The organism is Lyngbya aestuarii BL J, assembly GCF_000478195.2.
GTDB lineage: Bacteria > Cyanobacteriota > Cyanobacteriia > Cyanobacteriales > Microcoleaceae > Capilliphycus > Capilliphycus aestuarii.
Genome location: NZ_AUZM01000015.1, coordinates 57,672 through 109,236 on the forward strand (window position 1 = coordinate 57,672; position 51,565 = coordinate 109,236).

Below are 51,565 nucleotides of genomic sequence, written 5' to 3' on the forward strand. Positions count from 1 at the left end.
CTGTTAAAAAAAGTCGCACAAACATCAAAACTGATTTATCTTATAATTGGAATTCCAGACATTTTTAGCTCGAGTTTTTGATCCGGATAATCGGTTAAACTAATGTCTAATTCGTTCGCGTTATCAAGTAATGCAGTCGGAATACTGACCGTTCCTACATAGGTTTGACTATCAGCAGGTAACTGTCCGGGTAAATCATCTACACTCGCGCTCAAAGCACGACCTTTATCATCGGTCACATTTAAGAAACTGTAGAGAAATCTAATCGAACTATCGCTCTCATTTTTGAGCTGAACTTTTAACTGGAGTGAGCTTCCGGTTTGACTCGCTGAAATAACTTCTAGGGTGACTCCCTCATCTCGACTAACAATCGGAAAAGCGGATGAATTTGCTTGCTGTTGGGGTTTTTGTTCGGCTTTTTGTTCGGCTTTTTGTTCGGGTTTCTGTTCGGCTTTTTGTTTACCTTGAGCGCTGGCTGGGGGAGGAGTTGTTGGTTCCTCATCCTTCCCTTCTATGCGCTTCTTCACGTTTGCTAAGATATCACCTTCTTTGAGCATTTTCACGCCTTGGGCTTTGCGATCGCCGTCTTCTTTTTTCCCGGTGAGGTTGCTCGGACGAACATCAGGCTGAGTAATCTCTTTTAAAGCTTCCCGACCCAGTTTATACCCCCAAGCAGAACTGAAAAACCCGGCTCCGAACATAAGCACGAGTAAAACGACGGTCATTACTACGGTTGAGTTCAATCCCATCTCCTGTAAATGTCAGTGTGAGCTATTGTGATTGATGATCAGTTTCAATCTAGATATACTAGCAGTCTCCAGCCTAAATGTAATGGCAATTTGTGAGATCCTAATCTTAACCTCCAGCCCAATACCCGAGCAGAACTGACCAAAGGTCACAGCAGCGGAGTAATCTGTGACTGAGCAAGAACCTTTCTCGGAATGCTGTGGTAAGACTCAAAACCAAAATATTTTCGCGATCGCGATTCATTAAACACCTATGTTAAACTAGGATCATAAACTAGAATCACACAGTAATTGTCGGTTAAGATCGACTTTTGTGTTAATCTAGACAATAATGCGCCCTTGGCCGATTGGGGAGGCAGCGAACTCATAATTCGCCTTCAGGCTGGTTCGATTCCAGCAGGGCGCACTTAACAGCTATTCAGATACCGAAAACTGTACATTGATTTTGTTGTACAGTAGCAAATTAATTCCGTCTTTACACTAGAATAGTGGCTCATCTTCCAATAATTCAACCGTCGAACTGATTAAATTTTGTTGAGTTTGAGACAATCGAGAAAAACTTTTAAACCCGTTTAAAATCGGTTCAAGCTGAGATTTTGCATCTTCATAACCTTGTTGTTTCAACTCCAAAATTCGTTCGGAATCAAAGTTGAGCAAACTTTTTAAATCAGAATTGAGCAGTTTTTGAGGTCGAATTTCAATAATCGTTTGATTGGGAAAATCATGGCGGTTCCAAATCTGACCACTCCTTAAGTGTATCACAATCACATGAGTACAACCCCGAGCCGCCAATGCACCCAACGGAACGTTATCAACCAAACCCCCATCAATGTAGTTTTTCCCGTTAACGCTGCGACAGGGAAAAGCCAGGGGAATAGCGACACTCGCCAACAATAAATTATAAATTGTTTCGTTATCTGGGCAATCTTGAATACACAACCATTCTGCACCCGTTCCCGTTTTAGCGCGAATCAAATCGAATAACCAATCATAACCCAAACCGGGTATTTTTAACGAAGGAAAAACCGTCACCCAGAGTTCAATTCCTCGTTTTAATTCAACTGGATTAATCGTTTCTCTTACCAGATATTCTATCGGAGTTGGATCGTAAATTGCAGTTCTATCTTTCAAGATTCCGCTTTCAATTAAAAAATGTAACATCCACTCTCGAAAAGTGGGGATAAAAGTTTGAGCGGCGTAACTAAGAAGATGATAAATTTGTTCAGTATTGGGTTTGAGAATTTCAACTTCTCCGAGATTTGTCCAGAGTTCATTTAGCTGTTGAACGGCGTTAGAAAACGGGCGATCAGAGGCTAAAACCGCCCCGTTGAGAGCGCCTACACTGGTTCCGGCGATAATTTTGGGTTGAAAGTTCAATTCGGCTAAATAGCGGAGTGCGCCCGCTTGATAAGCACCTTTTGCACCGCCTCCGGTTAATACTAATCCCCATTGAGAATTGAGAAAGTTTTGATTCATTTTATTGAAGTTTATAAGTATAAAAAAGTTGTTACGCTAAAGCGCAGTATAATCGGGCGGTCGCCCAACAACGAACTGAGTTTTTACCGAATTAAATTAACACAATCATTGGCAATTTCTTCGACAATCGCCGTTACAAACTCTCTTGCATCGGTGGTTTGAGAAATCCGATCTATTTGTTGGCGACAAAGAGCGATCGCACATTTTCCAATTTGTTTCGGTTGGGCGTCTGGGGGTAAAATTGCGAGTTCTAAAGTTGTACCCAAAGTAAATAATAATGGTGTGGTTTGTAGCCGCGAAAACCGAAGCGATCGCACTTCTAATAACGCCGCAGTCAGTTCGCGATCGCCTGCGGATATTTCTTTACAGGTTTGATTGAGTAAATTTGCGAGTCCAAAAAATTGTTTGGAAGGGGGTTGACTGTGGGCTAGTATTTTATTGACCACAAGGGGACGAAATCTTTTAGTGTCGCCCGTTACTTGTTCGTAAATTGCAACGGAACTGCTGAATATTTCCCGGGTTAACAGTGCTATTTGTATCGCCCAGGGTAAGTTTGTATAGGTTTGTTCCGCCATCCAAGCGGTTAGAATTCGATCCAAATCTTCCGATGCGGCGATTCTAATTTCTAGCTGATAAATTCGGTTTTCTAGTTCATTTAATCGCTGGTTAATTGCGTTGATTGAGTTTTCTAGATGTTCACTCAGAGATAATATTGCTTGTTTTTGACGGCGAATGGCTGACCGTGCTTCTAATAATGATTGTTGGGTAATTGTTAGGGCGACTTGGCTAATACTGAGAGAATCTGTTAGTTCTAATACCCAATTATACAACGCTTCTTGACCTGCGATCAGGTTGCCATCGAGTAACAGTTGACGTTGGCGATCGCTTCCGGTTAAGCTGTCAAAGAGTTGTCCGAAATATCCTCTACTTTTGCGATAACGAATTAAGTCTTTATTGATGTCTATTCCGTTAACTAAATCGACCAATGCTTTATCGCTAACTAGGGGAATTCGTTGTTGGAGTTGTTGAAGGCGATCGCTTAATTCTGTTTGGGGTTGTCGGTGAGTTGAGAACATTTTAACTGGGTAAATGGGATTAAGTTGGTTAGTTAGACAGACAGGGAATTAATTCCCTGCCCGAGTGATTGACTATTGATCAGTTGGCATTAATTGCTCGTTTCGCCCCTTGTATGAGTTTACTGTTTCAATTTTTTGGCTTGCCTCTTGATCAATCAAGTGAAGCTCATCAATTAGGTGTTTTTGCTGTTCAAGAGAAAGTTCTTTATCTTTCTGAGCTTGTTTCAAACTGTCTCGATAATTCCCCAGATAAGCATTAAGCTGATCAAAGAAAGTATCAATTCGTTCTTGGAAGTCTTCTTTAAGATACTCAGAAATATCCTGATTGATCTTACCAATGCTTGCTTCGAGAGAAGAATTAATCTGAGTAACTAAATCATTTAGAGAAACAACATAGTAATCTTCTTGGATGTCAGGTTTTTTGTAAGTTTCTTCTTGCACGCGAGGAACTATCCAAAGCCAATGCCAAAAAGAACGCTTTTTAACTGTTCGCGTACCATACCCTCCGTCTCGCAGGCGAGTTCGAGTTTTGACGTAAGGCTGTATTGTTATTACATCAGACTCTAAAGTAGGTGCGGGTAAATCCAAGTCAATATCGAAGGTTTTATTCAAGCGTTTTTTCGCTTTTTCGATGATCGGCTTTGTTTCTTTTTCTAAAGATTTTGTCAATTCTGTTCGAGCTTGTTTAACCTCTTGTTCAGCATCTTTACGAACACTTGACATGATAACTTCCGCTCTTTGCCTTGACCAAGCAACCGCTTGTTCAGAAAAATATTGTGCTTCTGGCTCTGTCTTAAATTCAACCATTCCTGAAGCTTTATATTCTAGAGCAGATTGGATTAATTGTATGGGAATCCGCTTTGAAAATTTATCGATTCCGATCCTTGCTTTTTTTATAACATTCCCCCGTTCATAGTCTTCTTCAAGAAAAAAATTTTCTAGACTTACTTTAGCCTCCTTTTTTAGTTGTTTAAGAATCTGATTTAACTTGCTCTCAAGTTTTGTTCTTTTGGAATCAAAATTTCTTAATTTATTTCGACATTCTTCAAGATTGTGTAAATCTTTTTCGAGCGCACCAACTTCTAGCCTCAAATCTTCCTCACTTTTGGCGATCGCGCTACCCCGAAGTATAACATCATCTAATAATTCTAAGAGATGAGAATTAGTGACATTGAGTGCAGACATCATACAGCGAGGCGCCGCAGTTTCCATCAGTACATTAATTGCTTGATCAAGAAAGGGTGCAAATCCTGACTTCTTCCACATTTTTAGAGCTTTTTTCTCTAGTTCTTCCGTTGTTGCATCCTCCAGATCTTCTTCCCAGTCCATCCCAAATACTTCTTGAGCCAGTGATTTTGCTGTGACTAATTCTGTTAATTCAGCGTCGGGATTTTGTTGTAACTCCAATAAAAATTTAGTGGCACAAAAAGCGCGAATAGCAGCGATTTCAAAGACTTGTTCTGTATCGCTAGACTCACTAAGTTCTAAGTCAGAAGCAACAAACTTTTTAACATCTTCAGGGGTCATATCTCCTTGACGACGTTGATCAACTTTATTGACTAGAACATAAAGGTTTTCTTTTCCGAGTAAATCAATAATCGGTTTAACCTGTTTTTTTACACCTTCTGCGGCTTGGTTATTTAGCTGTGTAAAATCGAGAACAATCAACACAATAGAACTTTTTCGTAATTGATCTTCTACCACAGCACTCAGCCAAAGGTTTTCTCCCGCTTCATTGGGTCCCGGAGTATCAACAATCACTAAATTACCGAGTTTGTCGGATTGTTCACCTTCCTGAGAATGCCAAAAAGGTGTTTCAATACGAGGAACATCTGGGAGTTTGAACAGTGGATCATTTATTGGATCTAAAACGCTACACAGACGAACAATATCATTAAGAACGCTGAGGATTTTGTGAATTTCTTCTCGTCCTTTATTTTCTGGTTTTAGCAGCGAAACACCATAACTTTGAATATCCCGTACCAAATTATTTAAGTGGGGAAATTGAGCAATTCTTTTTTGAGTTTCTTCCGAACCTAATTCGTTGATTTTTCGCTGCAAACTCTCAAGAGTTTCTTGAAAAATAGATAAAACTTCATCATCTAGCGTGAGAATGGGTTCAGTTAAGTCAGCCTTGAAAACAATTTCTGTTGGAATTGTCGTCATTGCAGCGTTACGACTGGGAAGCAAATCTTGACCGATAATTGCGTTAATAATTGTAGATTTACCCGCTTTCATCGGCGCAACAATTGCCATTCTTAACTCTAAGTTCTCAACCTTTTGAGTCTCGTTTTCAACTTGCTTTTGAAATTCTCCGTATTTTTGACCGAAATCTTTTGAACTCAAAACAGAATTAGCGCGACTCATTAATTTACTGACTTCTTTTAACAGGTCAATCACATCCTGTTGCAGATCTTGGACACTGGGTTTAAATTCGGTCCCATCCATAACGTTAAATTCCTCGAAGGTGAATAAAGGCTTCTCCGCAGAAAATTCTCCGGGGGTTGGCTCTGTTTATAACGGAAAACTGTTCAACAGAACTTTGAAGGCTCTCTATTCAAGAATAAGCGATTAAAACTTAGATATCAACGTGGGAATTACCTAACTTTGCAAATGGTATAATTGCTAAAACATAGATGATTCTCAGTAAATTTACGGAGGTAATATTTCAAACGATGATCGGCTGTAATTTTCAGCAAGTTGTTAAATAAATAATCCTAAAAAACCATCTAAAATTCAGGCAATTAACCTAAATAATCAGCGAGCGCCTACTCACTCTTACCTCTACCTTTAGTCAGTTTTAACTGACTTGATTTATTAGACCGGGAATTAATTCTCTGGCGGAGTGATTGACTATTTATTAGTTCAGATGAATTGCTCGTTACCAAGCTGTGTTACTGTTAGGAGGATCGAAACACCTTCTTTAACTATTTTTTCAGGACAGCATCAAAATCAATGAGACAGTATTCTCCACTCACAATTGTTCTTTATATCATCGGTCCCGTGCTGATTATCTTTAGCCATATCGGATCGTTACTCCTTCTGATCACTGGCTTATCGTGGGGGGCTTTTTTATGGGTGATATTGCTATATCTAATCCGTATGTTGGCCACGACAGGTATTTATCATCGACTACTCACCCACAAAAGCTATCAGGCGCCTATTCTAGTTCTTTGGGTGGGAAGTATTATCGCAGCATCAGCAGGACAAATGGGGCCAAGTTGGTGGAAAGCCCATCACATGACTCATCATCAATATGTTGAGCAAGATCTTGATCCCCATTCCCCCTATACACCCATGCAGGGAATTCGAGGATTTTTTTGGTCCCAAGGCGGTTGGCTATTATCTTCCAACTTTTTTCCAGCCAAACTACCCGCTGATGTTGAGAATGATCGGTTTTTAAAATTAATTGATCGTTTGCATTTTATCCCGGTAATAGCATTGGGGGCGATTTCCTATTTTATAGGCGGTTTGGAATACTTGGGGGCATTTTTTCTCAGCACAACTCTATTGTTTCATGGCGTACAAACGGTTAATTCTCTTGCCCATATTTTCGGAACACAACCATTTATTACAAACGATTTGAGTCGAAATAATGGGTTTGTTGCCTTGATCACACTGGGAGAAGGTTGGCATAATCTCCATCATGCTTTTCAATCCTCAAGTCGGCATGGTATTACAATTCGTTCTGGACAGGTTGTTTATCTTCCCGATGTCACCTTTAGCTTCATTAAAATGCTTGAGTTCCTAAAGTTAGCATCCAAGCTTAAACTCCCGACTGAAAGCCGTTTGTTAGCCGCTTGTAAAGAGCAGAACTTTGAACATTCAACCTCGAAAGTCTCAGCTCAATAAGTCGTTAAACACCCGTACAATAGACAGAATTTACATTCAGGAATTTTAGCTTAAAATAAAGATCAATTGTATTTTTAAATTCCTTGATGTCAAACCGATGGATCAAAAAACTGTTCAACTTCCACCTCTGGCTAACCGTTGTGCGGGTGTATTATTAACAGCAGCAAGCGGCGATAGTTTGGGTTGGATGACCGAGTTTTTGCGAACACCCGATGAAGTTCTACACAAATTTGGTTTAGAACATTTGAGTGAATTTCTTCCCTGGAAAAAACAAGTCGGGGGACGTTTTCAAGGCTATGAAGATTATATCGAAGCGGGGGAATATTCCGATGATACTCAGTTAACGCTGTGTGTGGCGGCTTGTATTCGGGCGGATGGGGGTTTTGATATCGAAAGGTTTTGTCAGTCGGAGTTTCCTCTGTGGTTAGACTACGCCAGAGGTGCCGGGGGAACGGTGAAAGAAGCCGCCCGCAAAATTCAACGTCAGTCGGCGAGTTGGAATAGTAATTTTTTTACTCGTCGCACAAAAAAGGGTACACTCGACTATCGAGATGGCGGTGCAAATGGGGCGGCGATGCGAATTGCTCCTCATGTATTAGCAAATGTGGGACGATGGGAACAGATAGAGGCGGATATTTGGCGGAATTCGATTATCAGTCATGGACATCCAAGAGCAATTATCGGGGCGTTGTTGTATGGTTATGCCTTATTTCTGTTAATAAATCAAGATCAGATTCCTTCTGGGCGAGAGTTGATTGAACAGTTGGGAAATTGGGTAAAAGCGTTACAAATTCCGAAAATAGAAGGGTTACAGTCTTGGTTATTTCTGTGGAATAAACACCGAACTCAACCGTTTAACGAAGTCTTTGAAAATACTCAAGCCGAAGCAGTCGAACAGTTACGTTTAATTTGGGTGGCGTTACGAGATAATCATTCACCCAAAACCCTATTAGAACAGTTGGGTTGTTTTACTTCTGAAAGCAGATGTTCAGGTTTAGGAACGGTGTTAGCAGGAATTTATTTGTTTGCTCGTCAACCCGAAAATACCCAAGATAATCTGATTTTAGCAGCTAATTTTATTGGAAGTGATACTGATTCAATTGCGGCGTTTGTGGGTAGTTTAGGGGGTGCAGTTTGGGGAATAGACGCGATTACAGAAAGTTGGCGACAGCAGCTTCAAGATGCTCCTTTTTTACAACATTTAGGTGAACAATTAGCCGCCATTTCTCAGAGAAAAGCACCCAGAATTAATATTCATCCGGGTATTGCCAATATCAACTTAGGAGATTGTTTACAGCGTTCTCAAATCGTCTCGCAAATGCGGGTTGCTCATCGGTGTTTGGGAGTGGGAACTGTCGAGTCCGTCGAACAAAAAGCATTAAAAACTCGGGATAAAACAGTAACTTTAGCTGAAATTGAGTTTGACTGTGGACAACGCTGTAAGTTTGCTTTTCGCACCGATAAAAAGATTCCGTTTTTATACACAATCAAATAGAGAAATATTACCGTTTAACCTTTGGGGGTAACTGCGCCACAGGGTAAGATTGAGCAGGAAGTGTTCGTTGTGATGTTGTCGAATGTATAGGGATTAAATTCTCCTCTATCGGTTCTTCAAACCACTCAACCTCAATATCTGCTCCATTAATAATTGCACCTAATAAACGAGGACGGTATTTGGTGGAATCTTCATCCTCATCAATTTCGGTTAACTCCTCTGCAAATTCTCCCAGCTGACCCGAAAGTGTATAGGAAGGACGAGCCACTAATACCATACCATCCGTTGATGGTTCTAGGGTCAACGCATCATTATTGGCACTCAAAGAAGGAACATCAATAATCACCATATCAAAGCGATAACGAACTTCATTGAGTAAGCGTTTCATCTCGCTCGATTCTAACACGGTTGCCGCTTGTCGAACTGGCCCAGGACTGGGAATGACATACAAATTCTCCACATCAGGAACCAAACGAATACAATTATTTGCATCTCCGTAGTAGTGTAAAGGTTCCGTTCCACTTAAAGGTTCAGGTGCCAACTTTAATGATTCTACCCGAGACGGCGATCGCAAATCTCCTTCAATTAACAACGTTCGTTTTCCTGCTCTTGCGGTGGCAATGGCTAAATTATAAGCACAAAACGTTTTTCCTTCCAATTCACCTGCACTGGTAATTAATACTACTCTAGCCGGTTTTTCTCCACTGCGTTGTAAATTGCTCCGTACTTTTTCATAGTATTCTAAATAGGGAGAATGAGGTTTTAGTAATAAAGGCATCTCCTGAAAAGATTCTTCAAAGAACATCACATTCGGTAATAAACCCAACAACGGCACCTCTCGTTCTTGCAATGCTCCTTTGATTTCTTCCCAAGTATAGAACTTGCCACTGAGCATTCCCAATACAAAAATTAACACCGCGCCCCCTAAAACACCCGCTAGTCCACCTCCGGCTAAAATCAGAGCCATACTAATTGCTTCTGGAATTTCGACATCGGATGCGTAGCCTTCTTGAGCCACTTTCAAACTACTCACCGTTTCCGCTTCTGCGGCTTGAGAGTCTACTAACTGAGCTTTCATCTTATCGTACAAGGCTCTTTTGTAGGCGAGTTCTTGTTCAAGTCGTTGTTTTTCTAACTGTTTGTTGGGAAGGGTTCGGTAAGTTTCTCGCAAATCTACTTCAATTTTTTTGAGATTTTCTAATTGTTGTTGTAAGGTTTCTTTTTGAGTTTGTAAGGTCATCAAATTTTGAGCCAATTGTTGACGAGCCGGATCGAGAGAAGAATCAACCCGAATTTGATTAGCTTGTCTTAAAGGTGCTGCAATTCCATCTCCTCCTAAAACTTCCGATGCTCGTGCTTGTAATTGTCGTTCTGCGGCTTGTTTTTGTTTAATTAGAGCGGCGACTTGAGGATGTTCGTCTCGATAATCTTGACGTAAAAGAGCAAGCTGAGACTCAATTTGATAGAGTTGAACTCGTAACTGAGCAATAATCGGATCAGCTGTTAGGGCTTGAGAAACATAAGCTTGATCCGCATTTAATCCGAGTCTAGACTGCAAACTTTGGATTTGTGCCGTCAAAGTATCGAGTTGAATTTGTGTATTTTGCTGTTGTTTTTGATTCCCCACAATAGCTTCCGGCAAAACCCCACTTTCTATCGCCAGTAAGGTGGCTCCTTCGCGTTTATCATATTCTTCTAATGCTTTTTCAGCTTGTCTGAGTTCTTGCTCGACTGGCTCTAAACGAGTGGTCACTGTATCAATAATATCTCGCAGTTGTTGAGTATTGATCAAGCGACTTTGTTCGACCATTTCCTTCATCATCACATTGACAATTTCGACGGCTCGTTCACGACTGGGATCAGAAAATCTAACTTGAATATAACTGGGTTGATTGTCCTCTGCTTCTTTAACCGTTACTTTCAAGTTATCCTTAAGTTCTTTGGGAGTCACCGCCACCTTTGTCATCACACTTTCAATCACACGAGGTTGAAGTAACATTCCCTCATTGAGTTGCTGTCCTCTTTCACGAATACTTTGACCCGTTTCTGAAAACAGGACAGGGGGATTTTGATACGTTAAAATTCCGCTTGCTGTATAAGGGGGAGTCTCTGGCGGTTCTAAAATCATTGCCACCGCTCCCGAAACGCCTAAAGCCAGCATAAAAGTGGAAAGTCCTGCCCATTTATACTGTTCAAAAGCGATCAGATATCGTTTAACAATAGGTAAAGTCATAAGTCAGTTTATACTTCAAAAGGGTTAAAATAATTTTCTCAAATAGAGGTCAATCAAGACCATTTCCCACACCCCTTATCGACGGCGATTACCACCATTATTCGGCCCAAATAGATCCTCAGCGGCATTACTAATCTCTCTAAAAAAGAGTAGAAACCCGAGAATATCCCGAAAGGGTTGAGTAAAGCTATTGAGAAAATAACTCAAATCTGCCGAGAAATTGCGATCAATCACAATCACATCTTCATCTTGCAATAAAATATTATCACTGGGATTACCTTGTAACACTTCTCTACCATTGAGAGTCCGAGTAATCGCCTTTCCTTGTGTGGGGTCAAACCGAATTAAAGTGATTTCATCTAACTTCGCCGTTGCTAAAGGAACATTATTCAAAATATCGACAAAGGTGCTGCCATTGGGTAAATTCACCGAACCCACAGCACCGCCCGCATTGCTGAGAATTCGCACCGTAATCTGTTGATTAACCAATGTAGAATTTGCTACTAAAGTCCGATCATACTCTTCTTCCTCCTGAAGTGACAATTTCGGTACAATCACCGAGTCCCCATTCGATAAAGCGACATTAGGTAAAGCGGTTGCCTCACTTAAGGGAGAATACAGATCAACCCGGTCTTGAATCACTCGGCCATCAATGGTCACGCGACAAACGACCACTGATCGCAAATCAGCCGTTAAGGTGGCGCCACCTGCTGCTAAAATCGCCGCTGAAACCCGTCCCAACCCCGCAGGTAAGGTATAAAAACCAGGTTGTACCACTTCTCCGACAATGGTGACTTCTACGGGTATAGGTGCAGCAGCTAAACTATAAGACTCAACAATATCCCGTTCTGGGCCTTGGGTCGGCAGCGTTTCTTGGGTGGGAACGTAGATAATATCTCGGTCTTCTAAACGAATATCGGGGGGGGCTAAACCCGCCAGTAAGGGCGTTAATAAGTCCACTTCTGCGGCAATGGTGCGACCATCGGGTAAATTTCGCCGAAGTTGAACTGAACGCAAGTCTGCATTGGAACGAGTCCCTCCTGCGGTGGATAGCGCAACTACGAGTTCTGCCGTTCCCAGGGGATAAAAACCCGGTCTAGCCACTTGTCCGGTTACAGTCACTTGTACGGGACGCTGTACCAACAGAGAGACATTAACTTGAGGATTTTTGACATACTGATTTAGGCGAGTTTGAATTTCTCGTTCAATTTCCTGTAAAAATAATCCCTCTAGTCTGACGGTTCCAATTAATGGGATAATCGTTGTTCCCTCCGGGCCAACCACTGCATTGGGTATACTCAACTCTGCTGAACGCAAACCGTTCACAAAAATATCAATAAAGATTTGATCTCCTGGCCCTAAACGATAACGTTCAATCTGATTTTCATTGGCCCGTTCAAAATAGGAAATATCTACCGGAATTAAATTGGGTTCGAGGGTTCGTTCGACAGGTAAGCTTCCCGGTTGCTGAAAGAGTCGTAAAATTTCGGGGGTATCTTGGGGTTGTACCTGTTCTAACAGTTCGATTTTGCGATCCACAAATGCCTGTGGTAAAACACATTGATCAGGGATTTCCTGGGCTTGGGTTTGGCGAACAAAAACGAAGCTATTGATCGACCCCATCACTACGGTTAATCCTAGAGTCCAACTTCCAGCGTAAAGACTCGCGACTGAGACGGAGATTAATCGATGAATAGAATTAACCATAGGGCATTTTTACAGTTAACAGTGATCAGTTAACAGTGATCAGTTTCTCTGATAATTCTGAACTTCTGAACTCCTAATTTTCAGTTTTTTTCGCTATCGTTTAGAGTGAAAGCTTCTGCGATCAGTTCCGCTTGAATGCTTTGACTCAGAGAACGACTGAAATCCTCTACTTCTCCTATATTACCTAATGGTTCAATCGGAATTAACACGTTAACGGCGACCCAAGGCGCTCGTTGCTGAGACAGTTGAGCCAAACGATCGGCCATAAACCAATGACTTGCGGCTGGACTCCCCCCATCAGGCCAAGCATACCACTGCGTCACTGCATAGGTTTGTTTTAAACGCTGTTTTTGGTAGAAGTCACAGAGTTGATCGGAGGTACAATCTTTCCATAATAAACTTAATAATGGATTGACAGCCTGTGTCCAACTGCGAAAAAATTGAGTGGTAAATTTTGTTGAGGACAATCCATTTTCTGACGGTTCAACCGTTAAGCGCAGACGACGATGAGAATCGGTTTTCCACTGTTGAAATCCGTTGATATCCATCCATTCAATTTGCGGTCTATCTTTATAATACTTCTGCACCAGCATTAATAAAATTGCGGTTTGATTATTCTGTTCGACTGTTTGAATTAACCACTCTTGACCCCGAATTTTCATCAGTTTGTGTTCTAGGGTTGTCCATCCCGCTAAATCTAATCCCTGTTTCCGAACCTGTTGGAGTTGCGCTAGGGTTTGTAATTGCGGTTGATCAGCCCAAGTCCATTTTCCGGTGAAATAACCCGGAATTGCGGCAAAGATTAATAGCAACAACATCAACCCTAAAGCGGTAATTTTAGCCCATTGGGGCGGAAGTTTGGCTTGTGCAACCATGGGGTTTTCTCTCCTCTGATTTTTTGGATAGTCTGGAGATTATTCTAAATCTTTACTAACAGTTTAATGCGTCTGGGCTTGGGGTTCGTTTGCAGTATTGTTTTGTATCCAATTAATTAAAACCACCAACAAACCTAACATTAACGCCGAATAAAGATCGCCCCCCCAACTATCATGGAGCCAGTGAAATAATCCATCTTGACCTGTACCATGAAAGAGAGTCAGCAGAGTATTTCTAATAATATTGGCAACAACACTAATTGTGGCTGCACTCAACAGAAATAAAATACTTTTTGTCCGATCCGAAGCGATACCCGTCCAATATAAAAGCATTAACCCGACATATAAACTGGTAAACAGCATCTTCAGTCCAGCACAATGGGGAGCGACTTCAACAATTTGTCCATTAACAAATAGATAAACTTGTTCAACCGTTACATTCAGATTAAACTGTACCAAAATAAATCCGGCAACGCTGGCAATAAATTTTTGTAAAGGAAACGCCAACGGTTCAATTAAATAGGGTAAATGAGTCGGAGTCGCCAACGCCACAAAAATTAACGGCCATTTTTGCACTCTTAAACCCGGAATTCCTTTTAACCACAAACACAGTCCCGCTAACACAATAGGAAACGAAAGATTCACCAAGTCTGATAAACCCGATCCATAGCATAATCCCCCAATCAGAAGCAAAATCGCACCCGCAGGATGGCTAATATTCGGAAGTTGACTCCACTGCGATCGCAATGTCCAAGTAATATAAGCCGCAAACGGTAAACCAATCAAACCATGACTAAAATATTCATGTTCGATGCTGATACTTTTTTCTAGCCAACCATCATACCAATACATTAATAAAGGAGCATACAACAGCCCCAAAGCCACCACCAAAGCGGCATTCAACAGATATCGCTCAATAGCAATCGGAATTTTACGTTCAATGTGCATTGTTCTTACTCAGCCTGTATTCAATGAGTCCCGATCAAAAGTTTTCCCAAAAGGCAACAGAATTGATCATTCTACATTCAGAAATTGAGTTCCACCCCCTCCACTCCCCATCTTCTTAAAAAAACAGTTCTCTATTTACTAATTTATTCCTAACACTGATTTAATGGCAGCAACCACATAATTAACTTGATCATTGCTAAGTCCAGGATACATCGGCAGTGAGAGAATTTGACGACTCAGCATTTCCGCCATGGGAAAATCACCTTCAGAATATCCCAAATGTTTGTAAGCGGGTTGCAAATGACAAGGGATCGGATAGTGAATTCCAGTTTGTACACCGAGTTCAGACAATTTGGCTTGTAGCGTATCGCGATCAACAACACATTCCTCTGTTACCCGCAGCACATACAAATGATAAACATGACCCTGTTCACATTGGTTTTCAATCGGGATAATACCGTGTTCCCGTAGAGGTAACAGCCAAGTATCATATTGTTGAGCCGCAAAATTGCGATCATTATTCCAATCTTCTAGGTGGGGGAGTTTCACATTTAAAATCGCCGCTTGGATTGTATCTAGACGGCTATTGGTTCCCAACTCCATGTGAACATATTTTTTCGGTGCGCCGTAATTTCTCAGGCTTTTCATTTTTTGCGCTACATTTTCGCTGCGAGTCATCACCATTCCGCCATCGCCAAACGCCCCGAGATTTTTACTGGGATAGAAGCTAAAAGCCGCAGCCATCCCCACTGAACCCGCTCGATAGCCGGATCGTTGGGCGAGGTGGGCTTGGGCTGCATCTTCAAAGATTACTAGGTTATGGGTATTTGCCAACTCCATCAAGGCTCTTGGCGAAACCATTTGGCCGTAGAGATGAACAGGAATGATTGCTTTTGTTTTAGGAGTAATCGCTTTTTGGGCAGCGTCTAGGTCAATTAAAGCGGTCTGAGGGTCACAATCGACGAGAACAGGAGTGGCGCCCGAGTGAAGTACACCAATCGCAGTCGCAATAAAGGTATTGGCAGGTAAAATCACTTCATCACCTTGACCCACCCCGCAAGCTTGCAAGCCTAAGGCGATCGCATCGGTACCACAAGCAACGCCGATCCCATATTGCGCCCCACTGGCTGCGGCGAAGGCGGTTTCAAATTCTCCTAAAACTTGACCCAGAATAAAATCTCCCTTGTCCACAACCGCTTGGATTGCCTGTTCGATCTGAGATTGTATGGCTTGTTGTTTGAGCTTGAGATCAACAAAAGGAATCGGGGTTAAAGTGGTAGTCATCGCGAGTTTCCGTTGAGTTTTTTGATCGTAAATACAGGGGGCTGGAATTGCCCAGAGGCTTTAAATTTTAGAGGGTTTGAGATCTCACGCAGGCCAAGTGAGTCAATTGAGCCAGTAATGGCGCCGAATTTTGGGGCTTGAACGTGATGGACTCAGCCGATCTGGGCATCAATAGCATAGCTTAGGAAAACGGGAAATTTGTGTGATCTCAAGTCGCAGGAATCTCTCCGCAGGTACAGAAAACACTTGCTAGCTCTGTCTTTAGATGGAGTTTTATAGATTTCGTCAAGTTTTAGCAATAAAAGTTTGCAATTATCGAAATATTTAGTTACATTGAGAGTAATCAATGATCAACACCGAGTTTTTATATATGAGTATGTTTTCTAACTTAATCCCTACACCCGAACCGATGAAGGCTCAATCTCGCGTACAAGATCTAAAAAGTCGCTTAGATTGGGGTGAGCCTGCTTTAACTATTATCGATACACGTAGCCGCGAAGCTTTCAACGCCAGTCATATCCAAGGTGCTATTTCTTTACCGATGGATGTATTAGTCAGTCGCATCGGAGAAACCATTGAACCCGCTCGCGACATTTATGTTTATGGCGAAACTGACGAAGAAACAGCACAAGCTGCTGCGAAACTTCGTGAAGCGGGTTATCCGAATGTTGCAGAGTTAACGGGTGGGTTGGCTGCGTGGAAAGCTGTTGGTTATCCAGTTGAAGCCATTAGTGCAATTATTGCCTAAACCTTGTTTAATCTCCCTTTTAATACAAATCGCGATTAGATGAGAGTCTTGCAGAAGAAGTTTCTGTGAGACTTATTTTTTTGAGTCCAAACTATTAACAATATTAACAATGTTTGATATAGCAATCTTGGATAAGCTATAAACTTTCAGCAGCCAAGACACCCGCACTACAAGTGTTCTAATTTCGTGAGCCTTCACAAAGGGTTTCTTGATTTCATTCAGACCATTTAAAAAATATAACATAGGTTATACATTCTGTAATAGATTTTATCTTTTGAAGCCTTAATTTTCAATAAAGCTTAATAATATTTGTCTTTATTTTGAGTCAATAGAGAACAGAGAAATGTATAATATTATTCACCAAGTTGAGAGACAGTCGAGACTGAAAACAACAAAAAACTGATTAAGACTTGAGTTAGGTCAATTTTATAAATTTATAATGGTGATGTATTAAGCAGATTAAGGGATCATCGACAATGAACTCAGTTTTCTTTTTTCATTTTCGTTTTAGCTTGAATCTGTTCATAACTTTTCGACTTGAAGTTTTGAATCAAGAATTTAAACTCAAAGAATATTCTCGGAAAATCTATAAATTTTTCTCAATGTTTTTCTTAATCACAGTCATACTCATGGGAGTGAATGCAGCATTTGCCCTACAACACGGAAATCGAGGCATTAAAGTCGTTGAACTTCAGAAAAAGTTACATAAAATCGGTTATTTCGATGGACAAATTACAGGTTATTATGGGACTCTCACTCAAAATGCCGTCAGCCAATTTCAGGCGACTAATGGACTGACTGTAGATGGAATTGCAGGTTATAAAACTCTTGCAGCATTAGGATTATCAGAAGCGATTACTACTCAAACTTCTCAACACACCTCCCTCCTCAAATTAGGAAGTAGTGGTTCTCTGGTGATCGAACTTCAGCAACATCTACAAGTGATGGGATATTATGATGGACTGATGACAGGTTATTATGATCTTTCTACACAACAAGCCGTGATTCTCTTTCAGATGGATGTCGGATTAAAATCCGATGGTATTGTCGGCCCTCTTACCCAAGCGGCTATTGAATCCCACTTCAACTCACCCCCGCTTCCGACATTGACCTCAACTCCTTCATCTTTACCCAATCGGGGAGATATTCGCTAACCTCAAGAGTTTCAGAGTTTGTGTTGCCAATTAGAAGATAATAAAGCACAACTTGCTAGTTTAACGTTAGCATTGGGATCATAACTACGATTGTACATAATATCATAAGTCTGAGCAACAGCAGTATCGCCGTAAAAGAAATAAGGAAAGACAGAATGGGGCGTTTACGTCAAAAATCCTGTACACTTTGTCAACAGTTTGAACCTGTACTCTATCGCATTCAATACGATCAATCAAATCAATGGGTATTTGTTTGTTATTGCTGTTGGGAAAAAGTTAGTCCAAATAATCCCAATTATGTTTATGGCGGAACTTGGAAGGCTAAAAAGTAGTTTAAAGATTTGATGTCATCAAACCCAGGATTAAAGTTAATAAACCCGGTAAAAACAAGTAACCATCCAGCACAAGATTATAAATATTTCGGGGCGTTTGCGGTGTTACCGTCCAAATCGCAATCAAGTTTAACAGAATACAAGGAATCACAACCACAGGAGAAAGAATCCAAATCTGCTGAGTCCAAGTCCAACCCGCAAGCAATAGCAGAATTAAATTTAACCCTGTCCAAAAAATACGAGTTCCTCGAATCCCAATAATTAAAGGTAAAGTTCGCACCCCTTTTTCTCGGTCAGAATCTATATCTCGAATATCAAATAAATGGGAATTGGTGCCGACAAATATTAACAGAAAGAACGTAACTAATGCGGTAAAATAGTTAAAACTCACCCCGGCATAAGCCAAAGGTACAGCAATCAAAGCATAAGTAATCACTCCACAAACAATCCAAGCTTTTATTCCCGGTATATCTTTAGGGCGATACCAGTTTAAATTTCCCTGTTGTTGGAAGGGGAATAATGGCACCCCATAACTTAAGGGTAAAAGTCCGCCCCAACTTACCCTTTGAACCGATGAAGGAGCAGAATATAATAAGAATACGAAAGTCAAAATTGCAGCCGAGACTAACAATAAACTTCCCGGCTTTCTCACAAAATACTGTTCTTTTGAATCGAGACTTTTTTGAACGTAAGAGTCAACAATTCGATCTAGATTGTAGGGAATTAAAGCCGCAGCAAAGAGGAAAACAGCAGGATGCCAATCTATCGACAGATTGAGGGCTGTTTGGACAAAAAAGACTAGAGAAGCGATTCCTCCCGCTACCCAAAGATTAGAATAAACAATTAACGATAAAAATTGCTCATAGAAATCTTTACCCAGTTGAGAGAGTTTTTGAACAGATTGATTTTCAAAAAACATAAATTTTTGGATTCAAATCCTTAACTTGTAAAATCACTGCAAAAGCGATTTAGCAGTAGAAGATAAGCCCAAATTAAAACGATGAGTGTGGCTAAAATGATCATGGCTATTTTGTGGCGTTTGACTGTAAAGCAAATCTGCTGTAAAGGAAGCTCAACCCTGACTTCTATCCTATCATTAAGCTAGACGCTCAGTTCTAACTTCATGCTACACTGAACATGAGGATAGATGATACTTTTTGGGCTGGACAATTCTCTCCTTTACAGCATTATATCGTCCATCATTCATTCCTTAACAAATAGAGAAACCTTAGCCAATTTCTAAAGCTTCTGTGATGTCTTTATCAATTCCCCAAGATTCTTTAATAATCTCGCGGAACAGATTTTCCCGAATGATGGTACTTTTGTATAAATCGATTAAAAGCTCTTTAGCTTCTTCCTTAGAAATTGTATCTACTTTCCGAGCAAAAGATTGTACTTGGAACTCTTGTTCTAAGGATATATTTTTGTCTTGATTTTGGTTATCCACGGTTAAACCTCCGTTTAGTTGACGCTGAACCTCTGAAATTGAATTTCTCAGTCAGACACTCAGCTTTATCCATTACGTTAACTATTGTAACGAATCTATAAAGAAATGTGTCACACTATTGAAAAATTACTCCTTTCGTTATAGACGTGTTGCTGATCTCCCTAAATTGACGGGATATGCTGCGTCTCTAACTTCTGGTGTATCGGGTTGTTGTAGCGTTTTAGCGTTTTGGGTGATGAGATTGTTTGATTTGCGAGTACAGATGGTTTGGTTGAGTCTGTTCCTCAACCGGGTTCAATTTTCGGGTTGTTAACCGTTGGTTTGGGTTTTACGGGTTTGAAACTGTTCAAACGAAACTAGAAAAAGTAGGGTGGGTGACAGAATTAATCTTGGGGTTTTTTCCGATAATTCTCGAATGTCACCCATCCAACAAATTGTTATAAATTCCAGCTTACCATTTGATACGCGAGAGAAAAGCTAGAACTGAACGAAAATAGCCTGCTCTGGACAATAACCCTGGAAGGTGGCCAATAGCTGCTGCCAAAGAAAAGGTTAGGTCTTTATACTTCAACAATTCTCCATTCTTCCGCCATCCCAAGCGTTCACCTACCTTTATTTCTGTTTCCCAGTCTTCTTTACCACCAACTTTCAGCCAAATCTCTTTTTGGACACTAAAACCAAACCGACCGTAACTGTATTGTACCCAGAATTGATCAATAACCTGTAAATCTTCACAGGGAAAATTATTAATGGAGTTAATATCTAACCAACCCTGTTTTTCTCTCCCTGCTATCTGAAGCATTACTTTTGTGGTTTCCTCATCTGCTTCTTTCCATTTCCCTGCTGCGAGTAAGTTTTCAAGACGGGAATATTTATGATTAACGAGTGTTGGTTTTGGTGCTAAAATTTGGCGGGGGCGAGATTGTGTAACAGTTTTATCGTGTTGAGTTTTATTTTCTTTTAACTGTAAAGCTTCTAATACTTCCTCTACACTTTGAAAGCGTTTATTTGTTCCATGTTTTAGGAGTTTATCTAACAGTTGACTTAAGTTATCGCTAACTTTCACCTTCAAATAATTTCGCCACAGCCAATCACATTCGCCCACATCGTATAACTCGGACGGTTCTGTATTGGTTAATAAATGAATACAAGTCGCCCCCAAACTGTATAAATCGCTGGCAAAACTCGGTTTTCCAAAAGCCTGTTCTGGGGCAATATATCCCATAGTCCCGATAACCGTTCCCGTTGCCGCTAACGTGGTATTTGTTGCGGCTTTGACGGCTCCAAAATCCACCAAAACAAATTTATTATCGGTTTTTATTCTAATAATATTTTCGGGCTTAATATCTCGATGAATGACCTGCTGTTGATGGATAAAAGACAAAACGGGTAATAAATCCTTTAACAGAGTTTGAATTTTATCTTCTGAAAATGCGCCATGTTGTTCTAATTCTTGAGCCAAATTTTGTCCTTCAATATACTCTTGAACCAAATATTGGCGGTTATCTTGGCTAAAAGAGGCGAATAATTCCGGGATTTGATTATGTTTGCCTAACTGTTCTAATTGAATGGCTTCCCGTTTAAACAGTTCCTCGGCTTTTTGTTGATTGTTCGTGCCTTGGGCTTGCGGAAAAAGTTGTTTGATGACACAATAGGGTTGAGAGGGTTTATCTTCGTCCACAGCCAGAAACGTTTTGCTAAAACCTCCTTCTCCCAAAATTTTTAAAGCGCGATATCGTTCTCTTAACAGTAATTTGGAACCGCATTTTTGACAAAAATTTGTAGGTTGGGGATTGAGATAAAGGCAATCCGGGTTAAGGCATTGACTCATGGTTAAATGTCGGGTGAGAATGGGGTAATTTCATCAAATCTATATTTCAAGATTAAACCCTAAAATCAAGGGAGTCATCGGGGTAATTACTGAACGTTGAGAAGATTTTGAGAGTAAAAATAGAGGTTGTCTCCGTATAAATACGAATTCCTTCTGTTAAACCCTTAATAGATTTGTATATTTGTAGGGTGCATCGGACCCGAAACCTCTCAATTAAATTATTAACTTAAAAATCTGATGCGCCCTACGGTTGCGGTCAAAATTATTGTTTTAAAACAAAAGTATCGAGCGCTAATTTTGCCGCACCAATTGCACCTGCTTGATTTCCTAATTCTGCAATTAACACTTGTAAACCTTGACGGGAACTCGCCAACACTCGCCGTTCTATTTCTGCAAGGGTACTCGGTAAAAATAATTCCGCACCCGCACTAATTCCACCGCCCAAAATAATCGCTTCTGGTGTTAAAATATAAATTAAACTCGCTAAACCAGCGCCCAATCTTCGGCCATATTGTTGCCAATATTCTATCGCTTTTGTATCACCTGCTTTAGCATTTGCAGCGAGTTCAGCAGGTTCTAACCCCGTTTCTCGACGAATGGCTTGAATTGAGGCATACTGTTCTAAAGAGCCTCTATTTCCACTATTACAAACCGGGCCATCAAAATTCAACGTAATTAATCCCAATTCTCCCGCAGTCCCCTGATGCCCAACAAACAATTCACCATTGAGAATAATTGCCCCACCGACACCCGTTCCCAAGGTTAACAAAATCAGATTTTTAAACCGACATCCAGCCCCTAACCAAGCCTCTCCTAACCCCGCACAATTAGCATCATTTGCCATCACAACAGACAAACCTATTTTTGCTTCTATCCAATCAGCTAACGGCACATTTTGCCAATTTTTGAGGTTAATTGCAATTTGAGAAATTCGACCAGTCCCATCCACTGGCCCCGGTAAACCAATGCCAATTCCGTCAATAGACTTGACATTGTTAGTGATTTGTGAAATTGCTTCTAATAAAACTGAAAATACGGCTGACGGCGTTGCAGGTTGGGGAGTCGGAACCGTTAAAGACTGATGACAATTTCCCAACGCATCATACCGTCCCAATTTAATCGCTGATCCGCCTAAATCAACTCCAATCACTTGAGTCGAAATTTGTTGATCGTTCATAATTTTAGGATTAGTGATAGCGGATCAAAAATAACGAGTCTTTAATCTTACTCAACATCATCGCGATCAATACTGGTGGTAAAAATCGGTTCAACTCGGATCGCTTTTATACTGGAAGGACGAACCACCATATATTCCCCTTGCATATTTTTAATGGGAACATTCAGGAACTCATCAGACGTATATTTGGGAATCAACACCTTTTGATACCACAGTTGAAACTCCTGAATTGTGGCAAATCTTACTTCTTCTCGGTGTCCCCCTTCAATCATCAGATACACCGCAAATGAACTAGGCTGCTTTGGCATGACCCTTCCCCGAACGTGATAGATTCCTTTGTGTAGTCATTTTACCCCGCTCTGGGACTTCCGAGATCACCAAAAATCGCCAAGAAACGAAGCCAAGGAGATCGGGAGGTGGGGAGATGGGAAAAGAGAAAAAACTTATGACCTCACGAGTTCCGCCTTTTGCCTGTCTTCCATTACGCTGCAAAAGCTACAGTAAGTGTTAAGCCAAACCATTACCCTGACAATCGGGAGTTATCATTGACAACCAAACAAACAACCCAATTATAGAGAATCCATCACCGAATCACTATGCCCCGACGCGAAGATCTGCATAAAATTCTGCTGTTAGGTTCTGGCCCAATTGTCATCGGACAAGCCTGTGAGTTTGACTACTCTGGAACCCAAGCCTGTAAAGCCCTGCGAGAGGAAGGATATGAAGTCGTGCTGGTGAACTCCAACCCAGCAACGATTATGACTGATCCCGAAACGGCGGAACGAACCTATATTGAACCTCTCGTTCCCGAAATTGTGGAAAAGGTGATCGAAAAAGAACGTCCCGATGCCTTACTCCCGACGATGGGGGGTCAAACCGCCCTCAACCTGGCTGTTGCGTTAGCGAAAAATGGCGTTTTAGAAAAATACGGAGTAGAGTTAATCGGCGCTAAATTAGAAGCGATTGAAATGGCTGAAGATAGACAGCTATTCAAACAGGCGATGGAACGTATTGGCGTGGCTTGTTGTCCGTCTGGAATCGTCAGTAACATGGACGAGGCCAGGGCGGTCGCGCAGCAAATTGGTTCCTACCCTCTGATTATTCGTCCGGCGTTTACCATGGGCGGAACAGGCGGCGGTATTGCTTATAACCAAGAAGAATACGAAGAACTCGCCAGTGGCGGTTTAGATGCGTCTCCGGTTTCTCAAATTCTCGTTGAACAGTCGTTGATTGGCTGGAAAGAGTTTGAACTCGAAGTGATGCGAGATCTCGCAGATAACGTGGTGATTATCTGTTCGATAGAAAATATTGACCCGATGGGTGTACATACGGGAGATTCGATTACCGTTGCACCCGCACAAACTCTCACCGATAAAGAATATCAACGATTGCGAGATGCGTCAATTAAGATTATTCGCGAAATCGGGGTGGAAACGGGTGGTTCTAACATTCAGTTTGCCATTAATCCGGTCAACGGCGATATGATTGTGATTGAGATGAACCCTCGTGTATCTCGGTCTTCGGCGTTGGCTTCCAAAGCAACAGGGTTTCCCATTGCCAAATTTGCGGCGAAATTGTCAGTCGGCTACACACTCGACGAGATTAAAAACGACATTACCAAGAAAACGCCTGCTTCCTTTGAACCGACCATTGATTATGTCGTCACGAAAATCCCCCGTTTCGCCTTTGAAAAGTTTCCCGGTTCTAAACCCACGTTAACGACTCAAATGAAGTCTGTGGGCGAAGCAATGGCAATTGGGGGAACGTTTTGTGAGTCCTTCCAAAAGGCGTTGCGAAGTCTAGAAACGGGTTTATCGGGTTGGGGATGCGATCGCGCGGAAAAATTACCCAGCTTAGATAATATCGCTGGATCGTTACGCACGCCTCACCCAGAACGAATTTTAGTCGTTCGACACGCTTTGATGTTGGGAATGTCGGTGGAAGAAATCTACGAACTGACGGGAATTGATCCTTGGTTTTTAGATAAATTCCAAGAAATTTTAGAAACCGAAAAATTCCTGAAACGCACATCTTTAAAACAGTTGGATGCGGATCAACTTTTAGTCATTAAACGTCTGGGATTTAGCGATCGCCAAATTGCTTATGCCACCAAAACCAACGAAGATGAAGTCCGGGCTTACCGTTTACAATTGGCGGTTAAACCGATTTACAAAATGGTGGATACTTGTGCGGCAGAATTTGAATCTAGAACGCCTTATTACTATTCTACCTATTGGGAAGAAGACGAGATTTTACCGTCAGACAAACCGAAAGTAATGATTCTCGGGGGTGGGCCAAATCGCATCGGACAAGGGATTGAATTTGACTATTGCTGTTGTCATGCGTCCTATGCGTTGCGGGCAAATGGCTATGAAACGATTATGGTCAATTCCAACCCCGAAACGGTTTCGACTGACTATGATACCAGTGATCGCCTTTACTTTGAACCGTTGACTAAAGAAGATGTGGTTAATATTATTGAGGCGGAAAAACCCATTGGAATTATTATTCAGTTTGGCGGACAAACGCCTCTGAAATTGGCGGTTCCGTTGCAAAAATATCTGGAAGCCAACGCCGAGAAAAATCCCGATCTGAAAATTTGGGGAACCTCACCGGATTCAATTGACGCCGCCGAAGATAGAGAACGGTTTGAAAAGATTTTGCGTCAATTAAATATCCAACAAGCCGAAAATGGGATGGCTCGCAATTTTGAACAGTCTTTACAAATTGCGCGTCGGATTGGTTATCCTGTCGTTGTACGTCCTTCTTATGTTTTGGGAGGACGGGCGATGGAAATTGTTTTCTCCGATGAAGACTTAGAACGTTATATGATGTTTGCGGTTCAGATTGAACCCGATCATCCTATTTTAGTCGATAAGTTCCTCGAAAATGCGATCGAAGTTGATGTTGATGCGATCGCTGATCATACCGGAGAAGTGGTGATTGGTGGGATTATGGAACATATCGAACAAGCGGGGGTTCACTCCGGAGATTCGGCTTGTTCTATTCCTTATCAAACTTTACCTAAAAGCGCCGTTGAAACCATTCGTCGTCAAACTATAGAGTTAGCTAAAGCCCTAAAAGTTGTCGGTTTGATGAATATTCAGTTTGCGGTTCAAGGGGAACAAGTTTATATTTTAGAAGCGAATCCTCGGGCTTCTCGAACGGTTCCTTTTGTGTCTAAAGCGATTGGAATTCCCTTAGCAAAAATGGCATCTTTGGTGATGTCGGGTAAAACCTTAAAAGAGTTAGGGTTTACTGAGGAGAAAGTTCCTTCTTATGTGGCGGTGAAAGAAGCAGTTCTTCCCTTTGCCAAATTCCCGGGAACTGATGTGTTGTTAGGCCCTGAAATGCGTTCAACTGGGGAAGTAATGGGAATTGATACTGAGTTTGGGAAAGCGTTTGCAAAAGCTGAACTTGCGGCGAGTCAAATGTTACCCCTATCGGGAACGGTATTTGTATCGATGAATGATCGGGATAAAATGGCGGTTGTCCCGATTGTTCGAGATTTTATCGAATTAGGATTCAAAGTAACAGCGACAATGGGAACTCGTCGGGTTTTATGGGAACATGACGTTAAAGTGGATTTAGAATTAAAACTCCATGAAGGTCGTCCTCATGTGTTGGATGCGATGAAAAATCAAAACGTTCAACTGGCGATTATTACCCCGTCTGGGGAAGAAGCAAGGGCGGATGGGATTTTAATTCGTCGGACAGCGTTGGCGTACAAAATCCCTATTATTACTACAATAGCCGGGGCGAAAGCGACCATTGCGGCGATCCGTTCGTTGAAGTCGGAGTCTATGAACGTTAAAGCCGTTCAAGACTACTATTAAACGTCTAAATTTGGGTGCGTCAGACCGTTAAGTTAACGATTTAACTCTGATGCACCCCAAAATCCGCTATTATATTCATATAAACTGGTAAGATTATGGCTAATGCTTCATGCAAAATATAAAATAACTTGGAATTCAGGTCAGGATCATCCTTATAAAGATGATATGACTCAAATTCAAAATCAATTTTTATCAGCTTTGGTTGCCAGACTATTAAAAAGATTAATAGAGGAGCAACAGACTTCTATAGAGCAACAGCTAAATTGCATATATAATAACTGGAATTGTCTTAAAGAACATACGGGATTCAAAAAACATAAAAATATTGCCGAGCCTTTTATTACTTCAAGCCGTCACTTTCTTCTATTTCAAAATCTTTTTGAAATATTTTTACAGGCATCTGGTGATTTACTAAATTATCCTTTAATTGACAAATGCTTAGATAAAATTCCTAAAGATTTATCAGCAGAAATTTTAGACGAATTGCTTGATAGATTTATGAAAGAAGAGCAGTATAGATGCTCTCCTGAAGATCGATCTCCATTTTTGATGGAATTAGAAAGAAGCCAATCTGCTTCTGAAACCTCTGAAGCTAACGAGAAAATTGAAGAGAATAGAAAACCGCCATCCTCTCCCGAAGAATTAGAACTCCTGATCGAAAAGTTTCAAAAAGAGAAACAAGTTAAATTTTCTCATCTCACTTACAAAAAGAGTGAAGTAGAAGCAAAACTTTCAAAAGTTCAGAATGAATTTAGCGAAGTTATACACAATATTTTAGTAAGTCTTTATAAGCGGCGGACTGAGGAAACTCTAATAACTGAGTATATAGATACTCTAAATAACGACCTCAAGAGTTATGGTAAACGGCCTGTTTATAAGTTGGCTCTCAGAATTAGAAATATTTTAGTTCTATCCCATTTTAAAGGAAGTGTAACTTTTCCTAAAAATATAATAGAAAATATAGTTAAAAATATAGCTAAAGTATTCGGAGAAGAACTAGAAATATGCTTTGCTGTTCATTTTGCTAAATCTGTTACTTCCAAAGAAGAACTTTATTCTTATGTGAAAAATACTGTTGATCCAATTCTATATATGATCCAAAACACACTAATTAATAATCCCATTTCTATTGAAATACCAGAAAGCATTCGGGATGATGATATTGTGTCTAATCAATATGCTCGTCTCCTCAAAGAACTACAAATTTATACACCTATTCCTCTTGAAGAATTTCTCATTTCTGAGACCGAAGAAATTTATTTACAAATTATAAACTTCTTTACATCGACGAATGATTTTGAAGAGCTTAGAGCTAATCTTCTTAATATATTTATCCGAGCAGCTAAAAAAATAGCGTCATCTCAATCTATTAAGCTTAATCAAGAAAATTTTGAAAAAGATTTTTTCCATCGCAACTCTTTTAACATATTGCTAGAATTTTCCCGCTTATTTCTTGGTAGTATTAAAAAACTCAGTCCCAAAGAATTATCAGTTTACTTGCGGCAGTCGTTAAGCAATCTAAGTTGTTTCTCAAAACTATTTTTTAATCTAGATAGTCAGTTCTCTCCTCTGGTCTCATGGACTGTTTATTTACCTATTGATGGTATCAAAGTGCCTGATAAAGTTCCTGATAATTTTCCTCGCTGCTTTTTCCCAGAATTAAATTCTTCTGTCAGCGAACTGTACGAAGTTAAATTTTTATCAATCAAAATTCTAGATTCTATTTCTATTGAAAGCACAATGAAAATCATGGGAGATCCTATTCTTATGAGTTCTGCTAAAGCAGATGCTTGTGCTGTTATAGGAAATATAAGAGCTAGGAATGGATATCAAGCAGCTACTTCTGCCATCACTATTTTACTTGAAACTATAGAATCTCAATTGTTCTTTATGAACTATGGTTATCAGTATCAAATAAAGCTTCACAGACGAAGTAATACCACAGCAATTTGTTTTTGTAAAAAGGATAATATTCCAGGTGTTGAATATCCTTGGTCAATATGCACCATTCCTTTAGCTGGATGGCGAGGTACAACAAAGTTTGATTTTACAGAGCAGACTGAGAAGCTATTTGCACTACCGGGCAGATTTTTTAAAATTTTGTCAGACAGAGCTAAACGTAACGATGCTCTTGGTAGTCTAGCTCAGGATTTAATTCATTGTATCAAGCTATATAGACAAGGGTTTTTTTCCGAGGGATTAGCTGAACGGTTTAGACTTTATTGGACTATTCTCGATACAATTCTTCTACCTGAAAATACTCCTGGAAAAGCAATACACTTAATTCCCTACAGAGTTTCAATGTTTTGCTTGGGTATGGAAAACTTAATTGAAAACGATGATTCTTATACATATGAGCAAGTCCGACTGTGGATGCGTGAGGATATAGAAGATTTTTACACCTTAGTTAGAAACCCATTAATTCATAAAGGTATCGATCATGCTCCTGCATATGAGAGATTACTTGAAAGGGTTGAAAGTATAGTGAATTTAGTTTTAAATCGCATAGGTTATTACGTTATATATATGCCTATACCTGAAGATTTTTTAGAAGAGGGATTGGATGGTATTATCTCTTTCTTAGAACAGCTTCATCCGGGAGGTGAGGCAATGCAATCGCACTGTTGAAGGTAAAATAGATGTGACTACTAACCCCAATCTACAAGTCTAATCAATAGAGACTTTTAAGTTAAAGACTTATACTCGATTTGATATAGGTTTTGTGTTTATTCTTATGTAATCTTTATAAGATGAATTTAATTTGGAATTTTCCGTTAACAGAATATCATTTATCTTCAGATGAAGTTCAAGTTTGGCTGGCTGAATTTGGAGAACTGAATGAACAACTGCATGAATTTGAACAGCTACTTTCACCGGATGAACGAGAACGCGCTAACCGATATCGTCAACAACGTGATCGCGTTCGTTTTATTGTGGCGAGGGGAGTTTTGAGAATAGTTTTGGCGGGTTATTTGGGTTTATCACCGTCTGAGTTAGAGTTTAATTATAGTGAACGGGGAAAGCCACAATTAAAGACAAATTCAACAGGAATTGAGTTTAATGTGTCTCATTCTGAGGATAAAGCATTATTTGCGATCGCTCTCAACCGTCGAGTGGGAATTGATATTGAGTTGATTCGCCCGATGGAGGTTTTGCAATTAGCAAAGCGGTTTTTTAGGGAGTCAGAATATTTGTTTTTAAGGGCTTTAGAGGATCGGGAACAAATTCGGGGATTTTTTCAGTTGTGGACGGCAAAAGAAGCCTATGTCAAAGCAACAGGAGAAGGGTTAGCCGGGTTAGAAACGGTGGAAATTTCGTTACCAAAGTTAGAATCTGCGGAAAACTTAGCAGTTCAGGGTCAGGGTTGTCGTTGGATGCTGCACTCTCTAGATTTGGGTAATAACTATTGTGCGGCGATCGCAGTGGAGGGGAAGGAATATAAAATAAAGTGTTGGCAATTTCGATTAGGTTCATAATCAACCTCTTAGCCTCTCATCCGATTAGCCACTAACCCTAAAACGGAATTGCTCAGGTTAAGTTCTTCGAGAGATTTGAGGACGGTAGAACGGTTGGTTTTTTTGATGCCAACAACTAAAATAATACCATCAGTTTGAGCGGCGATTAAACTGGTATCAGCTAGACCTGTAACCGCAGGAGTATCATAAATAACGAGATCGAAAAAGGCGCGAAATTGTTCCATCAAGTATTGTCTTTTTTTAGCCGAGAGAACTTGGACAGGATCGGGGGGAATTTGTCCGGCAGTGAGGACGAATAGGTTATCATCTTGAGGCGATCGCTGGATGGCATCGTTTAAACTGAGATCGCTGGTAATGGCATCTCGAAAGCCTCTGAGGTTAGGTAAACCGAGTTTTTGATGAATTTGAGGGTTGCGTAAATCGGCATCAACCAGGAGGACACGCTGACCCATAAAAGCGGCTGTTTGAGCCAGATGAATAGCAATGGTTGATTTACCATCTCCGAGAGTAGCAGAACTAATTGTTAACGTGTTTAAGGATTTGTTAGAACTCAGTAAACAGATATTTGCATATAGAGAGCGAAAGGCTTCAGAAACAGGAGAACCTGTCTGATATTGATCAACTTGCCCGTTTTTTATTGGCCAATGAGAATCGCTAACCGCAGTTAAACTGGTGACTGAACCAATGGGAATAAAGGTTTGAGATTTTTTAGCGACTTTTTTGAGTTTTTTGGAGAGGGGAATTACACCCAATATCGGTAATTTGGTTGTCGATTTAATTTCGTCAGGGTGATGAAATACTTCAATTAAAATATCGATAATAAATCCAATACCTACCCCGAGTAAAAAGCTAAGAATTACAATAATCGCTAAATTTTTCTTGGTTTGAACAATGGTAGTGGGTAGAATATTACCGTTGCTATCAATAGGCAAATTCGGGGGAGCAATGAGTTGCCACGGCGTTTGCTGTTGAGCGGCGTTAACTCGGAGGGCTTCTCGTTTTTTTAAAAAATCGTTGAGTGTTTCTTGAACAATTTGTAGTTCTTGATCTAAGGAATCATACTGTTGTCTTAAGCGGGGAATTTCTCTGAGTTGTTGTTCAAAATTTTCGATAGTTTGTTCATAGGATTTTTCTTTTTCTGTTAAAACTTCAACTTGATTAGCAATATTTTGAACGACTCGTTCTGCTTCTCGGCTTAAAATCTGCAATACATTATCATGCTTTTCCCGTAGAGCCTGCATCGGAAAACTATCTTCTCGCAGTCTTCCAGCTTCAACTGCCATTTGACTTTCGAGTTCTTGATATTGCCGAATGAGTGAATTATAAGACTGAGAATGATTTCCTAAAATTCCCACATAATCTTGTTCAAGCCATTGTTGTTGTAAGAGCAAATAGATTTCTCTAGCTTCAGAAAGTTCGGCTTTAGTATTGGCGAGTTCAAGCTGAATGGGTCGAACTTCAGCAGAGATTTTGGAAACCGCTGTCTCCGGATCTACAAAATTATACTTTTGTTGAAATTGTTGTTTTTCACTTTGTAAAATTTTAAATCTAGATCGTAAGCCGGGAAGTTGTTCATTAATAAAGTCAATGCCTTGATTAAGACTTTGAAGTCGTTCCTGACGACTATAATTGAGGTAAGTCTCAGAAACCGCATTGAGGACAGACATTATTTTTGTCGGATCTAAATCTTGATAGCTAACTTTAATAATCCTTGTCCCTTGCTCTTTACCATCTAAATCGTATTTAATTCGTTCAATTTCCAGTTTACTGACAATTGAAGATCGATTCAGATCTGGATATTGCTGAAGAAGTTTTTCAAAGACGGGTTCCATTAGTTGTGGACTGCGAAGAACTCGAATTAAACTTTCGTAATCAACCAGACTATTTTCAACTTTGATTCTTTGAATATCTGTATTTTCAGATTGAGCCAGTAAATATTGTCTAGCGAACTGACCTTCTACCGTAACAGGTTCGATTAAAATCTGAAATCCTCCCCGATACTCAGGCTCAATTTTTCGAGACTTCAAGACCACAATACTCCCAAAAAGTCCGCTTAAAATTATCCCCACAATAATCATAATTGGCGCTCGACGAAAAATGACTGTAAATAGCCAACCTAGATTTAATTTTTCTTCTTCTGTTTCTTCAGCTTGAGGTCTAGAATTGTCTGATAAGGGTTGAAATTGTTGGGAGTAGCGATGGGTAGAAAATCGTTGTTGAAAATCTCGTTCAGTATCCATAGGGGTTTCTCTAGATTTTTGGGCTAGCGACAATTGATAGAAAGATCAATGCTAATCATCATCAATAATATCGAGACTGTCTAATATGAGAAAAATGCGAGTGGGGATGACCAGTCCATTACCAATAGCATTAACCGGATGACTAATCGCAAGTCCCCAATCGGAAAAACGAGTGACACCGGATCGCTGAACTACAATGATGTCGTTTTCGCGGAGTAAGGGATTGGTCTGTTCATTTAGGGTTTGAGAATAGTCAACTTCTATTTTACGTTGAGAAACAGTGCCATCGGGGTTGAGGCGGATCAACTCGACGAATTTTTGATTGGCTCTACGGTTAACCCCCCCGGCGGCGAGCAGGGCTTGGTTTAAGGTCGTATCGATGGGAACTTCAAGCGCGACAGAATTTTGATTTCCAACTTCTCCAACCACGGTGACTTGGATGCTGGGGTTCGAGAAGCTTGCTTTTGCTAAAGAGGAGAGTTCACCCGGATTGACAGCAGTGACAGTGGGGATGATGATGGTATCTCCATCTTGCAAGAGTGGATCTTTATTGACATCTCCGGTTTGCAAAAGTTCCCAAAGATTAACGGGGATGATTTGTTCGGTGTTATTTCGGGTAATTCGATGAATCTCGACTTGATGGACATTGGCTTGGGCGGTAATTCCTCCGGCTTCTCCCAGGGCAGAGGTAACGGTCGGACGTCCACCGAGTCGCAGTTCTGTTCGGGTTGAACCGCCAATTAAGACGTAAGTTCCTGGACGTTGAACAGCGCCAACAATGGTAACGTTGACCGGATTATCAAGCTCTGTTGCTAAGTTTGTATTGCTGAGTTGGCGAACTTCGGCGGGATTAACGTCGGTTGTACTCGGAATATAAATCGTGTCTCCGTCTCGCAGAGAAATATTTTCGCTAAAATTACCGTTTTCAAAAAAATCCCATAGGTTTAAATTGATCATCTGCTCTGAACCCGAGGGTTGAGGTCTGCGAAGTACAACTTGACGTACATCGGCGGCTATGGTTACTCCTCCGGCTTTCTTGATAGCATCTATAATTGTGGGGTATTGGAGTTCCGGTGTGCGAGATTCGGGATCGTATAACGACAGAGAATAAAATCCAGGACGAAAAACCTCTCCTGCAATTTCAATCCGCATTGGACGAGCATCTAGCAGGTTGAGGGTGACGACAGGACGTTTAAGAATAGAATTATATTGAGCAGAAATTTCGGCACGGGCTTGTTCGAGCGTTAAACCTTGAACGACAATAGAACCCACGACGGGTAAATTGATGGTTCCATTAATGAGAACTTGAGTTTCTTTAACGCTGTATTCAGGGGCATCAAAAATATCTACAGAAAGCCGATCGCCAGGGCCAAGTATATAGGAGGTGACTAGGTTTTCGGCTCTAGTGGATTGAGTAGCTGTCGGTTGGGATCGAACAGAAGGCTGTTGAGCTAAACTATCAGGTGTGTTGGCAACCCAGAGGATACTATACAAGCTTAGATTGGCAATCCCTAGCGTCACTGAGATGAAATGGTGTTTCAAGAAACCAAATGACATACTTTGTGGGAAATTTTAGGGTTCAGACTATTTTTTTATTATGATTAAAATTATAACATTTTGCTAGAATTCAGTATTAATTCTAAATGTTTTGAACATTCGGTAAGACGTTCAAGTCTTAACAAAAATTTAGAATTAACTTGAAAAATTTATAGCATTTTGAAGTCTAGGCTTGAGTTGATTGTAGATCCAAGGAATTCAATTATTATTTTTGTTAGTCAACAATTAAGTTTATGAAGGATACAATTAAAAGCTTATTGTCAATGGTTCCATTATTTGCACTGGTGCCTCTAGTTTTCGGAATCATTGTTATTTTGATTGTTTTTCATTTGGCGGGTGAAAACCCAAAATTTGCTTTAACTTTAGAGAGAATCATTGTTTTTTATTTCTTCGTAATGATTCCGAATTTAACACCTTATCCTTTATACAATCTTCATCCTACTTATTTTACAACTCCTGATGTTCCTCCGCCTTGGAAAGTTATTCAAATTCTTCTATATGGAATTATATCTTTTATTTTAATCTCAAGATTTAGATATATTTTTAGAGCGATTATTGCTATTTTTAAAGATATTGGATTAGGTCTATTACTATTTTTGATTGCTTTTTCTTTCCTCTGGTCTGCTACTCCTGATTTTACATTGACTGCGAGCTTAAGTTTACTAGGGCCTAGTTTATTTGCTGCTTATATTGCTAAACAGTATAACTGGCAAGAACTCTCTTGGTTTATTCGATGGAGTACATCCACTTTAGCTTTGTTAAGTTTCTATTATGCCCAATTTAAACCGGATATTGGAGTTCATTCTAAAGGATGGATGGGAGTGACTGCTCACCCAAATATTATTGCACCTATTTTAGCGATTAATATTGTTCTCTGGACGGCTCATGCGATCGCCAATCCTAAAGACATAAAAATTGCTATTGTGACTATTTTGTTTTCTCTTTATGTCCGTCAACAAACTAATTCATCGACCAGTATTGTCGTTTTATTTCTATTGATGTGTTTATTAATGATTCTACAATTTTTTAAAAGTTTAAACTATCAACAAGCGTTAACAGGGTTTATTTTGTTTTTAGTCGTTGCGATGGGTTTAACTATTGTTGTCAGCAGTAATTTTGAGTATGTTATTGTTGATGTTCTCGGAAAAGATATGACACTAACTGGACGAGTTCCGGTCTGGAATCTTGTATTAGAAAAAGCAGTGTCTCAGCGTCCCCTCCTGGGTTTTGGATATTATGGATTTTGGCAAAAATCGAGAGGAGAGGATGATCCCTCTCGTTATATTATTACAGACAATGGCTTTCGTCCTCGTCATGCTCATCAAGGTTTTTTAGATTTAGCCGTGGACTTGGGTTTAATTGGATTAAGTTTCTTTTTCCTGTCAATCTGTCGGTATATTGCCTTCGGGGTGAAATATTTAATTACTGATTCTAAGATTGAGTCTACTTTTCCTTTGTTATTTTTGACGTTTTTAATCATTTTAAACCTCTCAGAATCTTTTTTACTCAAACCCTCTCATGTTTGGGTTTACTATGTGATTAGTTCGGTGCGATTAAGTCTAGATACTGAAAAAAAATCTCTCTAAATTAGCGATTTAATCAATTTTATGAAGGTAAATTTTTTCGTATATCCCTGAATTCTATGGGAAAACTTATCGGGTATAAGTTGTTGTTAATATTGAGTGATAATAATCGTTTTATTCTGTAAAATATCTTAACATAAGAGGTCACGTAAAAGTCCAACTCTATTTATTCTATCTTAAGTTTAAAAGACAAGCAAACTCAAGACATCGTGATATAGTATTGACAGCAAAAGTAGTGGGATAAGAGGTATAACTTTGCCGGACTCCAAACCCAAAACTCCTGCTAGCACCAATCCTGAACGGTTCTTTCACACCGATCATCTCAAAGCCGATCTCAGAGGGCATTCGATTCGCGGAGGTGCGATTACAATTTTGGCTCAAGTTAGCAAATTAATCATGCAATTTGGGTCGATTGTTGTTATTGCTCGTTTTCTAGAACCCGAAGACTATGGCTTAATCGGAATGGTGACTGTCATTACAGGTTTTATTTCTATTTTTAAGGACTTAGGCTTGTCAATGGCCACTGTACAACGAGAACAAATTACTCACGCTCAAGTTAGTACCTTATTTTGGATTAATCTCGTAATTAGCGGTGCAATTATGGCGCTGACTATGGCTTTAGCACCGGGTATTGCTTGGTTTTACGGCGAACCCCGTTTAATTGGAATTACATTAGCGCTAGCGAGTGGTTTTATTTTCGGAGGACTCACGGTTCAACATCAAGCGTTGCTGAAGCGACAAATGCGATTGGGTCTGTTGGCAATTATAGATATTGTCTCCATGATTACAAGCATTAGTATTGCCGTGACGTTAGCCATTTTGGGTAGGGGTTATTGGGCATTAGTCGCGATGCAACTCGTAATGGTGATTATTAATTGTATTGGAGTCTGGGTGAGTTGCGGTTGGCGTCCAGGATGGCCGAAGTTTGACGAGGAGGTTGCTCCAATGCTCGCTTTTGGAGGATGGAATACGGGTTTCACCGTTGTTAATTATTTTACTCGTAACCTCGATAATTTGCTGATTGGGAAGTTTTGGGGTGCAGATCAATTGGGACTCTACGCCCAAGCTTATAAATTGTTAGTTTTACCTTTACAACAGATTAACTTTCCGCTCTCAACAGTTGCTTTACCGGGTTTATGCAGTGTACAGTCTGATCCCGAACGATATCGATCTTACTATGGCAAAGCTATTGAATTAATGGTTATGCTGGGAATGCCTGTTTCAGTTTATATGGCTGTAGATGCTGATCGATTAATCATTAATTTATTGGGATCTCAATGGAGTGAGGCAGTCATTTTATTTCGATTGCTTTCACCTGTGGCTTTTATTAGCACATTTAACGTCGCAACCGGATGGGTATTTATTTCTATGGGACGAGCAGATCGTCAATTTCGCTGGAATATATTTGCTTCTATAATTGCAGTGATTGGATTTTTAATTGGGGTGCGTTGGGGTGCATTGGGAGTCGCTATTGCAGGTAGTATTACCTTCTGTGGTTTGCGTTATCCGGGTATTGTTTATTGCTTTCAATCTTCTCCAGTGACTCCAGAATTATTGATGAAGATTTTATGGAAACCCGCAGTTGCTTCTTGCGTTGCAGGAGGACTGCTTTGGCTTGCTGATCAAGCGATATCCTGGAGTATTAATCCTTTTGTTGAAATTGCCCTTAATTGTGTATTTTATGCCTTTTGCTATCTGGTATGCTGGTGTATTTTACCCAATGGCAAACAGACCTTAAAAAAAGTATTGCAACTGCTCAAAGAGTTGCTAAATAAACCTAAAAAGGTGGGATAAAAAATGTCTAAAATTTATTCTTTTGTACCGAACTTTATTCAACCTATCTATCAAAAAATACGAGGTTTTCGTTATCAAGTTGAGGAGGAGTTTAAAAAACTAACAACTCCAGTTCATCCCCATCCTATTTTGATATTAGGAAACCAAAAGTCCGGAACTTCAGCGATTGCTGCTTTATTAGCAGAAAACACAAAATTATCAGTAACAATTGATATCACTCAAGAAGTTGATCACCCTATTTATCATCATGTAATTTCAGGAAAGTTATCGTTTGATGAATATATTCAACGTCACAAACTTTATTTTTCTAAAGCCATTATCAAAGAACCTAATCTGACGTTATTCTACAATCAATTGATTGACTATTTCCCTAACTCTCAATTTATTTTTATTATTCGTGATCCGAGAGATAATATCAGAAGTATTTTGAATCGCTTAAATTTACCAGGAGATCTTAATGAAATTCAACCTGAACAGAGGCAAATGATGAGTCAATCTTGGCAATTAATTATCGATAATTTTGGTTTAAATATTCCCGGTTCAAATTATATTGAAAAGATGGCTTATCGATGGGACTATATGGCTAATCTTTATTCAAACAACTCCGAAAATATGATTTTAATTCGTTATGAAGATTTTATTCAAGATAAAGTTGGTCAAATTGAAAGACTTGCTCAAAAGTTAGGACTCAAGCCAATCAATGATATCTCTGATAAAGTTAATATTCAGTTTCAAGGACGAGGAGATAGAAATGTAAAATGGCAAGATTTCTTTGAAAAAGATAACTTAAATAAAATTGAATCAATTTGTATTGAAAACATGAAAAAATTCAATTACTTGATTTAACAAAAGATTAAATAGACACTTTTTAACAGGAGAAAAAAATATGAGAATTGCCTTTATCATTGGAAGATTTCCTTCATTTTCTGAAACCTTTATTCTCAATCAAATTACAGGTTTAATTGATCGTGGACATCAAGTAGATATTTATGCAGATTATCCAAAGGAGCAAAATAAGTTTCACGCTGATATTGAAAAGTATCACTTATTTGAACACACTTACTATCGACCCCAGTGGAGCCATCCTCGAACAAAAGCTCTATTCAAAGGCTTAGGATTATTTCTGCAAAATTTTCCTAAAGCTCCACTTACTTTGTTACGTTCCTTGAATATTTTTCAATATCAAAAAGAAGCTTTATCCTTACGATTACTGTATGGAGCAATTCCAATCTTGAGCAAAAAACCTTATGATATTATTCACTGTCACTTTGGTCAATTTGGTCAAAAGGGGATAGCTCTCCGACAAATTGGAGCAATTCAGGGGAAGTTAATTACTTCATTTCATGGGGGTGATATTAACTCATCAGCTTGGTATTCTAGTGAAGGAACTTATCAAGAACTTTTTCACCTTGGCGATCAATTTACTGTGAATTCAAATTTTACGGCTGATCGAGTCATTGCGTTAGGGTGTCCACCCGAGAAAATTGTTAAACTTCCGATGGGATTGAATTTATCTCTTTATCAGTTTAAAGCTCGTTATCTACAAGCCAATGAACCTGTTGAAATTCTGACGGTGGCTCGATTAGTTGAGAAAAAAGGAATCGAATATTCAATCAGAGCTGTTGCTCAAGTTTTAAAACAATATCCTAACTTAATTTATCGCATTGTTGGCGATGGAGTTTTACGAGATTCTCTTGAACAACTCATTCAAGAACTGGATGTTTCTAAAAACGTTAAAATCTTAGGATGGATGACTCAAGAAGAAGTTCGTCAGCTTTATACAGACTCTCACATTTTTATTCTTTCGAGTGTGACAGCTACAGATGGAGACAAAGAAGGTCAAGGTTTAGTTTTACAAGAAGCTCAAGCAATGGGTTTACCTGTTTTATCAACCATTCATAATGGTATTCCTGATGGAGTTTTAGATGGAAAATCAGGCTTTTTAGTTCCTGAAAAAGATGTTGATGCTTTAGCCGAAAAATTAACCGATTTAATCAGAAATCCAGAACAATGGTTAGAAATGGGTCGAGTAGGTCGAGCTTTTATAGAAGAAAATTATGATATTAATAAACTGAATGATCAACTGGTTAATATTTATTCTAAGTTAATCGTTAAAAATATCAAAACATAAATCCATCAATAAAGTTGACTCTAACTTAAAACTAACTATCAAAAAGATTGATATAAAATTGACATGAATAAGCCAGTTGTTTTTTTAATTTTTAACCGACCCGAATTAACAGCAAAAGTATTTGAAGTCATTCGTCAAGCCCAGCCCTCAATATTGCTTGTTATTGCAGATGGCCCTCGTTCTGACCGACCCGAAGAAGCTGAAAAATGTCAACAAACTCGCGCTATTATTAATCAAGTTGACTGGAATTGTGAGGTGTTAACTAACTACTCTGATATAAATTTAGGTTGTGCAGAGCGAGTTTCTAGTGGTTTAAACTGGGTATTTGAGAAAGTTGATTCAGCCATTATTTTAGAAGATGACTGTCTACCTGATCCTACTTTTTTTGATTATTGTGAACAATTATTAGACTATTATCAACAAGATCAACGAGTAATGTCAATTGCTGGAACTAATTTTCAATTCGGACATCAACGCAGTGAATACAGCTATTATTACTCCGGTTTCCATGACTGTTGGGGATGGGCAACTTGGCGGCGAGCTTGGCAATATTTTGACTTTGAGATGAAGCTTTGGCCGACTTTTAGAGAGAGTCAGTTTCTTCAGTATAAACTCTCAAATTCACGAGCTATTCAATATTGGCGACGACTTTTTCAAGCAACTTATGAAGGAAAAAAAGATAGTTGGTTTTATCGATGGTTATTTTCTTGTTGGATACAGAATGGTTTAGGAATTATGCCAAGTGTAAATTTAGTTTCCAATCAAGGTTTTAGTTTATCAGCTTCTTCAAATACGACAGCCGAAGCTCAAAAGATTTCTTATGCTAATATGTCGATAGAACCGATAAATTTTCCCTTAAATCATCCTCCATTTATGGTACAAAATTGGGATGCCGACTTTTATACTCAAGAAAATCGTTTCTCTCCTAGCCTTTTGAAACGATTTCAGCGCAAGTTAAACAATATTTTGATAAAATAGATTGAGGTTATTGTCAAATTCAATGTTAGGAGTTTTATGATGCTATTAATATGGATTCAAACTCTAAAGTCAGCAACTAAAAATCCTTTTACTGATTACTTATCTTATCTCGTAAATTGGTGGAAAAATCAACTGAAATACAAAAAATTAGAACAGGGATATTACTCAAAACTCCATAACACTACAGTTGGAAATTATGTAAAATTGTATGAAAATATTATGATTTTAAATTCTGAGATTGGCTCTTACACTTATATTTTATCAAATACTCGTATTTCTAGAGTAAATATTGGTAATTTTTGTTGTATAGGAGCCAACTGTATTATTGGTTTTGGCATTCATCCCACAACAGAGTTTGTTTCAACTCATCCTATTTTTTACTCAACTTTAAAACAAAATGGAATCACATTTTCTGATCAAGACTATTTTGAAGAACGAAAAGAAATTAAAATTGGGAATGATGTATGGATTGGAGCAAATGTTACTATTTTAGATGGTGTAACAATTGGAGATGGAGCAGTCATTGCAGCCGGAGCTGTTGTTAATAAGGACGTTCCCGCTTATGCCATCGTCGGAGGAGTTCCCGCCAAACTGATTCGATATCGATTTGATGAAGAAACAATTAAATTTTTACTAATGTTTCAATGGTGGAGTAAAGATGAAGAATGGTTAAGACATAATTTTAAAGATTTTCACAAAATTAATACCTTAAAACAAAAGTATGCTACAACAGAGTCAGTGCATCCAAATGGCACAACATGAAAAAAATCCTACTCTCAGCTTATGCCTGTCAACCCAATAAAGGTTCAGAACTTGGTTTTGGTTGGAATTGGGCTTGGAACTTAGCACAATTAGGTCACGAAGTTTGGGTTTTAACTCGTTCTCATGCGGAAAGTCAAGCCGCTTGGGAAGATGTTTTAGCAACTAAACCTCAGCCCAACTTACACTTTGTTGCTGTTGATATTCCTAACTATTTTAAACCTTATCTCAAAGGAAAAATAGGAGTCTATCTACACTATTTTATTTGGCAAATACAGGCTTATACTGTTGCTTTAGAACTCGATAAAAAGCACAATTTTGATCTGATTCATCATGTAACTTGGGGGAGTTTAACGGCAGGTTCTTGGCTTTGGCGTCTCAATAAACCCTTTATATTTGGACCCGTTGGAGGAGGGCAAATTGCACCACCCGCTTTCAAAAGTTACTTTTTAGATCAATGGCGCAGTGAAGCGTTTCGTTCTTTTGCGAATACTCAATTACTCTCTTTGAATTTAATTGCTCGTCAAACGGTTAGTCATGCCGATTTGATCTTAGTTACCAATCAAGAGACAGGACATTTAGCTAAACGTTTAGGAGCTTCTTGGGTAAAATTGTTTTTAGATACTGGATTAGAAGAAAACTTTTTTCCGGGTTCTCCTCCAACTCGAAGTCAAACTCAGGCTTTAAAGTTACTCTGGGTTGGTCGTTTATTTCATCGAAAAGGTTTACTCTTAGCCCTAGAAGCGATCTCAAAAGTAAAAACAGAAATCCCTATTCAACTCACAATTGTAGGCGGAGGTTCTCTGAGTCAATATATCCCACAATGGTTAGAAAAATTAGAAATTGAAAGCAAAGTTGAAGTGAAAGGTCAAATTCCTTGGACAGAAGTTAAACAGGAGTATTTAACTAATGATGTATTTTTATTTACCAGCTTAAGAGATTCATTTGGCTCACAATTAATGGAAGCAATGGCTTATGCTTTACCTCTGATTGTTCTTAACCATCAAGGTGCCGGAGATTTAGTTCCAGATACAGCCGGAATTAAAGTTCCTGTAACAAAACCGAGTGAAACCGTAGCCTTATTCGCTTTAGCAATTGAATCGATGTCTCAACATCCTCAAAAACGATGGGAAATGGGTCAACAAGGCTATGAGTTTGCTCAACAGCAACTCTGGTCAAAAAAGGCAATTGATATCGACAATTACTATCATCGTATACTTAATTCAAAAAAGCATTAAAATCTGTAAATGTCAACTATTTTGAGAGTAATTAAATAATGTATATTAACTCATCAAGTTCAAAAAAAAGTGATAAAAAACTAATAATATGGAATTTAGTTTTAACAGGTCACTATTCCAACTATCTTCAATACTTAATTGAATACCTCTCTAAAAATAATATTCAAGATCAGATTTATGTCATAGTTTGTAAAGAATTTATTGATCAACATAAAGAAGTTGTTAGTTTAGCCTCAAAACTCCTAAATAACAAATTAGAATTTATAACCATCAAACCAGAAGAAAAAGCGATTTTAAAGTCAACTCAGTCTAAAATTGGGCGTTTTGTCCGAGATTTTCAGGAATTTCGGTTATTCTGTCGATATGCAAAATCTTTATCAGCAACTCATGGTTTGATGATGATCGCTGATCGTTATCTATTACCCATAGCTTTAGAAGGTTATAAATTACCTTGTCCTCTATCTGGAATTTATTATAGACCCTCATTTCACTATTCTCAGTTTTCTCATTATCAACCGACATCAAAAGAACGAATTCAACATTTACGAGAAAAGATAATTCTGAGTCGTGTTATGCGACAATCAAAAGTGAAAAGTTTATTTGTACTTGATCCATTTGTCGTCAATGATTTGAATCACAATCTAAATTGTGCAACCGCTGTCTATATGCCTGATCCGGTAAAAACTTATAATTTATCTGAATTAGATATCAAAAAATTTACACAAACTTTTGATCTCGATATTCAGCAAAAAAAGTTTTTATTATTAGGAAGTTTGGGAGAGCGTCGAGGAATTTATCAGCTTCTAGATGCAATCTCTCTGCTTCCTGATAATCTGTGTCAAAAGTTATGTTTAATTTTGGTTGGACAAATTATTCCGAACGATCAAGAAACCGTCAAGGCTAAAATTACACAAGTTTCTCAAACAAAATCAGTAAAAATTATTTGTAACTTTGAGTTTGTTTCTGAACAAGATGTTCATCGTTATTTTCATGGAGCAGATGTGATTTTATCTCCTCATCAAAAACATATTGGGATGAGTGGAACACTCGTATTAGCAGCCGCCGCTCAAAAACCTGTTCTGAGTTCAAACTATGGTTTAATGGGAAAACTTGTTCAACACTATAATTTTGGTTTAACGGTTGACTCCACAAAACCCGAGGAAATTGCTCAGGGTTTAACTCGATTTTTACAAGAACCTGAAACTGTATTATGCGATCACAGTCAAATGAAAAAGTTTGCTGAACAAAATTCAGCCGATGAATTTGCTCGTGTAATTTTCAATCATATTTAGTTGAGTCAATTTCTGATGAAACACGTTTTAATTGTTCAAACTCTCGTTAAACAATATCGGGTTTCCTTCTTTGAAAAGCTCTATCAAGCTCTTTATTTAGAAGGAATAAAACTAACAGTTGCTTACGGAGATCCAACTCAAAAAGAATTACAAAAGTCAGATAATGTTGAATTAAATTCAGAGGTTGGACTGCAAGTCAAAAATTATTGGTTTTTTAAAGATAAAATATTATATCAACCTTTAGAGCCAGAAATTAAACGAGCCGATTTAATCATTGTTGAGCAAGCAAGCCGCCATATTATTAATTATATTTTGTTAGTTTTATCCGCTTTTCAACTCAAAAAAGTTGCTTTTTGGGGTCACGGTTGGGATCGACAAGCAGAACAGGCAAACTTTCAAGAATGGGTCAAACTAAAAGTTATTAACCGTGTTGATTGGTGGTTTGCTTATACCGAAGGAACCGCTCAATATTTAAGAGAGCATCATGTTCCTCAAAATACAATTACAGTGGTTCAAAACTCTATAGATACTCAAGAATTTAAACAAGATATTCTAAGTATTAGAAGTGATGAAATTACTGCGATTAAAACTCAATATCATCTCAAAGACAAAGATAAAATAGGATTATTTTGTGGAGGATTGTATTCTAATAAGCATTGGAAATTCTTAATTGAATCTGCCCAAATCATTCAGAAAGAAATTCCTAATTTTAAACTATTTATTCTTGGAGATGGCCCGGATCGCGAACAACTTGAAAACAAAGTGAGTCCGTATTCTTGGATTTATTATGTTGGTTCTCAGTTTGATCGACAAAAAGCACTGTACTTTAGTTTAGCAGATGTTTTTTTAATTCCGGGTTTAGTCGGTTTAGCCATTTTAGATGCTTTTGTAGCGGGACTTCCTGTAATTACAACTGACTTACCTATTCATAGTCCTGAAATTGAATATCTCAATTCAGGTCTTAATGGTTTAATCACAGAACATAACTTAGAAAAGTATGCTCAGGCTGTTACAAATCTTATGAGAGATGATGATTTTTATCTACAATTAAAATCAGGTGCTTTAATGGCAGCAAAACAATATACAATAGACAAAATGGTTAACAACTTTAAGACCGGAATTGTCAAATGTTTAAGTTATTAATCTTCAATTCAGAATTTGATCTCAATCTCAAAAAAGATAGAGGATAGTATATGCACATCCTGATTTCTGCATTAAGTCGGTTTACTCAACCCACAGGTTTATGTCGAGGTGCGGCAAATTTAGCTAAATGTCTAGCCGCTTCTGAACAAGTTGAGCAAGTCACATTGGTTTTGGGAAGTTGGCAAAAAGGTTATTTTGAAGAAGATTTTCAGCTTAATTCTCCGAAAATAAACATCCTGCCAATACAGATCAAAAACAGCTCACTGAAGCGTAACTTTTGGTTTATGTTTAACCTGCCAAAACTGATCAAAAAACTTCAGCCGGATATTGCTCATTTTTCCTTTCCTATTCCCTTTTTAAACTCTTTATTTTCTGTTCCTATACTTTCAACAATTCATGATTTTTATCCCTATGAAAAACCCGAAAACTTTGGATTTCCAAATTATTTATTTAATCAACTATTTACTTATATGGCAATTCAAAATAGTGATGGAATTGTCTGTGTTTCCCAAGACACTTTAGACCGACTCAAGTATTACTTTCCGAAAGTCTACGCTAAAGGCAATAGTCGTGTTGTTTATAATTATGTTGACTTTGAACAGACTCAACCTAAACTTCCGCATCAGCTTAATTTAGAAACAACTCCCTTTATCTTAAGTGTGGCTCAACATCGGAAAAATAAAAATTTAGATTTATTGATTGCAGCTTACGCTAAACTTATAGAACAACATAAAATTGATCCATCAACTCAACTTATTTTTGTGGGGAGTACAGGCCCAGAAACAGGAAACTTAATTGAACTAATTCATAAAAAATCGCTCGCAGATCGGGTTTTTCTGACTTCATCAATTGATGATCAACAGTTATGCTGGCTCTATCAACATTGTGATCTGATGGTTTGTCCTTCCTCAACAGAAGGGTTCTGCTTACCTCTTGCAGAGGCTCTCTATTTTTCTGCTCGTGTAGTTTGTTCTGATATCCCTATTTTCCGAGAAGTTGGGGCTTCTGACTGCTTTTATTTTGACTTAAAACAGAATCCGGTTCAAAACCTTTCTCAAGCGATTGTAGATGCTTTAAAGCAATCCGATCCTCAACTCAAAACAGAGCCGTTTCGTTTCTCAAAAACCACTGCAATGAAACAATATTTGGAGTTTTACTCAAGTTTATCATTAGGAGATTGATATGAACACAATAACTAAAGATGTTCTCAATACTACTTTAGATATTTTGCCTAACTCGGTTCAACGTTATCTCAAATATTTATATTATGAGCTAAAAGGTGGAGAGCCAGAGTTGAAGCTTTTACCTCAGCTTTGCGATCGCCAAAAGCTGTCTTTAGATGTCGGAGCAAATCGAGGAATGTATACCTTGTATTTGCAGAGTTTATCTCAGGAAGTGATTTGTTTTGAACCCAATCCCAATTTAAGTCATTATCTTGAACAACTATTCACCAAACAAAATGTTTCAGTAATCAATTGTGGACTAGGAGATTGCCATACTCAGATGGAATTGAATATTCCTTACGTTGGGAATCGAGAGTTACATGGATGGGGAAGCTTGAGAAAAGATTTTCAAAATTCTACCTGGAAAGAACAAGAAATTACTGACATCAAAACTTTCAATATTGAGATCAATAAATTAGACGACTTCCAATTTAAAAACGTAGGATTTATAAAAATCGATGTAGAAGGATTTGAATCTCAAGTGATTCAAGGGGCAATGCAAACCCTTAAAACCAACAAACCCAATTTAATTATAGAAATTGAACAAAGACATAATGAAATTCAGATTGAAGAAATCTTTCAAAAAATTTTACAACTCGGCTATTTTGGATATTTTTTGTTTGAAAGGAAACTTCACAATCTTGAAATCTTTAATCCCGCCTCAATGCAAGCATCAGAAAATACAGACGGTCGAGGACAATATATCTGTAACTTTATCTTTTCTCCACAGCCCTTAAATTAGCCTTTCAAACTAAGGAAGACAAAAAAAGAGAGGCTGTAGCAGTATTTCAACTCAACTACAAACCTCTCAAACAACGATAAACTTTGGTATTAGTCCATCACTTCAAAGGATTGAACTTCCAACACCGGGCCAATCATTGCCGTCGTCATCACATCTTCTCGAACTTCACCATTTACCTCAACTTTTAAGCCTTTCTTTTTGAGGTCAGAGGGTGCATCTTTCAGTTCGTAGGTTTTGTTATCCGTCACCAATGCCCAAGTGCCAGTTCCAAAACCTTTGTGTTCAATTTTGCCTTGAACTTTCATGTTTATACCGTCCTTGTTTCAGCTTTCAGGGCGAGAGTTGCCAACCCTAAACAGAGTAAAGCATTAACTCCGAGGAAACCTTGGGCTAGTATTCCTGAACCCAATCCCCAAACCGCAGGAGAAATAACTGCCGAAACCGTTAAACAACTTGCCACCCCGATAGTCGTACCAATGGCAATCCATTTCCAAGTCGAATGTCCGAGGAACAAAACAACTAAAATCGCCGGAATTAACACACTGGCAAAAATCGGGTTTAATAAACTATTTCCAGCGATCGCATTTCCGAGTTCTGGAACCGAACTTCCCATCATTCGCATCGGCCATTGAGGAAGGTCAAAAATATAGAACCCTCGCAGGAAAAACAAACCACTACTCCCGGCAACCAAACCACTCATCATGGAAAAACTCCATTGGAAGGGGAAATAATTTCGCAGGAACCAAGCCAAAAGATAGGAACCCACAACCATACCAAGTTTGGGTAACAACGCCACAGCGCCGCCATCAATCCAAAAACGGGGATTGAGATAACCACTATCGCGCAACCAGCGGAAAAAGTCCCGGAAAGTAATCTGTCCTTTCAAAGCCAGTTGTACCGCACTTCCCGCATCCACATGACCAGCCCCAAAATGGTTGAGGGGGTCTTCTTCTACCTTGCGGGCGGATTCTTTGATAACACGGGCGACATCTTCAGGTTCAGTGATACCCGAGGCTTTCACTAACGCAGCAATTGCCGCCACGTGAGGGGATGCCATACTCGTTCCCTGGAAAGCAGCAAACGTCGATCCACCTGTTTCGGGATCAATCGTTTCTTGGAGAATACCGCCTGCTGTATTTTCACCGACCGTTAACCCACCGGGGGCAGCAATATCAACCCCGGCACCAAAGTTAGAATAAGGCGTTTTATTGCCAGTGGGGTCTAAAGCCGCCACTCCAATCACTTTGGGATAACGGGCCGGATATCCAGCCGCATTTTCTCCAGAGTTACCCGCTGCGGCGACAATTACAACCCCTTTGTTGTAAGCATAATTAATCGCCTCTTGCATTAACTGGCTTTCACCGCCACCCCCGAGACTCATGTTAATCACATCAGCGCCATTATCGGCGGCAAATTTAATCGCTTCAGCAATATCAGCAATCGTACCGCCACCGCCTGCACTGAGGACTTTTAACGGCATGATTTTCGCGTTGTAGGCAACTCCGGCCACACCATAACCATTATTGGTCGATTGGGCAACAGTTCCGGCAACGTGGGTACCATGACCGTTATCATCGGACGCTTCAGCGCGATCATTAACAAAATCGTAGCCGCCCACGAATTCTGTATCTTTGAGATCAGGAACTTGACTGACTCCGGTATCAATCACAGCAACGGTTACGCCTTCACCGTGCGTTTCATTCCAAGCCGTTTCCACATTAATGCTGCGGAGATTCCACTGTTGGCCGTAAAACGGATCATTGGGAATGCTGCTACTGAAAAAAGAATCCTGAGAAATATTCTTGTAGGGAGGAACAGCATCATACAGAACACCGTTGTCAAACTTCGCGCTATAGTTAGCGGAGTAGATATAGTTGGGTTCAATGTATTCTGTGTTTTTACCTAGAGACTTTCTCAAGGATTTGAGCAGTTGTTTGTCACCTCGAACAATATAAATATTGTCTTCGGGGGAAAATTCGCTATTGAGATAGGGAATCACTTGATATTTTTGAGCGATCGCCTGAATTTGATTGGTAATCGATTGTTGCCCAATCTCTTCGCGAAAGTCTAGTACAATCGAATCATATGTGCCTTGGGCAGCCAGACCGGAAAAACCAGATACGGCCCAGCCTAGCCCAATTAAGAATAAGCACAGCAGAAAAAATCTTTTCATCATTATTCGTCGGTGCGTTGTGGGTTATTCGTCGAAGGAGTCCCAGACAAATAACGTAGTTCTCCCATTGTATCTACCTGATGTGAGAAGCGAATCATGATTGAGTGCCAATTTACTCAGGGTCAGCTATGGAACGAGGTTTATTGTGGCTTCCGCTATTAATTGTTTTCTTTTGGTTAGCCTGGTCAGGTTGGAACGAATACAATAAGGTCGAAGCCTATCGGGAATGGGCGAAAGGGTTCGAGAAGGCTAAATATGATATCTATGCGATCATGGGTTTAAAAGGGACTGAACTGACTTGGGGAAAACCCACTCGAACTGGACCTACTGATCTACAAACCCTATCGTTGGAAGATGTACAATCTATTTGGCTGGTGGTTGATAATCACTCGGTGGATTTAGATTCTCCGCCGGAAACGGGTAAAGAGATCGAGTTAGAATTTCAGTTGAAACAAGAGGCCACTCCCATTCGGGTTCCGTTTACAGAAGTTCCTCTGGCTGCCCAATGGGGTAAATTTCTCCATCAACAACTCGAAAAAGTCGAAACCTCTTAAAGCAGGTAAAAATAACACCAAATTCAAAAGCCTCCTTCCGATATATCACTGGAAGAAGGCTTTCGTATTTATCCTGGCATCGAGCTATTTTCCCAGGCAGCTACCCACCAAGTATCTTCGCCGTGTCAACGTTTCACATCCGAGTTCGAGATGGATCGGTGTGGTTCCATCGAGCCATAGACACCAGAAAAGCTTTAAAATACTTTCTTAGGTCTTTTGCGTTTGAGGGTGTTTTTGTTTCCCTCGCACAATCATTTAATATAGAGCCTTTTTTAAAACTTGTCAACCCTTTTTCAAAAATTTTTTGATATTTTGGGTGAGGGTGGCTGTTTATCCCGGAGGAGAGTTATGTTTGAAAAGTTTGATTTGCCGCAACCCCCGACGTTTGAGACGATTGAAGCTGAACGTCAACACCGCAAACAACGATTAGCCGCAGCGTTACGTTTATTTGCCGATTATGGCTTTGATGAAGGCGTCGCCGGACATATTACCGCCCGTGACCCCGAATGGCCGGATTTATTTTGGGTGAACCCGTTTGGGATGTATTTTGGTCAGATTCGGGTTTCGGATTTATTATTAGTCAATCAAAAAGGGGAAGTGGTTCAAGGCGATAAACCCGTTAACGCGGCGGCGTTTGCAATACATTCCCAAATCCATCAAGCTAGACCCGATGTGGTGGCAGCAGCCCATGCTCATTCGATACATGGGAAGGCTTGGTCTTGTTTGGGGCGACGACTTGACCCCTTAACTCAAGATGCCTGTGCTTTTTATCAAGATCATGCTTTATTTGATGATTATACCGGAGTGGTGCTTGATCTCTCGGAAGGAAAACGGATTGCCCAAACGCTTGGTGAACGCAAAGCGCTTATTCTCCGTAATCATGGTTTACTCACCGTTGGTCATTCTGTTGATGAAACGGCGTGGTGGTTTATTACAATGGAACGGTCAGCCCAGGCGCAATTGATGGCAGAAGCAGCCGGGAAACCGATTTTAATTGAACCGGATGTTGCCAGTTTAACTTACAGTCAGATTGGCAGTCATTTTATGGGTTGGTTTAGTTTTCAGTCTTTGTATGACAAAATTGTTCGTCAGCAACCTGATTTGTTAGAGTAAATTTTTGAGAATTGCCAAAAATTGCAGCCAGTAGAATCCATCCCAAGGTATTGACTCGGAAATCATAAAGCGTTACATCTAATAAATTAAACAACACACAAGCCCCAAATGCAAGTCCGTAACTGAAGAAAATTAATCGGTCTTTAGGGGGAATTTTTTGTTTGATTCCAAGTTGAACAGCTTGGGCTAAAATCCAACCCACAATACTTAACAAGAGTAAAGTTGCAGGGATTCCGACTTCAGCCGTCATCATTAAAAAGAAGTTGTGGGGATGACCCATCCAAACGTTCATTTTGCTTTCGTAGAGGGCGGTAAAGTTTCGCAGTCCCCAACCTGTTAACGGTTTTTGTTGGGTGAGGTTCCAGGCGAATTTCCATTGAGTAATGCGAAGCGTTTCCACGGGACGTTCAAAGTTTTGGTCGGTCAAACGTTCCCAAAAATAAGCCGGAACAATCACTCTTAACCCTTTTTGAAACGGAGAAGGGGCAAATGCCGCCCCAAAAATTGCTGCGACTCCAGCAATCACTAATCCTAACACAATCGGCCACCCCAAATAAACCGCGTAGGCGACACTAGAAAACACCATTAATCCCCAAGCGTTGCGGGAGTTGGTAAAAATCAGGGCAATGGTTACACCGACTAAAGCGATAATTAAAACCGTTAAAAAGGAGGGTTTGGGATAGAGTTTATCTTCGGGTTTGTTTTGCCAAAACGGTAGCCGTTCTATTAATAATCCGAGTCCTAAAATAAAGACAATCAGCAGATAAACAGCTAAAATATTGGCGTACATAAACACGGAAGACATTCTATCAGGAGGGCTACCATTGAGAACAATCACCCAACCGAAAAAGCCTCTTAATTGTTCAATTCCTGACCATCCGAGAAACTGTTGACCTAAGCCTAAAATAACAACGGGAATAGAAGGAAAAATTAAAATCCAAGCAATTTGGCGGAGTTGGGTGGGAGTTTGAATTAAGGTGTTATATCCGGCAAAGACAAAAAAATAGGGTAGAAAATTAGATAATCCGATTAAAGCTTCGTTAGGATTTTGGGCTAAATTTGCCGTGATAATGAGTAACAGACTTAAAACGATTAAGGCTTGATGAACAGGTTGACTAATAATAGGTTTAAAATTTTTTATCCAAGTCACAATTGCCGCTAAAATAATTGTAATTCCACCCCAAGTCGGTAGGAGTGGAAATAGAAATAACCCGACTTGAAATAAATTCCAAGGCCCTTGAAGTTTGGGTTCAGGATGTCGCGTGAGAACAGACACAGTAGTTTGTTGTTAGGGAGGTGGGGAAGTGGGGAAGTGGGGAAGTGGGGAGGTGGGGAGGTGGGGTGCAGGGGGA

General features: G+C 39.5%; 40 protein-coding genes, 1 tRNA gene and 1 rRNA gene. 22 read left to right on the top strand and 20 right to left on the bottom strand.

Annotated features, from left to right (window positions below):
• Positions 1–35: 35 nt before the first annotated feature.
• A complete protein-coding gene (locus M595_RS08680) occupies positions 36–749 on the bottom strand; it encodes a hypothetical protein (protein ID WP_040483804.1) in 714 nt (237 codons plus the stop codon).
• A gap of 330 nt (positions 750–1,079) precedes the next feature.
• Between M595_RS08680 and M595_RS08685 the strand changes: the two genes are divergently transcribed.
• A tRNA-Ile gene (locus tag M595_RS08685) sits at positions 1,080–1,152 on the top strand.
• Between the two features lie 74 nt (positions 1,153–1,226).
• Here M595_RS08685 and M595_RS08690 read toward each other — a convergent pair.
• The 3 genes from M595_RS08690 to M595_RS08700 form a co-directional block, all read right to left on the bottom strand.
• Complete coding sequence (locus tag M595_RS08690) at positions 1,227–2,222, bottom strand: patatin-like phospholipase family protein (RefSeq protein ID WP_023065803.1); 996 nt, start codon at positions 2,220–2,222, stop codon at positions 1,227–1,229.
• Between the two features lie 83 nt (positions 2,223–2,305).
• Positions 2,306–3,298: a diguanylate cyclase regulator RdcB family protein gene (locus M595_RS08695; protein WP_023065830.1), complete on the bottom strand. Its 993-nt coding sequence runs from the start codon at positions 3,296–3,298 to the stop codon at positions 2,306–2,308.
• Between the two features lie 72 nt (positions 3,299–3,370).
• Positions 3,371–5,746 (bottom strand): dynamin family protein, encoded by a 2,376-nt coding sequence (locus M595_RS08700; RefSeq protein ID WP_023065829.1) that lies wholly within the window; start codon positions 5,744–5,746, stop codon positions 3,371–3,373.
• Positions 5,747–6,253: 507 nt separating this feature from the next.
• Here M595_RS08700 and M595_RS08705 point away from each other — a divergent pair.
• Both M595_RS08705 and M595_RS08710 read left to right on the top strand, forming a co-directional pair.
• The gene (locus M595_RS08705; RefSeq protein ID WP_040483805.1) at positions 6,254–7,150 is read left to right on the top strand and encodes an acyl-CoA desaturase; all 897 of its coding nucleotides are present in this window, start codon (positions 6,254–6,256) and stop codon (positions 7,148–7,150) included.
• 97 nt (positions 7,151–7,247) lie between these two features.
• Positions 7,248–8,645, top strand: coding sequence for an ADP-ribosylglycohydrolase family protein (locus M595_RS08710; RefSeq protein WP_023065817.1), 1,398 nt, complete (start codon positions 7,248–7,250; stop codon positions 8,643–8,645).
• 7 nt (positions 8,646–8,652) lie between these two features.
• Here M595_RS08710 and M595_RS08715 read toward each other — a convergent pair whose 3' ends face one another.
• The 5 genes from M595_RS08715 to M595_RS08735 all read right to left on the bottom strand — a co-directional run bounded on the left by M595_RS08715 (position 8,653) and on the right by M595_RS08735 (position 15,692).
• Positions 8,653–10,878, bottom strand: coding sequence for a GumC family protein (locus tag M595_RS08715; RefSeq protein WP_023065831.1), 2,226 nt, complete (start codon positions 10,876–10,878; stop codon positions 8,653–8,655).
• A 75-nt stretch (positions 10,879–10,953) separates the two neighbouring features.
• Positions 10,954–12,585: an SLBB domain-containing protein gene (locus M595_RS08720; protein ID WP_023065809.1), complete on the bottom strand. Its 1,632-nt coding sequence runs from the start codon at positions 12,583–12,585 to the stop codon at positions 10,954–10,956.
• An 80-nt stretch (positions 12,586–12,665) separates the two neighbouring features.
• Positions 12,666–13,460, bottom strand: coding sequence for a cyanoexosortase B system-associated protein (locus M595_RS08725; RefSeq protein WP_023065813.1), 795 nt, complete (start codon positions 13,458–13,460; stop codon positions 12,666–12,668).
• Positions 13,461–13,523: 63 nt separating this feature from the next.
• Positions 13,524–14,408: a cyanoexosortase B gene (crtB, locus tag M595_RS08730; protein ID WP_023065789.1), complete on the bottom strand. Its 885-nt coding sequence runs from the start codon at positions 14,406–14,408 to the stop codon at positions 13,524–13,526.
• A 138-nt stretch (positions 14,409–14,546) separates the two neighbouring features.
• Complete coding sequence (locus tag M595_RS08735; protein ID WP_023065816.1) at positions 14,547–15,692, bottom strand: DegT/DnrJ/EryC1/StrS family aminotransferase; 1,146 nt, start codon at positions 15,690–15,692, stop codon at positions 14,547–14,549.
• A gap of 346 nt (positions 15,693–16,038) precedes the next feature.
• Here M595_RS08735 and M595_RS08740 point away from each other — a divergent pair, with 346 nt between their 5' ends.
• The 3 genes from M595_RS08740 (at position 16,039) to M595_RS31780 (ending at position 17,926) form a co-directional block, all read left to right on the top strand.
• The gene (locus M595_RS08740) at positions 16,039–16,440 is read left to right on the top strand and encodes a rhodanese-like domain-containing protein (RefSeq protein ID WP_238987042.1); all 402 of its coding nucleotides are present in this window, start codon (positions 16,039–16,041) and stop codon (positions 16,438–16,440) included.
• Positions 16,441–17,042: 602 nt separating this feature from the next.
• Positions 17,043–17,594: a peptidoglycan-binding domain-containing protein gene (locus M595_RS32690; RefSeq protein ID WP_161809812.1), complete on the top strand. Its 552-nt coding sequence runs from the start codon at positions 17,043–17,045 to the stop codon at positions 17,592–17,594.
• A 155-nt stretch (positions 17,595–17,749) separates the two neighbouring features.
• Positions 17,750–17,926: a DUF8622 domain-containing protein gene (locus tag M595_RS31780; RefSeq protein WP_023065776.1), complete on the top strand. Its 177-nt coding sequence runs from the start codon at positions 17,750–17,752 to the stop codon at positions 17,924–17,926.
• Position 17,927: 1 nt separating this feature from the next.
• Here the strand turns inward: M595_RS31780 and M595_RS08750 are convergent, their stop codons facing one another.
• From M595_RS08750 to M595_RS08770, 5 genes are all read right to left on the bottom strand, one after another.
• The gene (locus M595_RS08750) at positions 17,928–18,845 is read right to left on the bottom strand and encodes a UbiA family prenyltransferase (protein ID WP_023065766.1); all 918 of its coding nucleotides are present in this window, start codon (positions 18,843–18,845) and stop codon (positions 17,928–17,930) included.
• A gap of 309 nt (positions 18,846–19,154) precedes the next feature.
• On the bottom strand, positions 19,155–19,373 hold the full coding sequence (locus M595_RS08755) for an NblA/ycf18 family protein (protein WP_023065797.1): 219 nt from the start codon (positions 19,371–19,373) through the stop codon (positions 19,155–19,157).
• Positions 19,374–19,824: 451 nt separating this feature from the next.
• Positions 19,825–21,204 (bottom strand): serine/threonine-protein kinase, encoded by a 1,380-nt coding sequence (locus M595_RS08760; RefSeq protein WP_023065763.1) that lies wholly within the window; start codon positions 21,202–21,204, stop codon positions 19,825–19,827.
• A gap of 262 nt (positions 21,205–21,466) precedes the next feature.
• On the bottom strand, positions 21,467–22,381 hold the full coding sequence (locus M595_RS08765; protein WP_040483806.1) for an ROK family protein: 915 nt from the start codon (positions 22,379–22,381) through the stop codon (positions 21,467–21,469).
• Positions 22,382–22,428: 47 nt separating this feature from the next.
• Positions 22,429–22,689: a hypothetical protein gene (locus M595_RS08770; protein WP_040483807.1), complete on the bottom strand. Its 261-nt coding sequence runs from the start codon at positions 22,687–22,689 to the stop codon at positions 22,429–22,431.
• Positions 22,690–22,977: 288 nt separating this feature from the next.
• Between M595_RS08770 and carB the strand changes: the two genes are divergently transcribed.
• The 3 genes from carB to M595_RS08785 all read left to right on the top strand — a co-directional run bounded on the left by carB (position 22,978) and on the right by M595_RS08785 (position 29,693).
• Entirely contained in the window at positions 22,978–26,217 is a 3,240-nt protein-coding gene (carB, locus tag M595_RS08775) for a carbamoyl-phosphate synthase large subunit (protein WP_023065780.1), read from the top strand.
• Between the two features lie 102 nt (positions 26,218–26,319).
• Positions 26,320–28,845: a hypothetical protein gene (locus M595_RS08780; RefSeq protein ID WP_023065782.1), complete on the top strand. Its 2,526-nt coding sequence runs from the start codon at positions 26,320–26,322 to the stop codon at positions 28,843–28,845.
• 122 nt (positions 28,846–28,967) lie between these two features.
• The gene (locus M595_RS08785; protein ID WP_023065783.1) at positions 28,968–29,693 is read left to right on the top strand and encodes a 4'-phosphopantetheinyl transferase family protein; all 726 of its coding nucleotides are present in this window, start codon (positions 28,968–28,970) and stop codon (positions 29,691–29,693) included.
• Positions 29,694–29,701: 8 nt separating this feature from the next.
• Here M595_RS08785 and M595_RS08790 read toward each other — a convergent pair whose 3' ends face one another.
• Positions 29,702–31,933 carry a GumC family protein gene (locus M595_RS08790; RefSeq protein ID WP_023065758.1) on the bottom strand — a complete coding sequence of 744 codons (2,232 nt, stop codon included), beginning with the start codon at positions 31,931–31,933 and terminating at the stop codon, positions 29,702–29,704.
• A 51-nt stretch (positions 31,934–31,984) separates the two neighbouring features.
• Positions 31,985–33,490 (bottom strand): SLBB domain-containing protein, encoded by a 1,506-nt coding sequence (locus tag M595_RS08795; RefSeq protein ID WP_052001728.1) that lies wholly within the window; start codon positions 33,488–33,490, stop codon positions 31,985–31,987.
• 233 nt (positions 33,491–33,723) lie between these two features.
• On the opposite strand from M595_RS08795, the gene M595_RS08800 reads away from it, so the two are divergent.
• From M595_RS08800 to M595_RS08850, 11 genes are all read left to right on the top strand, one after another.
• Positions 33,724–35,076, top strand: coding sequence for an O-antigen ligase family protein (locus tag M595_RS08800; RefSeq protein ID WP_023065825.1), 1,353 nt, complete (start codon positions 33,724–33,726; stop codon positions 35,074–35,076).
• Positions 35,077–35,328: 252 nt separating this feature from the next.
• Positions 35,329–36,867 carry an oligosaccharide flippase family protein gene (locus tag M595_RS08805; RefSeq protein ID WP_023065818.1) on the top strand — a complete coding sequence of 513 codons (1,539 nt, stop codon included), beginning with the start codon at positions 35,329–35,331 and terminating at the stop codon, positions 36,865–36,867.
• A 3-nt stretch (positions 36,868–36,870) separates the two neighbouring features.
• Positions 36,871–37,713, top strand: a complete 843-nt coding sequence (locus M595_RS08810) for a sulfotransferase family protein (protein ID WP_023065786.1) — start codon at positions 36,871–36,873, stop codon at positions 37,711–37,713.
• Between the two features lie 40 nt (positions 37,714–37,753).
• Complete coding sequence (locus M595_RS08815) at positions 37,754–38,998, top strand: glycosyltransferase (protein WP_023065744.1); 1,245 nt, start codon at positions 37,754–37,756, stop codon at positions 38,996–38,998.
• Between the two features lie 63 nt (positions 38,999–39,061).
• A complete protein-coding gene (locus tag M595_RS08820; RefSeq protein ID WP_023065827.1) occupies positions 39,062–39,976 on the top strand; it encodes a glycosyltransferase family 2 protein in 915 nt (304 codons plus the stop codon).
• Between the two features lie 36 nt (positions 39,977–40,012).
• Positions 40,013–40,738, top strand: a complete 726-nt coding sequence (locus M595_RS32695) for a CatB-related O-acetyltransferase (RefSeq protein ID WP_275044458.1) — start codon at positions 40,013–40,015, stop codon at positions 40,736–40,738.
• On the top strand, positions 40,735–41,973 hold the full coding sequence (locus M595_RS08830; RefSeq protein WP_023065799.1) for a glycosyltransferase family 4 protein: 1,239 nt from the start codon (positions 40,735–40,737) through the stop codon (positions 41,971–41,973). Before M595_RS32695 ends, M595_RS08830 begins: the two co-directional genes overlap by 4 nt.
• Positions 41,974–42,011: 38 nt before the next feature.
• Entirely contained in the window at positions 42,012–43,265 is a 1,254-nt protein-coding gene (locus M595_RS08835) for a glycosyltransferase (protein ID WP_023065743.1), read from the top strand.
• Between the two features lie 15 nt (positions 43,266–43,280).
• A complete protein-coding gene (locus M595_RS08840; protein ID WP_023065814.1) occupies positions 43,281–44,408 on the top strand; it encodes a glycosyltransferase family 4 protein in 1,128 nt (375 codons plus the stop codon).
• A gap of 50 nt (positions 44,409–44,458) precedes the next feature.
• Positions 44,459–45,589 carry a glycosyltransferase family 4 protein gene (locus M595_RS08845; RefSeq protein WP_023065768.1) on the top strand — a complete coding sequence of 377 codons (1,131 nt, stop codon included), beginning with the start codon at positions 44,459–44,461 and terminating at the stop codon, positions 45,587–45,589.
• Position 45,590: 1 nt separating this feature from the next.
• A complete protein-coding gene (locus M595_RS08850; protein WP_023065795.1) occupies positions 45,591–46,373 on the top strand; it encodes an FkbM family methyltransferase in 783 nt (260 codons plus the stop codon).
• 89 nt (positions 46,374–46,462) lie between these two features.
• On the opposite strand, the gene M595_RS08855 is transcribed toward M595_RS08850, so the two are convergent.
• Together M595_RS08855 and M595_RS08860 are read right to left on the bottom strand one after the other, a co-directional pair.
• Positions 46,463–46,678 (bottom strand): hypothetical protein, encoded by a 216-nt coding sequence (locus M595_RS08855; protein ID WP_023065775.1) that lies wholly within the window; start codon positions 46,676–46,678, stop codon positions 46,463–46,465.
• Between the two features lie 2 nt (positions 46,679–46,680).
• Positions 46,681–48,546 carry a S8 family peptidase gene (locus M595_RS08860; RefSeq protein ID WP_023065762.1) on the bottom strand — a complete coding sequence of 622 codons (1,866 nt, stop codon included), beginning with the start codon at positions 48,544–48,546 and terminating at the stop codon, positions 46,681–46,683.
• 128 nt (positions 48,547–48,674) lie between these two features.
• On the opposite strand from M595_RS08860, the gene M595_RS08865 reads away from it, so the two are divergent.
• Positions 48,675–49,100, top strand: coding sequence for a hypothetical protein (locus M595_RS08865; RefSeq protein ID WP_023065796.1), 426 nt, complete (start codon positions 48,675–48,677; stop codon positions 49,098–49,100).
• Positions 49,101–49,171: 71 nt separating this feature from the next.
• Here M595_RS08865 and rrf read toward each other — a convergent pair.
• Positions 49,172–49,288, bottom strand: a 5S ribosomal RNA gene (gene rrf, locus M595_RS08870).
• Positions 49,289–49,448: 160 nt separating this feature from the next.
• On the opposite strand from rrf, the gene M595_RS08875 reads away from it, so the two are divergent.
• Positions 49,449–50,213 (top strand): class II aldolase/adducin family protein, encoded by a 765-nt coding sequence (locus M595_RS08875; RefSeq protein WP_040483810.1) that lies wholly within the window; start codon positions 49,449–49,451, stop codon positions 50,211–50,213.
• On the opposite strand, the gene M595_RS08880 is transcribed toward M595_RS08875, so the two are convergent.
• Positions 50,155–51,489, bottom strand: a complete 1,335-nt coding sequence (locus tag M595_RS08880) for an O-antigen ligase family protein (RefSeq protein ID WP_023065773.1) — start codon at positions 51,487–51,489, stop codon at positions 50,155–50,157. The genes M595_RS08875 and M595_RS08880 overlap by 59 nt on opposite strands.
• Positions 51,490–51,565 lie beyond the last annotated feature (76 nt).

Coding starts and splice junctions, on each gene's coding strand:
- M595_RS08680 (WP_040483804.1), bottom strand. CDS start 749: ATGGGATTGAACTCAACCGTAGTAATGACCGTCGTTTTACTCGTGCTT.
- M595_RS08690 (WP_023065803.1), bottom strand. CDS start 2,222: ATGAATCAAAACTTTCTCAATTCTCAATGGGGATTAGTATTAACCGGA.
- M595_RS08695 (WP_023065830.1), bottom strand. CDS start 3,298: ATGTTCTCAACTCACCGACAACCCCAAACAGAATTAAGCGATCGCCTT.
- M595_RS08700 (WP_023065829.1), bottom strand. CDS start 5,746: ATGGATGGGACCGAATTTAAACCCAGTGTCCAAGATCTGCAACAGGAT.
- M595_RS08705 (WP_040483805.1), top strand. CDS start 6,254: ATGAGACAGTATTCTCCACTCACAATTGTTCTTTATATCATCGGTCCC.
- M595_RS08710 (WP_023065817.1), top strand. CDS start 7,248: ATGGATCAAAAAACTGTTCAACTTCCACCTCTGGCTAACCGTTGTGCG.
- M595_RS08715 (WP_023065831.1), bottom strand. CDS start 10,878: ATGACTTTACCTATTGTTAAACGATATCTGATCGCTTTTGAACAGTAT.
- M595_RS08720 (WP_023065809.1), bottom strand. CDS start 12,585: ATGGTTAATTCTATTCATCGATTAATCTCCGTCTCAGTCGCGAGTCTT.
- M595_RS08725 (WP_023065813.1), bottom strand. CDS start 13,460: ATGGTTGCACAAGCCAAACTTCCGCCCCAATGGGCTAAAATTACCGCT.
- crtB (WP_023065789.1), bottom strand. CDS start 14,408: ATGCACATTGAACGTAAAATTCCGATTGCTATTGAGCGATATCTGTTG.
- M595_RS08735 (WP_023065816.1), bottom strand. CDS start 15,692: ATGACTACCACTTTAACCCCGATTCCTTTTGTTGATCTCAAGCTCAAA.
- M595_RS08740 (WP_238987042.1), top strand. CDS start 16,039: ATGATCAACACCGAGTTTTTATATATGAGTATGTTTTCTAACTTAATC.
- M595_RS32690 (WP_161809812.1), top strand. CDS start 17,043: ATGTTTTTCTTAATCACAGTCATACTCATGGGAGTGAATGCAGCATTT.
- M595_RS31780 (WP_023065776.1), top strand. CDS start 17,750: ATGGGGCGTTTACGTCAAAAATCCTGTACACTTTGTCAACAGTTTGAA.
- M595_RS08750 (WP_023065766.1), bottom strand. CDS start 18,845: ATGTTTTTTGAAAATCAATCTGTTCAAAAACTCTCTCAACTGGGTAAA.
- M595_RS08760 (WP_023065763.1), bottom strand. CDS start 21,204: ATGAGTCAATGCCTTAACCCGGATTGCCTTTATCTCAATCCCCAACCT.
- M595_RS08765 (WP_040483806.1), bottom strand. CDS start 22,381: ATGAACGATCAACAAATTTCGACTCAAGTGATTGGAGTTGATTTAGGC.
- M595_RS08770 (WP_040483807.1), bottom strand. CDS start 22,689: ATGCCAAAGCAGCCTAGTTCATTTGCGGTGTATCTGATGATTGAAGGG.
- carB (WP_023065780.1), top strand. CDS start 22,978: ATGCCCCGACGCGAAGATCTGCATAAAATTCTGCTGTTAGGTTCTGGC.
- M595_RS08780 (WP_023065782.1), top strand. CDS start 26,320: ATGCTTCATGCAAAATATAAAATAACTTGGAATTCAGGTCAGGATCAT.
- M595_RS08785 (WP_023065783.1), top strand. CDS start 28,968: ATGAATTTAATTTGGAATTTTCCGTTAACAGAATATCATTTATCTTCA.
- M595_RS08790 (WP_023065758.1), bottom strand. CDS start 31,933: ATGGATACTGAACGAGATTTTCAACAACGATTTTCTACCCATCGCTAC.
- M595_RS08795 (WP_052001728.1), bottom strand. CDS start 33,490: ATGTCATTTGGTTTCTTGAAACACCATTTCATCTCAGTGACGCTAGGG.
- M595_RS08800 (WP_023065825.1), top strand. CDS start 33,724: ATGAAGGATACAATTAAAAGCTTATTGTCAATGGTTCCATTATTTGCA.
- M595_RS08810 (WP_023065786.1), top strand. CDS start 36,871: ATGTCTAAAATTTATTCTTTTGTACCGAACTTTATTCAACCTATCTAT.
- M595_RS08815 (WP_023065744.1), top strand. CDS start 37,754: ATGAGAATTGCCTTTATCATTGGAAGATTTCCTTCATTTTCTGAAACC.
- M595_RS08820 (WP_023065827.1), top strand. CDS start 39,062: ATGAATAAGCCAGTTGTTTTTTTAATTTTTAACCGACCCGAATTAACA.
- M595_RS32695 (WP_275044458.1), top strand. CDS start 40,013: ATGATGCTATTAATATGGATTCAAACTCTAAAGTCAGCAACTAAAAAT.
- M595_RS08830 (WP_023065799.1), top strand. CDS start 40,735: ATGAAAAAAATCCTACTCTCAGCTTATGCCTGTCAACCCAATAAAGGT.
- M595_RS08835 (WP_023065743.1), top strand. CDS start 42,012: ATGTATATTAACTCATCAAGTTCAAAAAAAAGTGATAAAAAACTAATA.
- M595_RS08840 (WP_023065814.1), top strand. CDS start 43,281: ATGAAACACGTTTTAATTGTTCAAACTCTCGTTAAACAATATCGGGTT.
- M595_RS08845 (WP_023065768.1), top strand. CDS start 44,459: ATGCACATCCTGATTTCTGCATTAAGTCGGTTTACTCAACCCACAGGT.
- M595_RS08850 (WP_023065795.1), top strand. CDS start 45,591: ATGAACACAATAACTAAAGATGTTCTCAATACTACTTTAGATATTTTG.
- M595_RS08855 (WP_023065775.1), bottom strand. CDS start 46,678: ATGAAAGTTCAAGGCAAAATTGAACACAAAGGTTTTGGAACTGGCACT.
- M595_RS08860 (WP_023065762.1), bottom strand. CDS start 48,546: ATGAAAAGATTTTTTCTGCTGTGCTTATTCTTAATTGGGCTAGGCTGG.
- M595_RS08865 (WP_023065796.1), top strand. CDS start 48,675: ATGGAACGAGGTTTATTGTGGCTTCCGCTATTAATTGTTTTCTTTTGG.
- M595_RS08875 (WP_040483810.1), top strand. CDS start 49,449: ATGTTTGAAAAGTTTGATTTGCCGCAACCCCCGACGTTTGAGACGATT.